A 46,377-nucleotide genomic window follows, 5' to 3' on the forward strand; every position below is an offset into this window, starting at 1 on the left:
GGGTTCCCCGGCGGACTGCCGTACCGCCGCATACCGGTCCCGGCCCGCCGTCCACTGACCCGGCGGCTCCGGTACGCCGCTCACCGGCTCACGGGTTCCGGCCCACCGCCCGGTGACGCGGCGGCTCCCGTCCGCCGCCCCACCGACCTGGGTCCACCGGCTCCGCCCCGCCGACCCCGGTCCGCCGTTCGCGGATCTTCCGGAGCGCCCTCCCGGCCTCCCCCGCCTCCCCGCGCGCCCGCCGTGATGCCGGGTGTGCCCGAGCACGACAGGTTCCCTTCGTCTTGTCCTCCTCCGCACTGTCCCCGGCCGCATGGCTGCGCGGCCCCCGGCGCCCCTCCTGGCTGTCCGACCCGAAGGTGCTGCGCACCGAGGTGCTGGCCGGTCTCGTGGTCGGCCTCGCGCTGATCCCGGAGGCGATCTCCTTCTCGGTCATCGCCGGGGTCGACCCGGCCATCGGCCTGTTCGCCTCGTTCACCATGGCCGTGACCATCGCGGTCGTGGGCGGCCGGCCGGCGATGATCTCCGCGGCCACCGGCGCCGTCGCCCTCGTCATCGCCCCCGTGAACCGCCAGCACGGCTTCGGCTACCTGGTCGCGACCGTGATCCTCGCCGGCGTCTTCCAGATCGTCCTCGGAGCCCTCGGCGTCGCCAGGCTGATGCGGTTCGTGCCGCGCAGCGTGATGGTCGGCTTCGTCAACTCCCTCGCCATCCTCATCTTCATGGCGCAGGTCCCGGAGATGACGCACGTGCCCTGGCCGGTCTACCCGCTGCTCGCGGCCGGGCTGGCGCTGCTGGTGTTCTTCCCGAGGCTGACGAAGGTGATCCCCGCGCCGCTGGTGTCCATCGTCGTCCTCACCGTGATCACGGTGGCGGCCGGGATCGCGGTGCCGACCGTGGGCGACCGGGGCGTCCTGCCGTCCTCGCTGCCCGTGCCGGGCCTGCCGGACGTGCCGTTCACCCTGGACACCCTCACCACCATCGCCCCGTACGCGCTCGCCATGGCGCTGGTCGGCCTGATGGAGTCGCTGATGACCGCCCGGCTGGTCGACGACATCACCGACACCCGCTCCTCGAAGACCCGCGAGTCCATCGGCCAGGGCATCGCCAACATCGTCACCGGCTTCTTCGGCGGCATGGGCGGCTGCGCCATGATCGGCCAGACGATGATCAACGTACGGGTCTCCGGTGCGCGCACCCGCCTGTCCACGTTCCTGGCCGGAGCGTTCCTGATGGTGCTGTGCGTCGTCTTCGGGCCGGTCGTCTCCGACATCCCCATGGCCGCGCTCGTCGCCGTGATGGTCATGGTGTCGGTGGGCACCTTCGACTGGCACTCCGTCGCGCCGGGGACGCTGAGGCGGATGCCGGCCGGGGAGATCGCGGTCATGCTGATCACCGTCGCCTGTGTGGTCGCCACCCACAACCTCGCCGTCGGCGTCGTCGTCGGCTCGATCACCGCGATGGCCGTCTTCGCCCGGCGCGTCGCCCGCTTCGCCGAGGTCACCGCCGTCACCGGCCCCGACGGCACCACGGTGGTCTACCGGGTCACCGGCGAGCTGTTCTTCGCCTCCGCCAACGACCTCGCCGGCCGGTTCGACTACGCCGGCGACCCCGGCAAGGTCGTCATCGACCTGTCCGGCACGCACCTGTGGGACGCCTCCTCCGTCGCCGCGTTCGACGCCGTCGAGGCCAAGTACGCCCAGCGCGGCAAGACCGTCGAGATCATCGGCCTGAACGAGGCCAGCGCCCGCATCCACGGGACACTCACCGGAGAACTCGCCGGCGGCCACTGACCGCCCTCCCCGCGGGGGCCGGCCGCGCCGGGCCACGGCTCAGCGTGGGTCCAGGGCCGGCAGGTCCTCCGTCGCGGCGGAGGCCGCGGTGGCGGCCAGCAGGCGCAGGGCCGCGTCGGACGGGGTGCCGGGCTCGGCCGTGTAGGTGATGAGGCGGTGGTCCGCGGTGCGCGGCAGGCACAGGTTCTCGAAGCTCAGCTCCAGGGTGCCGACCGCCGGGTGGCGCAGCGACTTGGTGCCGGAGGTACAGGTGCGCACCGGGTGCCGGGCCCACAGGGCGGCGAACTCGTCGCTCTGGATGGACAGCCGGCCGATCAGCTCGGCCAGCGCGCGGTCGTCGGGATGCCGGCCGGCGACCAGGCGCAGGGAGGCGACGGCGAGGTGCGCCTCCTCCTTCCAGTCGGTGTACCAGGACCGGTAGCGCTCGTCCAGGAACAGCATCCGGATCAGGTTGGGCCGGGCGGCGGGCGTGTCCGGGCCGTCCCACGGCAGGTGCGCGGCGAGCAGGGCGTGACCGAGCCGGTTCCAGGCCAGGACGTCGCTGCGGCGGTCCAGGAGCAGCGCCGGTACGTCCGTCATGGCCGCGAGCAGTTGGCGGGCCGCGGGCGTGGCCTGCTCGGCGCGGGACACGGCCGGGCGGCGCCGGGCGGTGGACCGGGCCAGGTCCTTGAGGTGGACGGTCTCGTCCTCGGTGAGCCGCAGCGTGCGGGCGACCGCGTCCAGCACGGAGTCGGAGACACCGGCCGCGCGGCCCTGTTCCAGGCGGGTGTAGTGGGTGATGCTGACGCCCGCGAGCAGGGCCAGCTCCTCGCGGCGCAGCCCGGTGACCCGGCGCCGGGACGGCTCCGCCGAGATCCCGACGTCCTCCGGCCGCACCGCGGCGCGGCGGGACTTCAGGAAGTCTCCCAGCTCGGTCGACCCGTCCATGGATACCTCCCGGGTGTGCGGCGGTCGTCGTCCATCCTGCCTGCCCGGCCGCGGGAACGGGATGCCCGAGGGTGGTCGTGTGATGACCACCCTCACGACGGCCGGTCGCGCGCGGGGCGCCGGCCCGGACCGCCGGGGCCACCGGGCAGCCGGGGCACAACTCCGTCCGGACGGAAGCCATTTCGCCGTACGACGGGGGCCGGGGTGTCAGCAGTACGGCGGCTGGTTGGTCAGCGACGTCGCCACCCGCGTCCACACCCCGAACTGCCGGTACAGCGCGGGCAGCGGGCCGGTCGCGCGCACGGTCCTGGCATCGTCGGCCGTCACCCCGGGAATGCCGAGCAGGACGGCGGCGACCGAGGCGGACTGCCAGCGGACGGTGAGCGTGGCCTCGGAGACGGGCGGCGCGGGGCGGTCCGGGACCCGGGTCAGCGCCGCCGCCACCGCCTCCTCGATCGCCGCGCGCGCCTCCGCCGCCGGCCGCAGCTCGGCCGCGAACCGGTCCCGGGCGTACTTCACCGGGACGGTCACCACCGACGCGTCCCACTCCGTCATCTCCGCGCACGCCGCGTCGTCACCCGTGAGGGCCACGACGGGCACCCCGAGCGCCGCCGCCGTGGCGTGCGCCAGCCCGATCTCGCCGGCCGGGCGGCCGTCCAGCCACATGTCCTCGATCTCGTGCCCCATGAAGCTGTGGCTGAGCACGCCCGGCGTGCCGGCCCGGGCGTGGTAGCCGACGCACAGCGCGGCGTCGTACTCCCCGGTCAGGCCCTCCAGCATGCCCATCCGCTTGGGCCGGCCGCGCACCAGGCGGGCCGCCGGGTGCAGGGCCTCGGGGAGGATGTTGCGCATCGGGCCGTGGGCGTCGTTGACCAGGACGCCGGTCGCGCCGGCGGCGAGCGCGCCGCGTACGGCCGCGTTCACGTCCTCGGCCATCAGGGCGCGCCCGCGTTCGTAGTCCCGCCCGCCCGGCTGGACGTCCTCCGCGTCGACGAGCCCGGTGACGCCTTCCATGTCCACGCTGATGTAGATCCGCACGGCGTCGACCTTAACGGCGCTACGTATTGTAGGTTCCCAACCGCCAACAGCTACCGGGCCGTTCACACGCCCGTTCCATCGGGGGACCCATGCAGGACACGACGGAGCCGGAGCCCGGTACGGAGGTCTGCGCGCGCGCTCTCGCGCCGACGCTGACCGTGCTCGCCGTCAGCCTGGCCATCGCCGCCGTCGGCGTGTACGAGCTGTGCGGCTTCGGTCTGCACAGCCTGGACCGGCGCCCGCACCTGTTCAGCGACGGCCTCGCCACCGGCGGGGTGATCGCCGCGACGGTGGCCGCGGGCGCGGCGGCGGGCAACCTCGCCTGGCTGCTGATGGCGGCCCGGCGGGGCGGGGCGGGCGCCATAGGGGGCGACGGACGCGGTGACGTACGGCCCGCGGCGGGACGGTACGGCGGCAACGGCGGCAACGGCGCCTGACCGGGGGGGCCACCCGCCCGGCGCGCAGGCGACCCGGTGACCCGGCAAGTCAGCGTCCCGGCGCCCCCGTCACCCGGTGAGCCAGCGTCCCGGCGACCCCGCCCCCCCGACGCCCCCCGCGCCTCAGTCGCCGCTCCCGTCCTCGCCCCCGCTCACCAGCCCGCCGCCCACCGTGAAGCCGATGACCGAGCCGCCGCCCTCGCGCCGGTACGCGAACGGCGCCCCGCCATGGGCCCCGGCGACCTCGCGCACGATGGACAGACCGAGGCCCGAGCCGGGCAGCGAGCGGGCGTCGGCGGCCCGGTAGAAGCGGTCGAAGATGCGGACCAGATCGCCGTCCGCGATTCCGGGCCCCCGGTCCCGCACCGCCACCCGGACCGTGCCCGGCCGGGCCGGACCGGTGATGCAGACCTCGATCGGCGCCGTGCCGTCCCGGTCGAACTTGGCCGCGTTCTCCACCAGGTTGGAGATGGCCCGCTGGAGCATCCCGGGCCGCCCCTGGGCCGTCGTGTCACCGCCCGCGCGCAGCACGACGTCCCGACCGGTACGGCGCCGGGCCAGCCCGACGACGTCCTCGGCGAGGTCGGCCACGTCCACCCGCTGCGGCGGCTCGGCGTCGGACTGCCCGGCGGCGAGGTCGACCAGCTCGTTGACCAGGTCCGTCAGTTCCCGTGCCTCCTGGGAGAGGTCGGCGACCAGCTCCTCCCGGGTGGCGGGCGGCAGCTCGTCGATGCGGCGCAGCAGCGAGATGTTGGTACGCAGCGAGGTGAGCGGGGTGCGCAGCTCGTGGCCCGCGTCCTGGACCAGCCTGCGCTGGTCCTCCTCCGACTGCGCGAGCCGCCCCAGCATCCGGTCGAAGGCACGGCCCAGGCGCCCCACCTCGTCCAGCCCGGCCACCGGCACCTGGATGCCGAGCTGCCGGGTGCGGGCGACGTTCTCGGCGGCGGAGGTCAGGATCACCAGCCGGCGGGTGATCCGCCGGGCCAGCCACCAGCCGAACAGCCCGGCGCCCACCACGACCGCGGCCATCAGGATCAGCGTCCGCCGCTGGAGCGCCCGCAGCAGGTCCTCGGTGTCGCTGAACTCCTGCGCCACCTGCACCGCGCCCCGGCCCTCGCCGAGCGAGACGGTGGCGATGCGGAACAGGTCCGCGTCCACCCGTACGTCCTTGTGCGCGACCACCTGCCCGGCCGGCCGGGCGACGGCGACCGCCCGGTCCGCGGCGGTGACGGGGAGCACCGGACTGCCGTGGTCCACGATCTGGCCCCGGGCGCCGAGCACCTGCACGTCGGTGCGGGCGGGACGGACCAGGTCGTGCCCGGGACGCGAGGAGGAGAAGTCGTCCGGGCTCATCGGATGCTGCCGCACCTCGTCCCGTACGTCCTGCACGACCTGCGTGAACACCGACTGCTGGTCGACGCGGACGAGCCGGGCGGCGGAGCCGTAGGACAGGATGCCGACGAGGATCGTGACGGCCGCGGTGACGGCGGCGAAGGAGACGGCGAACGTGGTGCGCAGGGAGACCAGCTTCGGCCGGGGCCGGCCCGGCAGCCGCCAGCGGCGGCCCACCTCAGTCCTCCCGCAGCACGTAGCCCACGCCCCGCACGGTGTGGATCAGCTGCGGGGCGCCCGGCTCGTCCAGCTTGCGGCGCAGATAGCCGACGTAGACGGCGAGGTTCTTGGAGCCGGGGCCGAAGTCGTAGCCCCAGATCCGGTCGTAGATGGTGGAGTGGTCGAGGACGATGCCCGCGTTGCGCACCAGCAGCTCCAGCAGCTCGAACTCGGTGCGGGTCAGTTCCAGCTCGCGCCGGCCGCGCCAGGCGCGGCGGGCCTGGAGGTCCATGCGGAGCCCGGCGGCCTCAAGCTGCCGGCCGGAGAACTGCGCGTCCCGTACGGGAACCTCGGCCGGGAGCGCGCCGGGCCCGGCCCCGCCGCCGGGGCCGGTGCCCGTGGCGGGCGCCGGGCTGGTGCGGCGCAGCAGCGCGCGCAGCCGGGCGAAGACCTCTTCCACGTCGAACGGCTTGACCACGTAGTCGTCGGCGCCGGCGTCCAGGCCCGCGATGCGGTCGGCGGTCTCCACCAGCGCGGTCAGCATGAGGATCGGGGTGCGGTCGCCCTCGGCGCGCAGGACGCGGCAGACCTGGAGGCCGTCGATGCCCGGCATCATCACGTCCAGGACCAGCACGTCCGGCGGGTTCTTGTGGGCCTGCGCCAGCGCTTCCACGCCGTCGGCGACCGCCGTCACGTCGTACCCCTCCAGCGTCAGGGCACGCTCCAGGGCATGGCGGATGGCACGGTCGTCTTCGGCGAGCAGCACAGTCGGGGGCACACCCCCAGTCTGCCAAGACCGCCGGCCCGCGGGCGGGGCCCGCCGAGCCGACGATCACCCTTTTTACCGCTCTCTCACCGAGATCCGGGCGGACGTCAGGACCCCAGCGCCGCCAGCCGCTCGGCGAACGGCACCACGTCCGGCTCCGCGCGCCGGGCCGCCGTGGGCATCAGCACGGCCAGCTCCCCCGCCGCCCGCTCGATCCGCTCGGCCAGCCCCTGCGCGCCCCAGTCCTCGGAGGCGGCGTACACCCCGGTCGGGACGACGACGGCGCGCAGATAGGCGAACAGCGGCCGCAGCGCGTGCTCCAGCACCAGCGAGTGCCGGCCCGTGCCCCCGGTCGCCCCGAGCAGCACCGGCTTGCCCGCCAGCGCGTCCTTGTCCAGCACGTCGAAGAAGGACTTGAACAGCCCGCTGTACGACGCGCTGAACACCGGCGTGACCACGATCAGCCCGTCGGCGCCCGCCACCGCCTCCTGCGCGGCGGCGAGTGCCTTGCCCGGGAACCCGTTGGTGAGGTGGTGCGCGATCTCGACGGCGAGGTCGCGCAGCTCGACCACCTGGAGGTCCACCGGAGTGCGCCGGTGGACCGCGGCGGCCAGCCGGTCGGCCAGCAGCCGGGTGGAGGACGGGACGCTCAGCCCCGCCGATACGACGACCAGCTTCATGCCACGGTCTCCTTCCCTCTTGATATCCCCCGTGCCGTTCACGCCACGGTCTCCTTCGGCGCCGCCGCCCGCAGGGACGGGTGGACCGGCGCCTGGGGCACGTCCGCCGGGCGCCCCTTCGCGAACTCCTCGCGCAGCACCGGCACGACCTCCTCGCCGAGCAGGTCGAGCTGCTCCAGCACGGTCTTCAGCGGCAGCCCCGCGTGGTCCATCAGGAAGAGCTGGCGCTGGTAGTCGCCGGCGTACTCCCGGAAGGCCAGCGTCTTCTCGATCACCTGCTGCGGGGAGCCCACGGTCAGCGGGGTCTGCTCGGTGAAGTCCTCCAGCGAGGGCCCGTGGCCGTAGACCGGCGCGTTGTCGAAGTACGGCCGGAACTCCCGGACCGCGTCCTGCGAGTTGCGCCGCATGAACACCTGGCCGCCGAGGCCGACGATCGCCTGTTCCGGTGTGCCGTGCCCGTAGTGGGCGTACCGGCTGCGGTACAGCTCGACCATCCGCCGGGTGTGGTCGGCGGGCCAGAAGATGTTGTTGTGGAAGAAGCCGTCGCCGTAGTACGCGGCCTGCTCGGCGATCTCCGGGGACCGGATGGAGCCGTGCCAGACGAACGGCGGTACGCCGTCCAGCGGGCGCGGGGTGGCGGTGAAGCCCTGCAGCGGGCTGCGGAACTTCCCCTCCCAGTCGACGACGTCCTCGCGCCACAGCCGGTGCAGCAGGGCGTAGTTCTCGACGGTGAGGTTGATGCCCTCCCGGATGTCCTGGCCGAACCACGGATAGACCGGCCCGGTGTTGCCGCGGCCCAGCATCAGGTCGACGCGCCCGTCGGCCAGGTGCTGGAGCATCGCGAAGTCCTCCGCGATCTTCACCGGGTCGTTGGTGGTGATCAGGGTGGTGGAGGTGGAGAGGATCAGCCGCTCCGTGCGGGCCGCTATGTAGCCCAGCATGGTCGTCGGCGAGGACGGCACGAACGGCGGGTTGTGGTGCTCGCCGGTCGCGAAGACGTCCAGGCCGACCTCCTCCGCCTTCCGGGCGATGGCGACCATGGCCTTGATCCGCTCCCGCTCGGTCGGGGTCCGCCCCGTCGTGGGGTCCGGGGTGACGTCGCCGACCGTGAAGATCCCGAACTGCATGGCCGTTCACGCTCCAAGTTGTTGACTGTTCAACTACACCCCCTCCAACGACCACCCCACCCCAGGTATTCCGCCCCCCGCCCCCTGCTTACGGCACCAGCACCAGCCGCCCCCGCAGCCCGCCCTCGGCCAGCCGCGCGTGCGCCTTCGCGGCCTCCTCCAGGGCGAAGGTCTCCGCCACCCGCGGTGTCAGCACACCCTCGTCCACCAGCCGGACCAGCTCCGCCAGCCGCGCCCCGTCGGCCCGCACCCACACGTTCTCCGTGCGCACCCCCCGCTCCGCCGCCGGCAGCACACCGTCCCGGACCGCCACGAACGCGCCCCCGTCCCGCACCCACTCCAGCGCCGGCGCCCCGAGCACGGCGGCGTCCAGCACCGCGTCCACACTGCGCGGCTCCACCCCGTCGGCCGTGAACCGCGCCGCCCCCAGCGAGCGCACCAGCTCCTCGTCCTCCGGCCGGGCGTGCCCGACGACCTCGATCCCCCGGTGCGCCGCCAACTGCACCGCGAACCCGCCGACCGCCCCCGCCGCACCGGTCACCAGCAGCGAGCCGCCCGGCGCCACGTCCAGCAGGTCCAGGGCCTGCGCCGCGGTCAGCCCGTTCAGCGGCAGGGTGCCGGCGTGCACCGCGTCCACCGAGACGGGCGCCGCGGCCACCGCGCCCGCGTCCACGACGACGTACTCCGCGTGCGCGCCCAGCGGCTCAGCCAGGCCCGGCACCAGCGCCACCACCGGGTCACCGACCCGCCAGGCGGTGGGCTCGCCCACCGCGTCCACCGTGCCGGCCACGTCCCAGCCGAGCCCGAGCGTCTTGCCGGCCCCGCCGAAGACGCCGGCGCGCACACCCGCGTCCACCGGGTTCAGCGCCCCCGCGGCCACCTTGATCCGCACCTGCCGCGTCCCCGGTTCCGGAATCCCGGCCTCCACGATCCGCACGGCCTCCGGTCCGCCGAACTCCCTCACCACGGCAGCACGCATGACAACTCTCCCTGTATATCCGGCACTTGATGGATTCCGCGGCACCGTTCCGGCCGCACTGCCCACCGTAGGAGAGCTACTATCCATCGGTAAGTAGTTACCTGAGAGTGCGTAGCTGCCCCCGAGGAGAGCCCATGGCGACCATGACCGCCGCCCAGCGCCGCGAACAGGCCCGCGCCGACTACGACGCCTTCCTGCGCGAGTGCCCCACCAACCAGCTCCTCGGGCGGCTCAGCGACAAATGGGTCAGCCTCGTCGTCGCCGCCCTGTCCACCGGACCCCTGCGCTACAGCGACCTCGGCCGCACGATCGCCGGCGTCAGCCCCAAGATGCTCACCCAGACCCTGCGCGCGCTGGAGCGGGACGGCATCCTCAGCCGCACGGTCACCCCGTCCGTCCCGGTCCGCGTCGACTACGCCCTCACCCCGCTCGGCGCCAGCCTCGCCGGCCTGCTCACCGCCGTGAAGCACTGGGCGGAGACCCACTTCGAAGAGGTCCGCGAGGCCCGCGAACGCTACGACACGCAGAGCCCCCTCTAACCACCCCACCGGACCGACAGGACAGCCCTACGCCCACCCCTCGGCCCCCGCGCCGGGGGGCGGCGAACCGGCCGGAAGAACTCCGACCACCGACCGACCCGGCCCCCCCACTGCCCCCGACCGGGCCGGCCCCTTCAAGCCGCCCCGTCACGCCACCCGGCCGGGTTCAGAAGGCGTACGTGTCTCCCGTTGCCAGGATCAGCACCCGTGTCCGGTCGCTCGACCGGTCCTGGTCCGCCACGTCCGCGCTCCACGCCGTCTCGACCTCCAGCGACACCTGCGCCTGCCGCTCCCGCAACCGCACCGGCAGCCGCAGCCGCTCGCCCACCTCGTCCACGGCCAGCGGCCCGGTCCCGCACAGCACCGTCCGCTCGTCCTCCCGGACGCACCGGGCCGGCAGCTCCTGCCGCTCGGCCAGCGGCACCGACCAGCGCAGCCGCACCGTCGCGTCCGCCACATCGGCGGACCCGCCGTTGCGCGCGGTCAGCAGCACCTCCGCCCGGTCCCCGTCCAGCACCGCCGAACCGTGGAACACCACACCGGCCTCCGCGGCCACCGCGTTCCCCGGCACCAGAAGGGCACCGGCACACACCCCGGACACCACCCACGCCCGCATCCGCACGCCCCTCACCACTCCTCGCTCGCCGCTCGGCCGCCGTACCCATGTATGCCACGCGAGCCGCCCGCCAGGCGCCCTCCAACAGGTGACAGCGCCACCGGCCACACCGCCGTCGTACGGCCCGGCCGCCCGTGCGAAGCTGCCCCCATGCCCGTCCTGCGCTCCGCCGCCCTGTTCGCCGTCGCCGCGCTCTTCGAGATCGGCGGCGCCTGGCTGGTCTGGCAGGGCGTACGGGAACACCGGGGCTGGCTGTGGATCACCGGCGGCGTCCTCGCCCTCGGCGCCTACGGCTTCGTCGCCACCTTCCAGCCCGACGCCCACTTCGGCCGCATCCTCGCCGCCTACGGCGGGATCTTCGTGGCCGGCTCGCTGCTGTGGGGCGCGGTCGCGGACGGCTACCGCCCCGACCGCTGGGACATCACCGGCGCACTGGTCTGCCTCGCCGGGATGGCCGTCATCATGTGGGCCCCGCGAAACGGCGGCTGAGCCTCACTTACGCTGGACGCGACCGCCGCCGACCGCAGCCACAGGAGCCGCCATGGCCACCGCCGTCCCGTCCGCCGCCTCCCGCATCGCCGTCGTCACCGGGGCGAGCAGCGGCATCGGCGCCGCCACGGCCCGCGGGCTCGCCGCGGCCGGCTACCGCGTCGTCCTCACCGCCCGCCGCAAGGACCGCATCGAGGCCCTCGCCGAGGAGCTGACCACGGCCGGGCACTCCGCCGTGGCCTACCAGCTCGACGTGACCGACCGCGCGGCCGTGGACGAGTTCGCCGGCGCCTTCAAGACGATCGGCGTCCTGGTCAACAACGCGGGCGGCGCCCTCGGCGCGGACCCGGTGGCCACCGGCGACCCGGCGGACTGGCGCACGATGTACGAGACCAACGTCCTCGGCACCCTGAACGTCACCCAGGCCCTGCTGCCGAAGCTGGTCGCGAGCGGCGACGGCGTCGTGGTGGTCGTCTCCTCCACCGCCGGCCACGGCACCTACGAGGGCGGCGCCGGCTATGTCGCCGCCAAGCACGGCGCCCACGTCCTCGCCGAGACCCTCCGCCTGGAGATCGTCGGCCAGCCGGTCCGCGTCATCGAGATCGCCCCCGGCATGGTCAAGACGGACGAGTTCGCGCTGACCCGGTTCGGCGGCGACACGGAGAGGGCGGCCAAGGTCTACGAGGGCGTCGCCGAGCCCCTCACCGCCGACGACGTGGCCGAGACGATCACCTGGGCGGTGACCCGGCCCAGCCACGTCAACGTCGACCTGCTGGTCCTGCGCCCGCGCGCCCAGGCGTCCAACACCAAGGTCCACCGGGACCCGCGATGACCGACGGCGCCCCCGCGGAATCCGGCCCCCCGGCAGACCCGGGGACCGCCGAGACGCTGGAGCGGCGCCGCCTGGCCGAGGAGACGAGGAACGAACGCCAGGTCTGGTACTTCCTGGCCTATTTCCTCTTCGGCATCCACTTCGTCGCGTTCGTCATGATCTACGCGGTACGGCACGCGAAGTGACGCCCTGGCTATAGTCAGTCAGGTGACAAACTCAGTGGACCGGCGGGCCCTGGCGTCACAGAAGCGCCGGCGGCTCACGACGGCCGCGGCCCGCGTCCTGCACCGGCAGGGCGTGGAGCGCACCACCCTCGCCAACATCGCGCACGAGGCCGGCGTCCCGGTCGGGAACGTCTACTACTACTTCAAGACCAAGGACGAGCTGGTCCGGGCGGCGCTCGCGGAACACCGCGCCCGCCTGGACGACCTCACCGGCACCCTGGACCGGCTGCCGGACCCGCGCGAGCGCCTCAAGGGCCTGGTGACGGCCTGGATCGCCGAGCGCGACACCGCCGCCCGGCACGGCAGCCCCGTCGGCACCCTGGCCACGGAACTCGGCAAGCGCACGGACGGCACCCTCGCCGCGGAGGCCGGCGCGGTGCTCCGCGGCCTGCTGGACTGGACGGCCGCCCAGTTCCGCGCACTGCGCGCCCCCGCCCCGGACGGCCTGGCCCTCACCCTGATCGCCGCCTGCCAGGGCACGACCCTCCTGACCCACACCCTCCAGGACCCCACCCTCACCACCCACGAGGGCACCCGCCTGCTGCACTGGCTGGACACGTTCGACACAAAGAACACGCAGGACCCGCAGGACCCGCAGCACACCGGACCGGGACACGGCTGACCCGGCGCCGCGCCGGGCGCCGGGCCAGGGGAAAGGGCCGGATCGGGCCGGATCAGCCCTTCACGCAGACGACCTGCTTCAGCTTGGCCACCACCTGCACCAGGTCCCGCTGCTGGTCGATGACCTGGTCGATGGACTTGTAGGCGCCCGGGATCTCGTCCACGACGCCGGAGTCCTTGCGGCACTCCACGCCCCGGGTCTGCTCCTCCAGGTCCTGCGTCGAGAAGCGCCGCTTGGCCGCGTTGCGGCTCATCCGCCGGCCCGCGCCGTGCGACGCGGAGTTGAAGGCCAGCTCGTTGCCGAGGCCCTTGACGATGTACGACCCGGTGCCCATCGAGCCCGGGATGATGCCGTACTCCCCGGACCCGGCCCGGATCGCGCCCTTGCGGGTCACGAGCAGGTCCATGCCCGCGTACCGCTCCTCCGCCACGTAGTTGTGGTGGCAGGAGATCTCCGCCTCGAAGACCGGCTTGGCCTTCTTGAACTCCTTGCGGATCACGTCCTTCAGCAGCGCCATCATGAGCGTGCGGTTGTGCTTGGCGTACTCCTGCGCCCAGAACAGATCGTTGCGGTAGGCCGCCATCTGCGGGGTGTCCGCGACGAAGACGGCCAGGTCGCGGTCGACCAGGCCCTGGTTGTGCGGCAGCTTCTGGGCCACGCCGATGTGGTGCTCGGCGAGTTCCTTGCCGATGTTCCGGGAGCCGCTGTGGAGCATCAGCCAGACGGAACCGTCCACATCGGTGCAAACTTCGACAAAATGATTCCCGGAGCCGAGCGTTCCCATCTGCTTCCAGGCACGTTCCCGACGGAATCTGACCGCTTCCGCGACCCCGTCGAACCGCCCCCAGAACTCCTGCCACCCGGCCGTCGCCAGCCCGTGGAAGTCGCCCGGCTCGACGGGGTCCTCGTGCATCCCCCGCCCCACCGGAATCGCCTGCTCGATGCGCGACCGCAGCCGGGACAGGTCGCCCGGCAGGTCGTTCGCGGTCAGGGAGGTGCGGACCGCCGACATCCCGCAGCCGATGTCCACGCCCACCGCCGCCGGGCACACCGCGCCGCGCATCGCGATGACCGAGCCGACCGTCGCGCCCTTGCCGTAGTGCACGTCCGGCATCACGGCCAGACCCTCGATCCACGGCAGGGTCGCCACGTTCTGGAGCTGGCGCAGGGCCACGTCCTCGACCGTCGCCGGGTCCGTCCACATCCGGATCGGGACCTTGGCGCCCGGTATCTCCACGTACGACATGTCTTCCTCGTTCCCCCGGAAATGCTGGCAAAAAGACTCAAGAGCGGCACAACGCAAAAGCGGCGCCAGAGCCGGTGAAAAGAGACAAGGGACCGGCGTCCACGGCGGTGCGTGCGATACACATTGTCTCCAGGGTCCGCCCCGCCGCGGCAAGCGAATAACCAGCGGGGACACTGGAGCACCGAGCGAGCCACCGAGCGCTCGCCCACCGTCGAGAGGAGCCCGACCGTGCAGCGGAAGGCGTACGTGACCGGTACCGCCGCCCTCCTCCTCGCGGCGCTGCTGAGCGGCTGCACCAGCGGGTCCGGGGACGACGCGGCCACGGACGACGCCAACCCGGGCGACGCCGGCACGACCGCGGTCGCGGCGCAGCCCGGCAAGTACCGCACGCTCCCCGAGCCGTGCGGCGCGGTCGGCCACGACGCGCTGGACACGCTGCTGCCCGGCATCCAGCGGATCACCGACCCGGGCCAGCGCGACCACGCCTACCGGGGCGAGGCCGCGCTGACCTACGACACCGACCGCAAGGTCGGCTGCCACTGGAAGGTGGAGTCGGCCGACGCCACGGACCGGCTGTTCGTCGACTTCGAGCGCGTGGTGTCGTACGACAACACGGTCAGCGACGACGACCAGGCGCAGCGGCTGTTCCAGGAGAAGCAGGCGGCGGCCGACCTTCCCGCGCCGAGCGCGTCCTCGGCGCCGCCGTCGTCGCCGTCGGCGTCTGCGTCTTCGGCGGCTTCGGCGTCCTCGGGGTCCTCGACGGCTGCTTCCGCGTCGCGGGGCGCGGCGGGCGGGGGTGCCTCGTCCCCGGCGTCCTCCTCCTCGTCTTCGGCGGACGCGGGGGACGCCGCGGAGGCGGGGGTGAACTCTGCGGATCCGTCCGGGACTTCGGGTTCTCCCGACGCCTCGGCGCCCGAGTCGGGGGTGCCGTCCGCCGAGCTCCAGCCCCGTACGCTGTCCGACCTCGGTGACGAGGCGTATCTGGACGACGAGCTGAGCACGTCCGGTTCGACGGCCGAACAGCGGACGGTGACTGTGGTGTTCCGCACGTCCAACGTGGTCGTCACCATCCAGTACGAGGAGCAGCCGACGGCCGTCGGAGCGGTCCCGGACAGCAAGGAAATGCAGGACAGGGCCCGTGATCTGGCCGCGCGGCTGGACGACGCGCTGGGCGGCTGACGGTCCGGCGGGCCCCGGCCGCCCGTGGCCGTGCGACGGGCGGCGGGCGGCCCCACGGGTCCGTCACCGCGTACCGTGGCCCCGCAGGAACCCGCACGAACACCGAGCGTCATGAGTGAAGGAACCATGCAGCGAGCAGCCCAGCGAGACGACCGTGCCCAGCTTCAGCAGCGCGCCAAGCGCCTTCGCCGCGCGCTGGTCTGCGCGGCAGCCGTGCCCGCGGTCCTGATCACCGCCGGCTGCTCGTCGGACTCCGGTGACGCGAAGGCCGGGTCCGGCGCCGGGAGCACGCGGCCCTCGGACGGCGGCGCGTCGCCGTCGGTGAGCGCTTCGCCGACCGTGCGGGCCGCCGCGTACGGGACGATTCCCGACCCGTGCGGCACGCTGTCGAAGAAGACGCTGGCCGATCTGGTGCCGGAGGGCGTGGAGTCGGCGAAGAAGGGTGCCACGGACGACTCGTCGGCGCGGGCCTCCTGCTCATGGAACAGCCTGGACAACAACGGGGTCGAGGGTTCGCAGTTCCGCTGGCTGAACGTGTCGCTGCTGCGGTTCGAGTCGGACGCTACCCGGGGTGCCGGCGACGAGCAGGCGCACGCGTACTTCACCCGGCAGGCGAAGGACGCCCAGTCGGTGGAGGGCGCGAAGGGCGTCAAGGTGGTGCCGTTTTCCGGGGCGGGCGCGGAGGCGACGGCGGTGCGCTACGACCTGAAGAAGAAGGAAGGTCTGTTCAAGCAGCAGACGGTCGTCGCCCGGGTGGAGAACGTCGTGGTCACCGTGGACTACAACGGGGCCGGTCTCGCGGGTGAGGAGACGCCCGACGCCGACGATCTGACGAAGTCGGCGGAGAAGGCGCTGAAGGAGGCCGTGGCGGCGGTGTCGAAGGCCAACGGCGCGGAGGGCGGGGCGAGTTCGTCGGCGTCGCCGTCGGAGGAGTCGTCCGGTGCGACGGGTGGTTCGACGGGCGGTTCGCCGTCCGGGACCGCGTCGAAGTCCCCGTCGAAGTCGGCGGCCAAGGCGTCCGTGAAGTCCCCGGCCAAGTCGGCCAAGTCGTCTTCGTCCCGCTCGTCCGCGGCCGGGTCGACCGTCAGGAAGAGCTGACCGGAGGGCCGTAGCGGCCGACCGGCACTACGTTCGCCGCACACGTGTGCCACTCTGTTGCGCGCAACGACAAGCAACGGGAGGGGAGTACGAGTGGCCGCGCCGCAGCTTACTCGGATGCACCGCGTTCTCATCGGCGTGGTCGTGACCGGCGCTCTGATCATCGCCGGTATCGGCTTCGCCGGTTCGTACGCGGCCGTCCGGGAGCTGGCCCTGCAGAAGGGCTTCGGGAACTTCTCCTATGTGTTCCCGGTGGGTATCGACGCGGGCATCTGTGTGCTGCTCGCCCTGGACCTGCTGCTCACCTGGATCCGTATCCCCTTCCCGCTGCTGCGGCAGACGGCGTGGCTGCTGACGGCGGCGACGATCGCCTTCAACGGCGCCGCCGCCTGGCCGGATCCGCTGGGCGTGGGCATGCACGCGGTGATCCCGGTGCTCTTCGTGGTGTCGGTCGAGGCGGCCCGGCACGCGACCGGCCGTATCGCCGACATCACGGCGGACAAGCACATGGAGGGTGTCCGCCTCACCCGCTGGCTGCTCTCCCCGCTGCCGACGTTCCTGCTGTGGCGGCGGATGAAGCTGTGGGAGCTGCGCTCCTACGACCAGGTGATCAAGCTGGAGCAGGAACGTCTCGTCTACCAGGCGCGGCTGCGTTCCCGGTTCGGCCGCGCCTGGCGCAGGAAGGCTCCGGTGGAGTCCCTGATGCCGCTGCGGCTGGCCCGGTACGGCGTCCCGCTGGCAGAGACGGCCCCGGCGGGTCTGGCGGCGGCGGGCATCGAGCCGGTGCTGCTGCCCCCGGCGCCGCAGCCGCAGGCCCTGGCGCCCGCCGCGGACGCCCGCCCCGCCGTGGCGGCGGCCTCCGCTCCGCCGCAGCAGGAGCCCCCGGCCGGGCAGCGGCCCGCCGAGGCGCCCCCGGCGGAGGAGCAGAGCCCCTGGTTCCAGGCCCCGCGCGAGGTCGAGTACCACGGCGGCTACGACCCGACGTACGACCCGATGCTCCAGGAGCCGCAGTACGCGCCCGAGGAGCAGTACGAGGAGTGGTACGAGGAGCAGCCCCCGGAGCAGTTCCAGCAGCCCTCCGCGGAGGAGACCGGCAGCTTCCCCATCCCGGTGAGCGCGTCCCGCACCCGTGAGCTGGGCGAGGGCGGCGGTCCGGCGGAGCCGGTGCCGGGCGAGGAGGACTTCTACCTGGTCTTCCGCAAGTCGATAGACGGCAGCTACCCGACCTCCGCGCAGTTCCGGGACGACGTCGAGGCGACCTTCGGGCTCTCCCTGGCGCCCCGCGACGCCGACCGCATGGTCAACCGCTTCACCAACCGCCACACCGCGGAACTCCAGGAAGACCACATCGCCTGAAGCGCGTGACCGCGAGCGCCTGACCGCGTGAGAAGCGCGAGACCGCGTCGGCGGTGGCGGCACGGAAAAGGGGCCCTCCGGCGAGGAGGGCCCCTTCTTCGTGCGCGGTGTCAGTCCCCGAGCAGGGTCCGCACCCGCTCCTGGCCCACCGCGAGCAGCAGCGTGGGCAGGCGGGGGCCGGTGTCGCGGCCGACGAGCAGGTGGTAGAGCAGGGCGAAGAAGGACCGCTGGGCGGTCTTGATCTCCGGCGGCAGCTCCTTGGGCGTGGCGTCGGCGGAGAAGCCGGCCTGGACCTTCGGCACGCCGTACACGAGGTGGGTCAGTCCGTCGAGCGACCAGTGGCCGGCGAGTCCGTCGAGCAACAGCCGCAGGGACCGGCGGGACGCCTCGTCCAGGGACGCCAGCAGTTCGGCGTCGGGCCGGTCGCGCACGATGGTCCGCTGGTCGGCGGCGACGTGGGTGTTGATCCACGCCTCGGCCTTGTCGTACCGCGGGCGGACCTCGTCCAGGGAGCCGAGCGGCTGCTCCGGGTCCAGCTCGGAGAGGATGCGCAGGGCCTGGTCCTCGTGTCCGGCGGTGATGTCGGCGACGGAGGCGAGCGTGCGGTACGGCAGCGGGCGGGGCGTCTTCGGCAGGTCGCCGGCGGCGGTGCCGACGGCGCGGGTGTAGGCGGCGGTGTCGGCCGGCAGCGCGGAGCCGTCGGCGACCTTCGCGGCCAGCTTGTCCCACTCGTCGTAGAGCCGCTGGATCTCCTGGTCGAAGGCGATCTTGAAGGACTGGTTGGGGCGGCGGCGGGCGTAGAGCCAGCGCAGGAGCTGCGGCTCCATGATCTTCAGCGCGTCGGCCGGGGTCGGGACGCCGCCGCGCGAGGAGGACATCTTGGCCATGCCGGAGATGCCGACGAAGGCGTACATCGGGCCGATCGGCTGCTCGCCGCCGAAGAGGGGCGCGATCTGGCCGCCGACCTGGAACGAGGAGCCCGGCGAGGAGTGGTCGACGCCGCTGGGCTCGAAGACGACGCCCTCGTAGGCCCAGCGCATCGGCCAGTCGACCTTCCAGACCAGCTTGCCGCGGTCGAACTCGGCGAGCCGGACGGTCTCGGCGAAGCCGCAGGCGGTGCAGGTGTACGACAGCTCGGTGGTGTCGTCGTCGTAGGAGGTGACGGTCGTCAGGTCCTTGCCGCAGGTGCCGCAGTACGGCTTGTACGGGAAGTACCCGGCGGAGCCGGAGCTGCCGTCGTCCTCGGACGCGGCACCGGAGCCCTCCGCGGCCTCCAGCTCGGCCTCGTCCAGCGGCTTCTGCTGCTGCTTCTTCGGCGCCTTCTTCGTGCGGTACTGGTCGAGGATCGCGTCGATGTCGTGCCGGTGCCGCATGGCGTGCAGGATCTGCTCGCGGTAGGCGCCGGAGGTGTACTGGGCGGTCTGGCTGATCCCGTCGAACTCCACGCCGAGCTGGGCCAGCGACTCGGTCATCGCGGCCTTGAAGTGCTCGGCCCAGTTCGGGTAGGCGGAGCCCTTCGGCGCCGGGACGGAGGTCAGCGGCTTGCCGATGTGCTCGGCCCAGGTCTCGTCGACACCGGCGATGCCGGCCGGGACCTTGCGGTACCGGTCGTAGTCGTCCCAGGAGATCAGGTGCCGGACCTGGCGGCCGCGGCGGCGGATCTCGTCGGCGACGAGGTGCGGGGTCATGACCTCGCGGAGGTTGCCCAGGTGGATCGGCCCGGAGGGGGAGAGTCCGGACGCGACGACGACCGGTTTGCCCGGGGCCCGGCGCTCCGACTCCTCGATGACCTCATCCGCGAAACGGGAGACCCAGTCGGTGGTCTCGGTGCTCTGAGCCACGATCGGCACGTCCTTCTTTCTGAACGGGGTGCCACCCCAGCTGAACGGAAGTGGCACTCCATTCTCACAGACCGTCCGCCGACCGGGAAAACCGCTTTTCCCCCCGTGGGATACTGGGCGGGTCTATCCATCCCCACGAGGAGAACGGCACCCCTCCCTATGGCCTCGGTCACGTCCCTCAGCGACAGCGTCCAGCAGCACCTCGCGTCCGCCCTCTCGGCCACCCTGCCCGAGGCCGCCGGCGCGGACCCGCTGCTGCGACGAAGCGACCGGGCCGACTTCCAGGCCAACGGCATCCTGGCCCTGGCCAAGAAGGCGAAGGCGAACCCCCGGGAGCTGGCGGCCGAGGTCGTCGGCCGGGTGGTGACGGGTGACGTGATCCGGGACGTCGAGGTGTCCGGCCCCGGCTTCCTGAACATCACCGTCGCCGACGAGGCGATCACCCGGAACCTGGCCGCGCGGTACGCGGACGAGACGGGCCGCCTCGGCGTGCCCACCGCCGCGGACCCCGGCACCACGGTGATCGACTACGCCCAGCCGAACGTGGCGAAGGAGATGCACGTCGGCCACCTGCGGTCGGCGGTGATCGGCGACTCGGTGGCGCAGCTCCTGGAGTTCACCGGCGAGAACGTGGTGCGCCGCCACCACATCGGCGACTGGGGCACCCAGTTCGGCATGCTCATCCAGTACCTGGACGAGCACCCGCACGAGCTGGACCACAAGGCCGCCGAGGTGACCGGCGAGGAGGCGATGTCGAACCTCGACCGCCTCTACAAGGCCGCGCGCAAGCTGTTCGACTCCGACGAGGAGTTCAAGACGCGGGCCCGCCGCCGGGTGGTGGACCTCCAGGCGGGCGACCCGCACACGCTGGGCATCTGGCAGCGGTTCGTGGACGAGTCGAAGATCTACTTCTTCTCCGTCTTCGAGAAGCTGGACATGGAGATCCAGGACGCGGACATCGTCGGCGAGTCCGGGTACAACGACATGCTGGCCGAGACCTGCCGCCTGCTGGAGGAGTCGGGTGTCGCGGTCCGCTCCGAGGGCGCGCTGTGCGTGTTCTTCGACGACATCAAGGGCCCGGACGGCAACCCGGTCCCGCTGATCGTGCAGAAGTCGGACGGCGGTTACGGCTACGCGGCCACCGACCTGTCCGCGATCCGCGACCGCGTCTTCCACCTGAAGGCGGACACCCTGCTGTACGTGGTGGACGCCCGGCAGGCGCTGCACTTCCGGATGGTCTTCGAGACGGCGCGCCGGGCCGGCTGGCTGGGCGAGGACGTGACGGCGGTGCAGCTCGCCTTCGGCACGGTTCTCGGCAAGGACGGCAAGCCGTTCAAGACGCGCGCGGGCGAGACGGTCCGCCTGGTCGACCTGCTGGACGAGGCGATCGAGCGGGCGTCGGCCGTGGTCCGCGAGAAGGCGCAGGACCTGTCGGAGGCGGAGATCGCCGAGCGGGGCACCCAGGTGGGCGTCGGCGCGGTGAAGTACGCGGACCTGTCGACGTCGGCGAACCGGGACTACAAGTTCGACCTGGACCAGATGGTGTCGCTGAACGGCGACACGTCCGTCTATCTCCAGTACGCCTACGCCCGGATCCGGTCCATCCTGCGCAAGGCCGGCGAGGTCCGCCCGGCGGCCCGCCCGGAGCTGGCCCTGGCGGACGCCGAGCGCGCCCTCGGCCTGCACCTGGACTCCTTCGCGGAGACGGTCCGGGAGGCGGCCGCGGAGTACGCCCCGCACAAGCTGGCGGCGTACCTGTACCAGCTCGCGTCGCTGTACACGTCGTTCTACGACAAGTGCCCGGTGCTGCGCGCCGAGACGCCGCAGCAGGTGGAGAACCGCCTCTTCCTGTGCGACGTCACGGCCCGCACCCTGCACCGGGGCATGGCCCTGCTGGGCATCCGGACGCCCGAGAAGCTCTGACCGCTCAGGGGCCGTGGGCGGCGAGCAGCCGCCGGGTCTGGTCGATCAGGGCCTCGCGGACCGAGTCGGGGGACACGACCTGGAGCGGCGTGGCCAGGGTGAGGAGATAGCGGGCCAGGCCCTCCGGGGCCGGGCCCCCTATGTCGACCAGGGTCGCGTCCGGGCCGTCGGGGTGGTGGGTGCCGATGGTCGGCGGGATCAGCCGCCGGGCCTCCGTCAGGGGGAGCGGGAGGCGGATCCTCGCCGACAGGGGATACGGGCCGTTCGCCGTGTTGTGGGACACCAGTTGCGCCGGGTCCGGCGGGTCCTCGATCTCGGCCGGCCGGCCGGTCGGGACCAGGCGCTCCACCCTGTCCGCGCGGAACGTCCGCCATCCGCGGGCCACGTCCCGTGCGACGAAGTACCAGCGCCTGCCGGTGTGCACGAGCCGGTACGGATCGACGTCCCGGTCCGTGCCGTGCCCCTGCCCGTCGCGGTACGACAGCCGGACCCGCTCCCCGCGCCGGCAGGCCGCGGCCAGCTCCAGCAGCATCCCGGGCCGCAGCCGCGGCTCCTCGGGCCAGGGCAGCCGTACGAACGCCTCGTCCCACTCCCCCAGCCGCTCGGCCACCCGCGCCGGCAGCACCTGGCGCAGTTTCAGCAGCGCCGACAGCGCCGCCTGGTCCCCGCCGAGCGCCCCGCCGAGCGCCGCCTCCCGCAGGCCCACGGCCACCGCCAGCGCCTCCTCCTCGTCCAGGATCAGCGGCGGCACGCGCGAGCCGGCCCGGAGCCGGTAGCCGCCCCAGGGCCCGGCGTCGGAGTCGACGCTGTACCCCAGCTCCCGCAGCTTGGCGATGTCCCGCCGCACCGTGCGATCCGTGACCCCCATCCGCTCGGCCAGCTCCCCGCAGGTCCACGAAGGACGGGCGGCGAGCAACGACAGCAGTCGCAGCAGACGGGCGGAGGCGCTCAGCACGGACGGAAGTTTTTCATACCGCCCGGCCCGACCAGGACCGGAACTGTCCGGGTCACGTCCTACCGTCCTCCCATGAGCACGGAAACCACTCCCGCACCCGTCTTCCGCTACGCCGCCGTCACCCTCGACTGCGCCGACCCCGCCGAACTCGCCCGGTTCTACGGCGACATGTTCGGCCTCGCCGTCACCTACTCCACCGACGACTTCGTCTTCCTCGGCGGCGCCGACGGCACGGCCGGCCTGGGCTTCACCCGCGTGGCCGACTACCGCCCGCCCACCTGGCCGGACCCGGCCCAGGGCAAGCAGGCCCACATCGAGGTGGGCGTCGACGACCTGGAGACGGCCGAGGCCCACCTGCTGAAGCTGGGCGCCACCAAGCCGGAGCACCAGCCCCAGCCGGACCGCTGGCGGGTCCTGCTCGACCCGGCCGGCCACCCGTTCTGCATCACGACCCTGGTCTGACCGCCGGGCCCGCTCACGGCACGGCGAACTCACACCACACGATCTTCCCCGGCGCGCGCTCCCCGACGCCCCACTTGTCGCTGAGCGCCGCCACCAGCAGCAGGCCCCGGCCCCCCTCGCTCTCCGGCCCGCCCGGTTCCTCCGCGGCCCGAGGGGTGCCGGGGCCGCTGTCGTGCACCTCGGCCCGGACCAGGTGCCCGTCGTACCGCAGACGCAGCAGGAAACCCCGCCCCGCCGGTACGCCGTGCACCAGGGCGTTCGTGGCCAACTCGCTCACACACAGCGACAGATCGGGACCCCGTCCCCAGCTCTCCAGCCCCCACTGCCTCAGCGCCCACTCGGTGAGCCGCCTGGCCGCGGGGACCGAGCGACGGCTGCGGACGTAGAACCGGTCGCGGTGGCAGGGAAGTTCCATGTGCTCGTTCACGGGGCGAATGTCGCGCAGGGTGACTACCGTGGTTCAGTGAGTCATCCCGTACAAGGTTTTTGTACGGGTTGCTGCGGGGTGGTGCACGGTCGGCGTGGGGAGTTCAGCAGGCATGACGCCTACACGGAGGAAGAACCAGTCGGCCATGAAGATGCTGGGCCGTCAACTGGCCGCGGCACGGCGCGCGAGGGGACTCAGCCAGCCCGGTCTGGCCACCGCGCTCAACATCCACGAGGAGACGGTCGCCAGCATCGAACAGGGCCGGCGGGTGCTGAAGCTGGACATGGCCGAGCTGTTCGACGAGTTCCTGGAGACCAAGGGAATGCTGGCGGCGGGGGTGGCCAACCTGCCGGAGGTGGACCAGTTCCCGTTGTGGGCGGAGGAGTACATCGAGCAGGAGAGGGAGGCCATTGCGTTGTCCTGGTACGACGCGCTGGTCGTTCCAGGTCTGCTCCAGACCGAGGAGTACGCCCGCGCACTTCTCAGTGGACACGTCCCCGCTTACGACGCCGACGAGCTTACGATGAAAGTGCAAGGCCGAGTGGAGCGCCGGGACATCTTGCGCCGCAAGGAGCCGCCGACACTCAGCTTCGTCGTCTGGGAACCCGCCTTGCTCTGGCCCACCGGGGGCCCCGAGATCCACCGTGAACAGCTGCGCTTTCTGCGAGAGTGCTCCCAACTCGCCTGCGTCTCATTGCAGGTGCTGCCGCTGAGCCGCGTTCAGCACGCGGGAGATGCAGGCCCGTTCACTCTCCTTGAGACGCCCGACCACCAGCACTTGGCCTACGCCGAATCGCAACAAGGCAGCCAATGGATTTCCAACGCTGATGAGGTGTCCGTCCTCGCGCGCAGGTATGCGATGCTGCGGACGCAGGCACTCACCATCGAGGATTCGCGAGGCCTGCTCGACCGTCTGCTAGGAGAGCAATGAGCACCGCACTTGGGTGGTTCAAGTCGAGCTACAGCAGCAGTGAGGGCGGCGCATGCCTAGAAGCCGCCGTCACCTGGCGCAAGTCGAGCTACAGCAGCAGCGAAGGCGGCCAGTGCCTCGAAGTCGCCCTGGTTCCCGGTGCTGTGCACATCCGGGACTCGAAGGAAGCGCCCTCGCCGGACCGCACCCTGTGCGTCAGTTCCGTCACGTGGGACGCTTTTACCTCCGCTCTCAAGTGACCCTTCGCAGCCTGCTAGGAGAGCCATGAGCGCCGAAGCCCTTCAGTGGTTCAAGTCGACCTACAGCGGCAGCGAGGGCGGCGCTTGTCTGGAGGCCGCCGTCTCCTGGCAGAAGTCCAGTTACAGCGGCAGCGAGGGCGGCGAATGCCTCGAAGTCGCCCTGGTTCCGGGTGCCGTGCACGTCCGGGACTCGAAGGAAGCGCCCTCGCCCGACCGCACCCTGTGCGTCAGTGCAGCCACCTGGGGTGCCTTCACCTCCGCTCTCAAGTGACCCGGAGGCAACTCCGTTGTCAGTGGCTGCCCTTACAGTCGGCGGCATGGCGACACTTCCCAACCCGCTGCCCCGACTGGCCACCGATCCCAGCGGTCGTTCCCTGGGGCTCCGACTGCCGCCCGGCAGGCTGGTAGACGAGACGGACGACGGACGCTGGCACGAACCCCTGCTGTGGCACGCGGAGAAGTCCTCCGCGCCCGGCACCTGGAAGGCCCTCGGCACGTCGGCGGCCCGCGCGGGGCTGCTGCCGGTGCTCGTGGACCTGGCCGGCTGCCGGGCCGGGATCGAGGACTGGGGACTGCTTCCGGGCGACGCCTCGTATCCGGGGGACCACACGGCCGAGGACGTGCTCGCGGAGTACTGGGAGGAGGAGACCGACGGCCGGGCCGGTGACGAGACCGAGCCGTTCGGCACCGAGTGGCCGGGCCTTGCCGCGCCCGGCGTGCCGAACGCCGGTCCCGAGACCCGGGCGGCCACGGTCGCCGACGCGCTGCACCGGGACCCGGAGCGCTGGGCGGAGTGGATCGAGGAACCGCACTTCGCCCTCGTCCCGGCCCGCCGGTCGGCCGACATACCGGCGGCGATCGGCTGGACCGGCGCCCTGGACTACGACCACGACGTGGCCCGTGTCTGCGCGGTGCTGCGGTCCTGGGAGGACCGGTTCGGCGCCCGGGTCGTGGCGCTCGGGCCGGACGCCCTGGTCATGTCCGTCGCGGCGCCGCCCGGCACGCCCGCCGACGCCGAGGTCCTCGCCGCCGAGCACTACGCGCTGTGCCCGGACGCGGTCGTGGGGAGCGGCGCGGGGAGCGTCCGGTCGTACGCGAAGGAGCTGGCCGGCGCGGACAGCTGGGCCTTCTGGTGGGACTGAGGCGGGCGGGCGCTCAGCCGAACTCCGAGGCCGGTTTCCACTTCTGACCGCCCAGCGGGAAGGCGTACGCCGGCCGGCCGTTGTTGCCGCTGGTGCGGAACGGGTGGCCGGCGTCGTCGATCACCAGGGTGCCGTGGCGGTTCCCGCTGGACCAGGACAGCTCCAGGTACCAGCTGACGTCGTACGCCGACGCGTCGGCGGTGACGTAGAAGACCTCGGGGTCCGACTGGCTCACCTTGAAGGGGAAGTCCGCGCTCCCGGCCTCCGGTACGGGCGACGGGCGCATCGCGTCCAGGGCGACGGAGAACGACCGCGTCGGCACGCCGCCGCCGCAGCCCACTCCCGGGTAGCCCATGGCGTAGTCGTTCCAGGCGAGCGGCGAGCGCTTGCCCGCCATGCGGACCGACAGCCCCTCCAGGACGACCGTCTGCTGTCCGGTGCCCTGCACGGTGAACGTGACGAACTGCTCGCCCGCCGACACCGCCTGGTGCACGGCCACCCAGGCCGGCGCGCCCTGCTCCGACGGCGGCGGGTTCACGGCGGTCGGCGGGCGGTCGATCAGGTAGTGCTGCGAGCAGGGACTCTCCCAGGTGTAGGGGTGAGTGTTGACCGTGAGGGGCGGCCCGGCGGACGTCCCCGCGGACGCGGTGGCGGTCGGCTTGTGCGTGGGTGACCCGTCGGTGGTCTCGGGGGCCAGGTCCGGGGCTTCGGCGGAGGGCGAGGCCGAGGCCGAGGCCAAGGGGGAACGGGTGGCCGCGTGGCGCGGGCTCGGGCTCATGGCGGACGGCGAGACGAGGGTGCCGTGCCGGGGGGCGCCGGGGCCCGGGTCCGCGGTGGCCGCGGTGGCCTTGGCGTCGTCCTGCCGCTCGCCGTCGTCCGAGGGCAGGGTCAGGGCGAACACCGTGCCGCCGACCAGCGCGGTGACCGTGACGGCGGCCAGGAGGGCGGTGCGGCGGCCGACGGCCAGGGACCGGCCCCGCCGCCACCGGCCCGCCGCCACCGGTTCCGATGCCGACTCAGCTTCCGGCTCCCCTACGGCCGACAGCTCCGCCACCACCCCCTGCGCCTCGGCAGGCTCCGGCTCCGGTTCCGCCTTGCCCTCGGTGCCCTTCCGGCCCCGCCCGGCGTCCGCCAGGACCCACCGCCGGTGCAGCTCCACCAGTTCCCCGGGCGTCGCCCTGCACAGCCGGGCGAACCGCTCCACGGGGGCGTAGTCCGTCGGTACGGCGTCCCCGTTGCAGTAGCGGTGCAGTGTCGACGTGCTCATGTGCAGCCGCTTGGCGAGCGTGCCGTAGCTGTGCCCGGAGCGGTCCTTCAACTCCCGCAGCAGCTCGCTGAAACCGCTCTCGGGGATGCCCTCCGCCACCGTTCCTCCAGTCCCCCTCGTCCCACCCCGGCGTTCCAGGGGAGGTCTGTTTTCACAGGTCAAAGCCGGTTTCAGCGTTCCAGTGTCCCGGATTGGCGGCCATCGCTGGCCGCCGGGACGGGTCCGCACACAGGCTGTGGGTCATCCAAGCACGCCAACCGGCCCAGCCCGAAAGAGGACTTGCCATGCGTATGCGCCACATCCGTCTGATCGCCGCCACCGGCACCGCCGTCGCCGCCCTCGCCCTCACGGCGTGCGACAACGGGACGGGCACGAAGGACGAGGGCGGCTCCCGGCCGACGGTGTCGGAGACGAGCGCGTCGAAGGCGTCCGGGGACGCCCTCCGCACGGAGAAGACCGCCGTCACCACCACCGGCAGCGGCACCGCCACCAGCGCCGGCGGCGCCACCACCGAGGCCACCCCGGTGTCCCGGACCCACGCCTCCAGCGGCAAGCCGAACGCCACCGCCACCCACGGGACCAAGAGCACCGGCAGCGCGGTGGTGCTCTGCAACGGCACGAACACCACCGTCACCGCCCAGTCGCTGGCCCGGCCGCTGAACCACATGCTGCTGACGGTGAAGAACACCGGGAGCAAGAGGTGTGAGCTGCCGTACTACCCGGTCCTGCGCTTCGACCAGATGCAGTGGGTGCCGCAGGCCGACGAGTCCACCCGGCCGCAGGCCGTGGTCTCGCTGAACCCGGGCCAGTCGGGGTACGCGGGAGTGCTGCTGTCGGCCGCCGACGGCAGCGGCAGCGGCGGGACGACCGCCCACAAGCTGACGGTGGCCTTCCAGGGGATGACCCCGAACAGCGACGGCGGCCCGTCCGCGACGCCGGCCCTGCCCGCCAAGGGCGCCTACTACGACAGCACGCTGAAGGTGACCTTCTGGCAGCAGGACCTGGGGAGCATCTCCAACTGGTGAACGGCGCTCGGCTAGCGCAGCGTGCGGGCCACCTCGGTGGCCCAGTAGGTGAGGATGTTCCGGGCACCGGCCCGCTTGATGCCCGTGAGGGTCTCCAGGATGGCCCGGTCCCGGTCCAGCCAGCCCTTCTCCGCGGCGGCCTCGATCATCGCGTACTCACCGGAGATCTGGTACGCGGCCACGGGCACGTCCACGGCGTCCGCGACCCGGGCGAGGATGTCGAGGTAGGGACCGGCCGGCTTGACCATCACCATGTCGGCGCCCTCGGCGAGGTCCAGCTCCAGCTCGCGCAGCGACTCGCGCCAGTTGGCCGGGTCCTGCTGGTAGGTCTTCCGGTCGCCCTGCAGCGACGAGCCGACGGCCTCGCGGAAGGGGCCGTAGAAGGCCGAGGAGTACTTGACGGTGTAGGCGAGGATCGCCACGTCCTCGCGGCCGATCTGGTCCAGCGCGTCACGGACGACGCCGATCTGACCGTCCATCATGCCGCTGGGGCCCACGACATGGGCGCCCGCGTCGGCCTGGACCTGCGCCATCTCGGCGTACCGCTCCAGGGTGGCGTCGTTGTCGACCCGGCCCTCGGCGTCCAGCACCCCGCAGTGCCCGTGGTCGGTGAACTCGTCCAGGCACAGGTCGGACATGACGAGCAGGTCGTCGCCGACCTCGGCCCGCACGTCCCGCAGGGCGACCTGGAGGATGCCGTCCGGGTCGGTGCCGGCGGTGCCTTGGGCGTCCTTCTTGGCGTCCTCGGGCACGCCGAACAGCATGATCCCGGAGACCCCGGCCTCCACCGCCTCCAGCGCCGCCTTCTTCAGACTGTCCCGGGTGTGCTGCACGACCCCGGGCATCGAGGAGATCGGCACCGGCTCGGCCGCGCCCTCCCGGACGAACGCCGGGAGGATCAGGTCGGCGGGGTGCAACCGCGTCTCGGCGACCATCCGCCGCATGACGGGCGAGGTCCGCAGCCGCCGGGGACGCGTACCGGGGAAGGATCCATACTTCGTCATGCCTTCTACGCTACGCCCGCCCGGCCCGCGCCTTTGCCGACGCGATGTCGGACGCAGCCGGCCCCGTCCGGCGTCTGGGGGCATGCCGAGAGCCGCCCGTCCGGCCGGGGTGGGCGGAGGGGCGGCGGACCGGGGTCCGGGGGCGCGGGCCCCCGGTCCCCTCAGGTGGTCGAGCGGCGTCTGCGGGCGCCCGGGCGGCGTTCGCTCGGGCGGGTCACCGGGTCGCCCGCCTCCAGGGCGGCGGTGCGGCGCTTCATGCCGAAGTCGGCGAGGGCCTCCGCCAGCTTGTGCACGGACGGCTCCGGCGCCATGACGTCGACGCGCAGGCCGTGCTCCTCGGCCGTCTTGGCCGTGGCCGGGCCGATGCAGGCGATCACCGTGACGTTGTGCGGCTTGCCCGCGATGCCGACCAGGTTGCGGACCGTTGAGGACGAGGTGAACAGGACCGCGTCGAAACCGCCGCCCTTGATCGCCTCGCGGGTCTCCGCCGGCGGCGGCGAGGCCCGTACGGTCCGGTAGGCCGTGACGTCGTCGACCTCCCAGCCCAGCTCGATCAGACCGGCCACCAGGGTCTCGGTGGCGATGTCGGCGCGGGGCAGGAAGACGCGGTCGATCGGGTCGAAGACCGGGTCGTAGGGGGGCCAGTCCTCCAGGAGGCCGGCCGCCGACTGCTCACCGCTCGGCACCAGGTCCGGCTTCACGCCGAAGGCGATCAGCGCCTTGGCGGTCTGCTCGCCCACCGCGGCCACCTTGATGCCCGCGAAGGCACGGGCGTCCAGGCCGTACTCCTCGAACTTCTCGCGCACGGCCCGCACCGCGTTGACCGACGTGAAGGCGATCCACTCGTACCGGCCGGTGACGAGTCCCTTGACCGCCCGCTCCATCTGCTGCGGGGTGCGCGGGGGCTCCACCGCGATCGTCGGGACCTCGTGCGGCACCGCGCCGTAGGAGCGCAGCTGGTCGGAGAGCGACACCGCCTGCTCCTTCGTCCGCGGCACGAGCACCTTCCAGCCGAACAGCGGCTTGGACTCGAACCACGACAGCTGGTCGCGCCGGGACGCGGCGGAACGCTCGCCGACCACGGCTATCACCGGCCGGCCGCCGTCCGGCGACGGCAGCACCTTCGCCTGCTTCAGCGTCTGCGCGATCGTGCCGAGCGTCGCCGTCCAGGTGCGCTGCCGGGTCGTCGTACCGGCGACGGTCACCGTCAGCGGCGTGTCCGGCTTGCGGCCCGCCGAGACCAGCTCGGCCGCCGCGCCGGCCACGGAGTCCAGGGTGGTCGAGACGACCACCGTGCCGTCCGACGCACCCACCTCCGTCCAGCACCGGCCGGAGGCGGTACGGGCGTCCACGAACCGGACGTCCGCGCCGTCGGCGTCCCGCAGCGGCACACCGGCGTACGCGGGCACGCCGACCGCCGCCGCGACCCCGGGGACGACCTCGAAGGGCACCCCGGCGGCGGCGCAGGCGAGCATCTCCCCGGCCGCGTCCGTGTCGAGCCCCGGGTCCCCGGGCACCGCACGCACCACCCGCCTGCCGCCGCGCGCGGCCTCCATGACAAGATGAGCGGCATCCCGGGCAGCGCCCGGGACGGCGACGGGTGTTGACGTGCCGTCAACGACCGTCAGCTGGGGCGTGCCCGAGCCCGGCGGCGAGACCGCGGAGGGATCGGCGTCCGTCTCCACGACGGACACGCCCTGTCGGGCGTGCGTCCGGATGACGTCGAGCACCTCGTGCTCGGCGACCAGGACGTCCGCGTTCGACAGCGCCTCCACGGCGCGCAGAGTCAGCAGTCCCGGATCCCCGGGTCCGGCACCGAGGAAGGTGACGTGCCCGTGTTCGGGACCAGCGGCAGGAAGGGCGGTGGGGCTCAATGTGCTCGCTCCCCCATCAGACCGGCCGCACCCCGGGCGAGCATCTCGGTGGCGAGTTCGCGACCGAGAGCCCACGCCTGGTCGTGCGTCTGGGGCACGGGACCGGTGGTGGACAACTGCACCATGCGGGTGCCGTCGGTCGTGCCGACGACGCCGCGCAGGCGCATTTCCTTGACAAACTGCCCGCCGGCTCGGGGGTCCTCCCGCTCGAACGGAGCCGAGCGTGGGGGAAGGTCGGCCAGCGCGCCCACAGGTGCGCTGCAACCGGCCTCCAGGGCGGCGAGCAGTGACCGCTCGGCGGTGACGGCGACCCGGGTGAACGGGTCGTCGAGCGCGCCGAGCGCGGCGATCAGGTCCGCGTGGTCCGCGGCACACTCGATCGCCAGGGCCCCCTGGCCGGGGGCGGGCAGAACCGTGTCGACCGACAGGAAGTCGGTCACCTCGTCGCCGCGGCCGAGCCGGTTGAGCCCGGCGGCGGCCAGCACGACCGCGTCCAGCTCACCGCCGCGGACGTATCCGATCCGCGTGTCGACGTTGCCGCGGATCGCGACGGTCTCGATGTCCAGGCCGTGGGCGCGGGCGTACGCGTTGAGCTGCGCCATGCGGCGCGGCGAGCCGGTGCCCACGCGGGCGCCGCGCGGCAGGTCGGTGAACTTCAGCGCGTCCCGCGCGACGATCACGTCCCGCGGGTCCTCGCGCACCGGTATCGCGGCCAGGACCAGTTCCGCGGGCTGCGCGGTCGGCAGGTCCTTGAGCGAATGAACCGCGAAGTCCACCTCGCCCGCCAGCAGCGCGTCGCGCAGCGCCGTGACGAACACGCCGGTGCCGCCGATCCGCGCCAGGTGCTCGCGGGAGGTGTCGCCGTACGTGGTGATCTCGACCAGTTCGACGGGCCGCCCGGTCACCTGCCGGACGGTCTCGGCGACCTGTCCGGACTGGGCCATGGCCAGCTTGCTCCGCCTGGTCCCCAGCCGCAGTGCCTTGTTGCTCATACCGGCCCTCGGTTCTCGTCGCGCGTGCTGCCTCCGGCCCGGGAGACGGCGGCGGCCGCCTCGGAGTCGAGGTCGAACAGGGTGCGCAGCGCGTCCGCGTACCCGGCGCCGCCGGGCTCGGCCGCGAGCTGCTTGACCCGCACGGTCGGCGCGTGCAGCAGCTTGTCGACGACCCGGTGCACGGTCTGCCGGATCTCGCTGCGCTGGCGGTCGTCCAGGCCGGGCAGGCGGCCGTCGAGGCGGGCCATCTCGCCGGCGACGACGTCGGCGGCCATGGCGCGCAGCGCGACCACGGTCGGCGTGATGTGCGCCGCCCGCTGTGCCGCGCCGAAGGCCGCGACCTCGTCGGAGACGATGCGCCGGACCTGGTCGACGTCGGCCGCCATCGGCGCGTCGGCGGAGGCGTCCGCCAGCGACTCGATGTCGACCAGACGGACCCCGGCCAGCCGGTGCACGGCCGCGTCGATGTCGCGGGGCATGGCCAGGTCCAGCAGGAAGAAGAAGGGGGCGGGCCGCTCGGCGACCGGCTCGGGCCGGCGCCGCTCGGGGATCCGGCCGACGGTGGCGGCGGTCGCGGCGAGCGCGGCGATCAGCTCGGCGTCCGCCTCCGGGGTGCGGCGCTCGCGCCGGTCCAGGGTGCCGCCCGCCGCCCAGGCCGCGTGCTGCTCCAGGGCGGCCGCGTCCAGGCCGGCCACGGCGGCCTCGCCCATGAGGGAGAAGCCGGGCTGTACGGCGGCCAGGTCCAGCGGGCAGTTGTCGTCGGCGCCGTGGCCGGCGTGCCGGGCGGGCGCGGCGGGCTTCACGGCCGGGGCGCCGCTGTCGGCGGCGGGCTGCCCGGTGCGGCCCTCGACCGCCTGCGCGACGGTCTCCGCCGTGAGCACCAGACCGGTCGCCCCGGTACAGGAGACGACGACGTCGGCACGTGTCAGTTCGCCGCCCACGGCTTCCATCGGCACCGCGCGGGCGCTCACCGCGTTCTCCTCGGCCTCGCCGAGGATCCGGGCGAGCCGCTCGGCGCGTTCGAAGGTGCGGTTGGCGACGACGACCTCGGCGACACCGGAGCGCGCGAGGGTGGCCGCGGCCAGCGACGACATCGATCCGGCGCCGATGACCAGCGCCTTCTTGCCCCGGGCCCAGTCGGTGACGGGCGTGCCGACGGCGAGCTGCTCCAGGCCGAAGGTGACCAGGGACTGGCCGGCGCGGTCGATGCCGGTCTCGGTGTGGGCGCGCTTGCCGACCCGCAGGGCCTGCTGGAACAGGTCGTTCAGCAGCTTGCCGGCGGTGTGCTGCTCCTGGGCGCGGGCCAGGGAGTCCTTGATCTGGCCGAGGATCTGGCCCTCGCCGACGACCATCGAGTCCAGGCCGCAGGCCACCGAGAACAGGTGGTGGACGGCCCGGTCCTCGTAGTGCACGTACAGGTACGGCGTCAGCTCGTCCAGGCCGACCCCGCTGTGCCGGGCGAGCAGCGTGGACAGCTCGGCGACACCGGCGTGGAACTTGTCCACGTCGGCGTACAGCTCGATGCGGTTGCAGGTGGCGAGCACCGCGGCCTCGGCGGCGGGCTCGGCGGCGAGCGTGTCCTGGACCAGCTTGAGCTGGGCGTCCGCGCTCAGCGCCGCCCGCTCCAGCACGCTGACCGGGGCGCTGCGGTGGCTCAGTCCGACGACGAGGAGGCTCATGCCGGCATCACGGCGGGCACGTCCCCGTCGGGTCCCTGGTCGGCGGCGGCGTCGGCGGCCGCGCCCCGGGCGGTGGCGGGCAGCGCGCCGTCGCCCGCGGCGATCTCCTCGCCGGCCTTGCGCTGCTCGTGGAAGGCGAGGATCTGCAGCTCGATGGAGAGGTCGACCTTGCGCACGTCGACGCCGTCCGGGACGGACAGCACGGTCGGCGCGAAGTTCAGGATGGAGGTCACCCCGGCGGCCACGAGCCGGTCGCAGACCTGCTGGGCGGCGCCGGCCGGGGTGGCGATCACCCCGATGGACACACCGTTGTCCTTGATGATCTTCTCGAGCTCGTCGGTGTGCTGCACGGGGATGCCCGCGACCGGCTTGCCGGCCATGGCCGGGTCGGCGTCGATGAGCGCGGCGACCCGGAAGCCGCGCGAGGCGAAGCCGCCGTAGTTGGCCAGGGCGGCGCCGAGGTTGCCGATACCGACGATCACTACCGGCCAGTCCTGGGTCAGGCCGAGTTCGCGGGAGATCTGGTAGACGAGATACTCCACGTCGTAGCCGACACCGCGCGTTCCGTAGGAACCCAGGTACGAGAAGTCCTTGCGCAGCTTGGCGGAGTTGACCCCCGCCGCCGCGGCCAGCTCCTCGGAGGAGACCGTGGGTACCGAGCGTTCCGACAGAGCGGTGAGGGCTCGGAGGTACAGCGGAAGGCGGGCGACGGTGGCCTCGGGAATCCCTCGGCTACGGGTCGCCGGTCGGTGTGTTCGGCCAGTTGCCACGGTGCTCCTGCGGGTAGAGCGGGGCTGTAGGCGGTCATACGTCCCCAGACCGCCCCGTCGACAGCAGGCTATGTCTTTGTGAACGCGTGCACAAAGATGGTGTCCGATTTGCCCGGCAGAAGTGACCGGGGTCACGCCCTTTTCCCGCCCGTGGCGGGAACCGGCGCACACGCAGCGGCGTTCCTTCGTTACTGGGGGCAAAACCGCACACTCTCCTCACGAATCCCGCCCCCGAGACCAAACCGCCGTCGATCCTAAGCGACTTTCCGGCCAGTTTGGACTACTCGGTCAGTGCCCGGCGCAGCCGCTCCTCGTTCACGCGCCAGAAGGTGTGCTGTTCACCGTCGATCAGGACGACCGGGATCTGCTCCCAGTAGCGGTCGTGCAACTCCGGGTCCTCGGTGATGTCCCTCGGCTCCCACGGCACGCCGAGATCGCCGCACACCCTCTCCACCACCGCCTGCGCGTCGTCGCACAGGTGACAGCCGGGCTTGCGGACCAGGGTGACCAGCCGGGCGCGCGGGCCGGCCTTGCGTCGGAAGATCGGACTCATACCGGTCATTCTCGCGCGCCCCGCCGCCGCGCCCGGCCGCCTCCCGCACCGGGCGGTCGCCCGCAGTTCACACCCCGCCCGCCGCTCGGCTCCGGAACCTCCGAACAGACTGGCTATGCTCGCGTCATGGCCGCTCTCGGATGGCTCTCTCTCCGTAGGCGCTCCGCCACGGCGCGGAGCGTGTTGGCAGGCGAGGCTTCGGCGGAGGCCGCCCGCAAGTCCTCGCAGGAGACCGCCCCGCCCGCGGAACCGCAGTTCCCGGTGATCGGCGACGTCCACGCCGCCGCCTTCTTCGACCTGGACAACACGGTGATGCAGGGCGCCGCGCTCTTCCACTTCGGCCGGGGCCTGTACAAGCGCAAGTTCTTCGAGACCCGCGACCTGGCCCGGTTCGCCTGGCAGCAGGCGTGGTTCCGGCTGGCCGGCGTCGAGGACCCCGAGCACATGCAGGACGCCCGCGACTCGGCGCTGTCGATCGTCAAGGGCCACCGGGTCGCCGAGCTGGAGACGATCGGCGAGGAGATCTACGACGAGTACATGGCCGGCCGCATCTGGCCCGGCACCCGCGCCCTGGCCCAGGCCCACCTGGACGCGGGCCAGAAGGTGTGGCTGGTCACCGCGGCCCCGGTGGAGATCGCCCAGGTGATCGCGCGCCGGCTGGGCCTGACCGGCGCGCTCGGCACGGTGGCCGAGTCGGTCGACGGCGTCTACACCGGCCGGCTGGTCGGCGAGCCCCTGCACGGCCCCGCCAAGGCCGAGGCGGTGCGCGCCCTGGCCGCGGCCGAGGGGCTGGACCTCTCGCGCTGCGCGGCCTACAGCGACAGCCACAACGACATCCCGATGCTCTCCCTGGTCGGCCACCCCTACGCCATCAACCCGGACGCCAAGCTGCGCCGGCACGCCCGCGAACAGGACTGGCGCCTGCGGGACTACCGCACGGGCCGCAAGGCGGCGAAGGTCGGCATCCCGGCGGCGGCCGGCGTCGGCGCGGTGGCCGGCGGCACCGCGGCCGCGATCGCGCTGAGCCGCCGGCGCCGGTAGCCGTCAACCGCGCGGGCCGCGCCCTGTGACGGCGCCCGCGGAAGGCGCGTGTACATCACCTTGTTCAAGTTGCCCTGCAGTTCACCCAAACACGCGATTTTCCGGTCACCAATCGATCAGGTTGCGGCACTCAACCAGGCATCAAACGGCCACGGAAACGACGCAATCGACGATTTGAGCAACTCGGTGTAGCAGGGCCTGTACGAAGCGTTATTCTCCTCAGACGCAATCCGGTACCCCTCCGTCGCTACGACGGGTGAAAGGTCCGGCACTGCATGTGATGAAAGCTCTGCCTCTGGGAGTCCCGTGTACCCACACGTCGGGGTTGACGCCTCGGGCCTGGCTACGCTGCGCGCGACGGTCGCGGCGGTCAAAGAGACGCTGCGCGGTTTCGTCCCCGCCGCGCCCGCCGCCCCCGCCTTCGCCTCCTTCGCCGCCGCCGCGCCCGCGGGCCCGTGCTACGCACTGGCCGACGGCGGCGCCGCCGTCGGCAGACGAGGGCGCGCCGGCGGCCCTGCCACCGCCCGCCGCCCGGCCGCCGACAGCGACAGCGCCCGGATGATGGACCTCGTCGAGCGCGCCCAGGCCGGCGAGGCCGAGGCCTTCGGGCGGCTCTACGACCAGTACAGCGACACCGTCTACCGGTACATCTACTACCGCGTCGGCGGCCGGGCCACCGCCGAGGACCTCACCAGCGAGACCTTTCTGCGGGCACTGCGCCGGATCGGCACCTTCACCTGGCAGGGCCGCGACTTCGGGGCCTGGCTGGTCACCATCGCCCGGAACCTGGTCGCCGACCACTTCAAGTCCAGCCGCTTCCGGCTGGAGGTCACCACCGGCGAGATGCTCGACGCCAACGAGGTGGAGCGCTCCCCGGAGGACTCCGTCCTGGAGTCGCTGTCCAACGCCGCCCTGCTCGACGCCGTACGGCGGCTCAACCCGCAGCAGCAGGAGTGCGTGACGCTGCGCTTCCTCCAGGGCCTCTCCGTCGCCGAGACCGCCCGCGTCATGGGCAAGAACGAGGGCGCCATCAAGACCCTCCAGTACCGCGCCGTCCGCACCCTCGCCCGGCTGCTGCCGGACGATGCCCGCTGAGCACGGGGCGTGAAGTCAACTCACGCTCCGTGACGGTGTGTTGACTTTCCGAACCGGCCGTCCGCCGTCCGTAACCCAAGTGCCGCGCCAGTCGTTGTGCGGGATACAGGCTCCCTGTGGTCGCGTCCCGGCCGATCCCTGATCACCCGATCTGTGGCACCGGTCGCGGACGTGCCCCTCAGGACCCCCTGGGGAGTCGACCGTCATGACGAGAGGAGGTGCCGCCAGTGATCGCGAACGTATCGGCGCACCGGCGGGCGAACGCCTTCGCCCAGGCCCTGGAGGAGCAGTCCGACCGGGACACGGCGGCCGAGCAGTCCGACAGTCCGGCAGGCTCACCGCCGACCACCGAGGAACAGACCGAGCGGGGCCGGCTGCTGGCCCTGACGGCGGGTCTCGGCGGACTGCCCCGGCCACAGCTCGACCCCGAGGTCAAGGTCGTCCAGCGGGCCCAGCTGGTGGCCGCGATGGAGGCCATGCTCCAGGAGGGCACGGGGGCGGCGGAAGCGTCGGTGCCCGGGCAGCGCTCCCACCGGGCCAAGGGCGTGCACCGGGCGAGCCCGCTGGGCAAGCTCCGCCCGCGCACCAGGCTGACCAAGGGGCTCGCCGCCGGCGGGCTCACCGTGGGCGTGGCCGCCGGAGCCTTCGGCGGGGTCGCCGCCGCCAGCTCCGACGCCCTGCCCGGCGACTCGCTGTACGGCCTGAAACGCGGCATCGAGGACTTCCGGCTCAACTACCTGACCGACGGCGACGACCAGCGCGGCCAGACCTACCTCGACCAGGCGTCCACCCGGCTGAGCGAGGCCCGGCGACTGCTGGAGCGCGGCCGGGGCGGCCATCTGGACCACGAGTCCATCGGCGAGATCCGCCGCACCCTGTCCGGGATGCGGCACGACGTCACCGAGGGCCACCGGCTGCTCCACGCGGCCTACGAGGCCGATCCGGACTCCCTCGGCCCGATCCAGGCGCTGTCCGCGTTCTCCCGGTCCCACCGCGAGGCGTGGAGCGCGCTCAGCGACAAGCTGCCCGTGCAACTGGGCGATGTGAAACAGCAGGTGTCCTCGGTCTTCGACGCCATAGACGAAGAGGTCGCCCCGCTCCAGTCCCTGCTTCCCCAGCCGCCGGCCCCGCCCGGCCACGGCAGGCACCGCGGCGGCTCCGGACCGGCGGCCACCGGCTCCTCCGACGGGCGCCGGCCGACCTCGCCCGGCGCCACCGGCCAGGGCCCGTCCGCCGGCCAGCACCCCGGCACCGGCACCCCGAGCGGCCCGGCCACCGGCAGCAGCGGCGACGGCCTCCTCGGCGGCACGGGCGACCTGCTCGACCCGCCGAAGACCGGCCCCGACGGCGACGGCTCCCCGCCGGCCGGCAAGTCCCCGGCACCGCAGCCCGACGTCACCATCCCGCCGCTCCTGCCGGACCTGCTGCCCGGCCTCGGCATCGACGGCGAGGCCGCGGACTGACCCGGTACGGCCACGGCACCGGGGCACCCCGCTTCGAGCAGGGGCGCCCCGGTGCCGTACCCGCCGGCCGTCCGTCCGTCCGGGAGACCTCAGAAGAACACCGACCGGCGCTGCACCAGCAGCTTGTACAGCGTGTGCTGGATCTGCTCCCGCACCTGGTCGGTCAGGTTGAACATCAGCATCGGATCCTCCGCCGCGTCCACCGGATAGCCGTCCGTGGCGATCGGCTCGCCGAACTGGATCGTCCACTTCGTCGGCAGCGGAACGGCACCGAGCGGCCCCAGCCACGGGAACGTCGGCGTCAGCGGGAAGTACGGGAAGCCGAGGACCCGGGCCAGCGTCTTGGCGTTGCCGAGCATCGGGTAGATCTCCTCCGCCCCGACGATCGAGCACGGGATGATCGGCGCGCGCTGCCGCAGGGCCGTGGAGACGAAGCCGCCCCGGCCGAACCGCTGCAGCTTGTAGCGCTCGCCGAACGGTTTCCCGATGCCCTTGAAGCCCTCCGGCATCACCCCGACCAGCTCGCCCTGGCCCAGCAGCCGTTCCGCGTCCTCGGCGCAGGCCAGGGTGTGCCCCAGCTTGCGGGCCAGTTCGTTGACCACCGGCAGCACGAAGACCAGGTCGGCCGCCAGCAGCCGCAGGTGCCGGCCGGCCGGATGGTGGTCGTGCACCGCCACCTGCATCATCAGGCCGTCCAGCGGCAGCGTCCCGGAGTGGTTGGCGACGATCAGCGCCCCGCCCTCGGCCGGGATGTTCTCCAGGCCCCGCACCTCCACCCGGAAGTACTTCTCGTACAACGGCCGCAGCAGCGACATCAGGACCTGGTCGGTCAGCTCCTCGTCGTAGCCGAAGTCGTCGACCTCGTACTCCCCGGTGAGCCGGCGCCGCAGGAAGGCCAGCCCGGCCGCCACGCGCCGCTCCAGGCCGCCGTCCCCGGCGCCGTCCCCGGCGCCGGGCTCCGCCGGCCGGGCCGGTTCCGGCGGTTCCTCCTCGTGGCCCGGCAGGGGCTGGACCGCGCCGATCCCGCCCGGCTGCTCCCCGGGCACGCCCCGCCGGCCGGTGCCGCCGCGCCGCCGCGCCTGCCGCTGTGCCGCGCTCCCGCGGGACCGGTCGTCGTCGAACGGAATGACCTTGGCGTCCGCCATCGTTGCCGCTCTCCTCAGTTGGCGCCGTGCTTCTGGAGCCGGCCGCCCGCCTTCGCGGCCAGCGCGGCGAGCCGGTCGACGGTTCCCGCCAGGGTCTGCGGGGGCACCAGTCCCGGGCCCTGGCCGCGCGCGAAGTCCGCGAAGGTCTCGGCCGTCGTGTAGCGGGGCGTGAAGCCCAGCGTCTCGCGCATCTGGGTGGTCTCCACCACCCGCCCGTGGGTGAGCAGCCGGATCTGCTCCGGTGAGAAGTCCGTCATGCCCAGCGTACGGACCAGGGAGCCGGCCCAGGTCACCGCGGGCAGCAGCAGCGGCACGGTGGGCCGGCCCAGCCGCCGGGAGCACTGCGAGAGCAGCAGCACGCCGTCCCCGGCGATGTTGAAGGTGCCGCTGTTGAGGGTGGACCGGCGCGGCTCGTGCGAGGCGATCCGCAGCACCTCGATCACATCGTCCTCGTGCACGAACTGCAGCCGCGGGTCGTAGCCGAACACGGTCGGCAGGACGGGCAGCGCGAAGTACGAGGCGAGCGGGGTGTCGGCGGCCGGGCCGAGGATGTTGGCGAACCGCAGCACGCACACGGCGACGTCCGGCCGGCGCCGTGCGAACCCGCGCACATAGCCCTCGACCTCGACGGCGTCCTTCGCGAAGCCGCCGCTGGGCAGCGACTTGGGCGGCGTCGTCTCGGTGGACACGGCCGGATCGCGGGGCGCGGAGCCGTAGACGTTCGTGCTGGACTTCACCACCAGCCGTCGCACCGCCGGCGACTTCTGGCAGGCGCCGAGCAGCTGCATGGTGCCGATGACGTTGGTCTCCTTGACCGTGGTCCGGCTGCCGCCGCCCAGGGCCGTGCCCGTGACGTCCAGGTGGACGACCGTGTCGGCGCCGGTCTCGGCGAGCACCCGGGCGATGGCCGGCTGGCGGATGTCGGTCTGGACGAAGTCGGCGCCGCCCAGGTGGTGGGCCGGCGGCACCGCGTCCACCGCGATCACCCGGTCGACCTCCGGGTCCCGCTGGATCCGCCGCACGAACCGGCCGCCCAGCTGCCGGGCCACTCCGGTGACGAGCACGATCCTGCCCAAGATCCGCGCCCTCCCTTCCGCGTCAGCGGTGTCCCGCGTTCCCGTGTGCGGCCAACCTAGCCGTTCGGCGTCACGGTGTGCGGACCCCGGGTGTCCCGGCCGCGCGATTTCCCCCATCGGAAACACGCCCGCGCCCCGCCGGACATGCCTGTGGCCCTCCACCAGCACGGGTGAAGGGCCACACGCCTCGCCTCGCGGCGCCGCCTACTTCTTGTTGCGACGCTGAACGCGCGTGCGCTTGAGCAGCTTGCGGTGCTTCTTCTTGGCCATCCGCTTGCGCCGCTTCTTGATAACAGAGCCCACGACTACCCTCGCTCACTTCTCATCACTCGGTTGTTTGGGCGCCATGGGCCCACACGACCTACGAGGGGCTAGCCTACCCAACCGAGCGCCGAGGTCGTAATCGAGGTGCCGTCCCCGGCTGTCCGGGGTCGCCGTCAGGCCGTCTCCACCCCCACATAGCTGTCGCGGAGGTACTCGTGTACCGCTTGCTCCGGGACGCGGAACGACCGTCCCACCCGGATCGCGGGCAGATGACCGCTGTGCACCAGGCGGTACACGGTCATCTTCGACACTCGCATCACCGAGGCGACTTCCGCCACGGTAAGGAACTGAACCTCGTTCAGAGGCCTCTCGCCAGCTGCAGCCATGACACACCTGAACCTTCCGCACTCGACGGCCACCGGCTTCCCCTCCGGTGACTCTTCGTCGCTGCGTGCTCACTCCCCAGACTAGGGGCGGGTGATACGAGTGGGGAAGAGGTGCACCCATCGGCGGATTACCGTGACAGACACGCTCGATTGAGTACGTAGCGGGTCAGCGGACGGTAGTGAGCAGACCGCATCGCATCATCAACCGGAACGACGACGGACACCCGTCCCTCGGCCTCGCCGACGAACGGCGCCGGATCGTCGGTGTCGGCCAGACCGATGGCCTCGAACCCTAGCTGACCTGCGCCGCAGACCCATCCGTGATCTCCGACGACCAGCTCCGGCAGCGGCCCGCCGGCCTCCGCCGCGGCCTCCAGCGCCACCCGAACCGGGAGGGGTGAGTGGGTGTGGGCGCCCGGCTCACCACCGGGGCGCCCGCCCGCCGGTTCCCGCACCAGGGCAACCCCTCGTACGTAGTCGAGGCGATGGGTGCGTAGGCCGAACCGGGTCAATATGTCGACACGGCGGCCCTGCGCCGGGGTGAGGACCTCACATCCCGCCGCCGACAAGGCGTCCGCGAGAGCGGCGTAGAAACCGAGCAGCCGCCGCGGGTGCCCGGTGCCCAGCAGTACGGGAGCGCCGCGCCGGGCCGCCTCCCCGAGCCGTCCGGCGAACGCGTCCAGCGCGGCGAGCGTCCGCTCCGGGTCGATCACGTCCGGCCCGCTCGTGCACCGCGGGTCGGCCGACACTCCGCACCGCCGCGCCATCAGCGCGAGCACGTCCCCGAAGGCCCAGGCGCCTTCCGGGTCGAGACCGATCAGCGCCCGCGGGTCCCGGGCCGCGAACAGCCGGTAACTGCGCAGACTCGTCTCCCGCGAGGTCCCCACGACCCCGGCCAGCCCGGCGGCGAGCAGATGGGCGCGGAGCGGGGCGGCGGTCGGCACGGATGCGATGGTGGCCCATCCCGGCCGCGGCCGGGGCGGAAACGCGGGAACTGCGCACGGTCGGCCCAACCGAACACCCGCCGCCGCGCCAGGGCCCGTCCGGCCCTTCCCGGCCGCCGCGTCCCGGGCGACGGCGCGAAGGGTCGGACAGGTCCTAGGCCAGCAGGCCGCGCAGCGGGAACACCGCCCGGCGGGTGGCCAGTACGGCCTGGTCCAGGCGGTCGGCGGGGTCGTAGCCCTCGTCCCACGACGCCCAGCCCACCGGCCACCGCCCGTCCGTCATCCGCTGCGGCCCCAACTGCCGGGTGCGCGCGAACACGTCCCGCCGCCAGCCCTCCGGGATCACCGTCTCCGGCGCCACCGGCCGGCCCGCCGCGATCCCCACCAGATGCGTCCACGACCGCGGTACGACGTCGACCACCGCGTATCCGCCGCCGCCCAGCGCCACCCACCTGCCGTCCGCGTACGTGTGCGCCAGGTCGTGGCACGCGAGCTGCACCGCCCGCTGGGCGTCCAGCGAGACCGCCAGATGCGCGAGCGGGTCCTCGAAGTGCGTGTCGGCCCCGTGCTGGGAGACCAGGACCTGCGGCCGGAACTCCGCGAGCAGTTCCGGCACCACGGCGTGGAACGCCCGCAGCCACCCGGCGTCCCCGGTCCCGGCCGGCAGCGCCACGTTCACCGCCGCGCCCTCCCCCGCACCCGCGCCCGTCTCCTGCGGCCACCCGGTCTGCGGGAACAGCGTGCGGGGATGCTCGTGCAGCGAGATGGTCAGCACCCGCGGGTCCTCCCAGAACGCGGCCTGCACGCCGTCCCCGTGGTGCACGTCGACGTCCACGTAGGCGACCCGCTCGGCCCCCAGCTCCAGCAGCCGCGCCACCGCCAGCGCCGCGTCGTTGTAGACGCAGAACCCCGAGGCCCCGCCCGGCATCGCGTGGTGCAGGCCGCCCGCGAAGTTCACCGCGTGCCCGGCGTCGCCCCGCCACACCGCCTCCGCCGCGCCCACCGACTGGCCCGCGATCAGCGCGGACACCTCGTGCATCCCGGCGAACGCCGGATCGTCGGCCGTGCCGAGCCCGTACGACCCGTCGGCCGCCGCCGGGTCGGCCGACACCGCCTTCACGGCCTCGATGTAGTCCTCGCGGTGGACCAGCCGCAGCGTCGACTCGCCGGCCGGTTTGGCCGCGACGACCTCCACCTCCCGGTCGAGTCCGAGGGCGCCGACCAGCCGGCGGGTCAGGTCCAGCCGGACCGGGTCCATCGGATGACCCGGACCGAAGTCATAGCCCGTTACTGCCTCGTCCCACATCAGCTGTGCGCGGCCGCTCATGCCCGCCACCGTATCGGTCCGGTTGAGCGGCGAACGACCTGGCGTACCCGAGTGTCACCAGGACCAGCACCATCGGCACCAGCATCGCTCCCCGGTAGCTCCAGGCGTCACCGAGCGCGCCCACCAGCGGCGAACCGATCAGGAAACCCACGTAGTTGAAGATGTTCAGCCGCGCGATCGCCGCGTCCGAGGCACCGGGACCGTGCTGCTCGAAGGCGTGCCGGCCGGCCGCCGCGAAGGTCTGCGGCACCAGCACGCACAGCCCGAGCCCCAGCAGGGTGAACCCGAGCATCCCGACCCACGCGCCGGGCGCCAGCGCCACCACCGCGAACCCGCCGGCCGCGACCAGCGCCCCCAGCCGCACCACCGCCGCCGCCCCCAACCGCCGGACCCCGAGGTCCCCGACCGTCCGCCCGGCCAGCGTGGTCACCATGTACACGTTGTACGGCACCGTCGCGAGCTGCTCCGAGCCGCCCAGCACGTCCTTCAGGTACTTCGCGCTCCAGTTGGAGACCGTCGAGTCCCCGATGTACGCGAAGGTCATCACCAGGCACAGCGGCAGCAGCAGCCCGAGGCCCGCGTTCCCACCCCGCCCGGACCGCCCCGCCGCCGGCGTCGCCGCCTCCCCGTCGGCGTACCACCGGCTCCCCGCCAGCGCCGCCGGCAGCAGGACGGCCACCGCCGGCAGGTACGACACCCACAGCGCGAGCTGCCAGTGCGCCCCGGCCCAGGCCAGCGAGGCCCCGACGATCCCGCCCAGGCTGTAGGCGGCGTGGAAGCCGAGCATGATGCTGCGCCCGTACGCCCGCTGGAGGCTGACGCCGAGCATGTTCATCGACGCGTCCAGCATCCCGACCGCCAGCCCGAAGACGCCCAGCGCCACCGCCAGGGCGGCCACCCCGGGCCCGCCCGCCCCGGCACCGAGCAGCGCCAGCAGCACCACCGGCTGGGACCAGCGCAGCAGCCGGCTGGGCCGTACCCGCCGCACCAGCCTCTCGGTGACCACGCTGCCCGCCCCGGCGAGCACCGGGACGGCGGCCAGGAAGACCGGGAGCAGCGCGTCGGAGATGCCGTACCGGTCCTGGACGGCCGGGATGCGCGTCACCAGCAGGGCGAAGGCGACGCCCTGGGCGAAGAAGGAGAACGCCAGCGAGGCCCTGCCGCGCCGCAGCTCATCAGTCATGGCGGCGAGAGTAGGGCCCCGGGCTACCTGTGGGTAGATCCAGCCAAAGGTGAATTCTGCTCAGTTCCGGTGCGGCCGGCCGGTGTTCAGGCGGCGACGGCCAGCGCGGGCCGCTCCCCGCGGGCGGCCCGCGCGACCGCCTCGGCCTCGGCCTTGAGCATCCGCTCCATCGGCTCGACGGCGAGACCGCCGCCGACCACGAACCCGGTCACCATCGCACCGACCAGCATGACCGAGCCCAGCCACACCATGGTGTCCACGGGCAGGGTGTACGCGCCGACGACCCGGGCGACGCACTCGGCCAGCAGGACCAGCCCCCACACCACGGAGAACAGCCGCTCCTTGGCCCGGAACGCCGCCGACCCGGCCGCCGCCCCGGTCACCAGCCGCTGCCAGGCGGCCTCCTTGTCCGCGTCGCCCTTGACGAGGAACGGCTTCATGCCCGCGGTCATCATGGGCCGGCCCAGACGGACGGAGACCAGGATGCCGAGGGCCACCGTGCTGCTGACCGCGCCGTCCTTGGCGAGCATCAGCCGCGGGTCGCCCGAGACGAAGCTCAGCGTCAGCGAGACGACGTTCACGACGAGGATCAGCGCCGCCAGCGCGTTGGTCCTGCGCTCCCTGACCAGGCCCCACAGCGTCCGCGCCGCGGGCACCACGCTGCTCCAGCCGAGGGCGGCGACGGTGCCCATCCCGAAGGCGCTCTTGAAGAGGTAGTACGACCCGAGCGGCAGCGCCACGTCGATCAGCAGCGGCTTGAAGTTGTCCAGCGGGCCCGGCGTCCGGCCCTGGTTCCCCGTGTGCGTCGTCATGCCCCCTAGCTTCGCCGCCGGCCGGGTCCGGCCACCAGAAACGATCGTCCGGACGTCGGCATGACAAATGTCAGGCGGGACGGCCGGCCGGGGTCAGGCCAGCAGGCCGGGCAACTCGCCCAGGTCCGAGAAGAGATGGCCGGCGGCGGCGAGCCGGTCCGGCGGGGTCATGGCGGTGAACCCGTACACGTCCATCCCGGCCGCCACGGCCGCCTGTACGCCCAGCGGGGAGTCCTCCACGACCACGCACCGCTCGGGGGCCACGCCCATCCGCCCGGCCGCGTACAGGAACAGATCCGGGGCCGGCTTGCCCCGGCCGACGTCCTCCGCGCTGAAGATGCGCTCGTCGGTGAACCACCGGTCGAGCCCGGTCGTCCGGTGCCCCACCCGGATCCGCTCGTGGCTCCCGGACGAGGCCACGCAGTACGGCACTCCGTCCGCGGCCAGCTTCTCCAGTACGCCGGAGGCACCGGGCACGGGCCGCAGCTCCCGCTCGAACGCGGCGAACACCCGGGTGTGGAAGACCTCGTCGAAGTCCGCCGGCAGCCGCCGGCCCGTCCGCTCCAGCACCAGGTCGTGGACCCGGTGCATCGCCGACCCCATGTAGTCGCGGAGGGAGTCCTCGTACGACGTCGGGTGTCCCAGCTCGGTCAGATACGCGGCCAGGAGCCGGTTCGATATCGGCTCGCTGTCCACGAGGACGCCGTCGTTGTCGAAGATGACCAGGTCATAACGCATGGGCACACCCTAAACGCAGAAAACCCCCGCACCGAAGTGCGGGGGTTTCCTCAAGAATTGTTCGGCGGTGTCCTACTCTCCCACAGGGTCCCCCCTGCAGTACCATCGGCGCTGTGAGGCTTAGCTTCCGGGTTCGGAATGTAACCGGGCGTTTCCCTCACGCTATGACCACCGAAACACTATGAAACAATCAACAGCCCATGGCTGTTCGTGGTTTCAGAACCAACACAGTGAACGCGAGCATCAATGGACAAGCCCTCGGCCTATTAGTACCAGTCAACTCCACCCGTTACCAGGCTTCCATATCTGGCCTATCAACC

Annotated in this window: 48 protein-coding genes and 1 rRNA gene; 20 read left to right on the forward strand and 29 right to left on the reverse strand. The window is 72.8% G+C overall.

Features of this window, described 5'->3' with window-relative positions; all coding sequences use genetic code 11:
- Positions 1–299: 299 nt before the first annotated feature.
- Complete coding sequence (locus ACZ4SV_RS04295; protein WP_468001325.1) at positions 300–1,793, forward strand: SulP family inorganic anion transporter; 1,494 nt, start codon at positions 300–302, stop codon at positions 1,791–1,793.
- 39 nt (positions 1,794–1,832) lie between these two features.
- On the opposite strand, the gene ACZ4SV_RS04300 is transcribed toward ACZ4SV_RS04295, so the two are convergent.
- Both ACZ4SV_RS04300 and ACZ4SV_RS04305 read right to left on the reverse strand, forming a co-directional pair.
- Positions 1,833–2,720, reverse strand: coding sequence for a helix-turn-helix transcriptional regulator (locus tag ACZ4SV_RS04300; RefSeq protein ID WP_365873489.1), 888 nt, complete (start codon positions 2,718–2,720; stop codon positions 1,833–1,835).
- A 207-nt stretch (positions 2,721–2,927) separates the two neighbouring features.
- Positions 2,928–3,758 carry a M55 family metallopeptidase gene (locus tag ACZ4SV_RS04305; protein WP_468001198.1) on the reverse strand — a complete coding sequence of 277 codons (831 nt, stop codon included), beginning with the start codon at positions 3,756–3,758 and terminating at the stop codon, positions 2,928–2,930.
- 89 nt (positions 3,759–3,847) lie between these two features.
- On the opposite strand from ACZ4SV_RS04305, the gene ACZ4SV_RS04310 reads away from it, so the two are divergent.
- Positions 3,848–4,195 (forward strand): hypothetical protein, encoded by a 348-nt coding sequence (locus ACZ4SV_RS04310; protein WP_468001200.1) that lies wholly within the window; start codon positions 3,848–3,850, stop codon positions 4,193–4,195.
- A 123-nt stretch (positions 4,196–4,318) separates the two neighbouring features.
- On the opposite strand, the gene ACZ4SV_RS04315 is transcribed toward ACZ4SV_RS04310, so the two are convergent.
- From ACZ4SV_RS04315 to ACZ4SV_RS04335, 5 genes are all read right to left on the reverse strand, one after another.
- A complete protein-coding gene (locus ACZ4SV_RS04315) occupies positions 4,319–5,764 on the reverse strand; it encodes a sensor histidine kinase (RefSeq protein ID WP_468001202.1) in 1,446 nt (481 codons plus the stop codon).
- A gap of 1 nt (position 5,765) precedes the next feature.
- Positions 5,766–6,512 carry a response regulator transcription factor gene (locus ACZ4SV_RS04320; RefSeq protein ID WP_365873493.1) on the reverse strand — a complete coding sequence of 249 codons (747 nt, stop codon included), beginning with the start codon at positions 6,510–6,512 and terminating at the stop codon, positions 5,766–5,768.
- Between the two features lie 107 nt (positions 6,513–6,619).
- On the reverse strand, positions 6,620–7,192 hold the full coding sequence (locus ACZ4SV_RS04325) for an FMN reductase (RefSeq protein WP_397938554.1): 573 nt from the start codon (positions 7,190–7,192) through the stop codon (positions 6,620–6,622).
- Between the two features lie 38 nt (positions 7,193–7,230).
- Positions 7,231–8,319: an LLM class flavin-dependent oxidoreductase gene (locus tag ACZ4SV_RS04330; protein WP_468001204.1), complete on the reverse strand. Its 1,089-nt coding sequence runs from the start codon at positions 8,317–8,319 to the stop codon at positions 7,231–7,233.
- Positions 8,320–8,407: 88 nt separating this feature from the next.
- Positions 8,408–9,298 (reverse strand): NADP-dependent oxidoreductase, encoded by an 891-nt coding sequence (locus ACZ4SV_RS04335; RefSeq protein ID WP_365873479.1) that lies wholly within the window; start codon positions 9,296–9,298, stop codon positions 8,408–8,410.
- A 134-nt stretch (positions 9,299–9,432) separates the two neighbouring features.
- On the opposite strand from ACZ4SV_RS04335, the gene ACZ4SV_RS04340 reads away from it, so the two are divergent.
- Entirely contained in the window at positions 9,433–9,837 is a 405-nt protein-coding gene (locus tag ACZ4SV_RS04340) for a winged helix-turn-helix transcriptional regulator (protein ID WP_468001207.1), read from the forward strand.
- A gap of 166 nt (positions 9,838–10,003) precedes the next feature.
- Here the strand turns inward: ACZ4SV_RS04340 and ACZ4SV_RS04345 are convergent, their stop codons facing one another.
- Positions 10,004–10,453, reverse strand: coding sequence for a hypothetical protein (locus ACZ4SV_RS04345; protein ID WP_468001327.1), 450 nt, complete (start codon positions 10,451–10,453; stop codon positions 10,004–10,006).
- Between the two features lie 150 nt (positions 10,454–10,603).
- Here ACZ4SV_RS04345 and ACZ4SV_RS04350 point away from each other — a divergent pair, with 150 nt between their 5' ends.
- Genes ACZ4SV_RS04350 through ACZ4SV_RS04365 form a run of 4 tightly spaced genes read left to right on the forward strand, consistent with a single transcriptional unit; the run spans position 10,604 to position 12,620 of the window.
- Positions 10,604–10,942 (forward strand): YnfA family protein, encoded by a 339-nt coding sequence (locus ACZ4SV_RS04350; protein WP_365873471.1) that lies wholly within the window; start codon positions 10,604–10,606, stop codon positions 10,940–10,942.
- Positions 10,943–10,994: 52 nt separating this feature from the next.
- Positions 10,995–11,774, forward strand: coding sequence for an SDR family NAD(P)-dependent oxidoreductase (locus ACZ4SV_RS04355; protein ID WP_365873468.1), 780 nt, complete (start codon positions 10,995–10,997; stop codon positions 11,772–11,774).
- Positions 11,771–11,959, forward strand: coding sequence for a hypothetical protein (locus tag ACZ4SV_RS04360; protein ID WP_468001210.1), 189 nt, complete (start codon positions 11,771–11,773; stop codon positions 11,957–11,959). The genes ACZ4SV_RS04355 and ACZ4SV_RS04360 overlap by 4 nt, the downstream gene beginning before the upstream one ends.
- A gap of 22 nt (positions 11,960–11,981) precedes the next feature.
- The gene (locus tag ACZ4SV_RS04365) at positions 11,982–12,620 is read left to right on the forward strand and encodes a TetR/AcrR family transcriptional regulator (RefSeq protein ID WP_468001212.1); all 639 of its coding nucleotides are present in this window, start codon (positions 11,982–11,984) and stop codon (positions 12,618–12,620) included.
- Positions 12,621–12,672: 52 nt separating this feature from the next.
- Here the strand turns inward: ACZ4SV_RS04365 and ACZ4SV_RS04370 are convergent, their stop codons facing one another.
- On the reverse strand, positions 12,673–13,866 hold the full coding sequence (locus ACZ4SV_RS04370; RefSeq protein ID WP_468001214.1) for an RtcB family protein: 1,194 nt from the start codon (positions 13,864–13,866) through the stop codon (positions 12,673–12,675).
- A 228-nt stretch (positions 13,867–14,094) separates the two neighbouring features.
- On the opposite strand from ACZ4SV_RS04370, the gene ACZ4SV_RS04375 reads away from it, so the two are divergent.
- From ACZ4SV_RS04375 to ACZ4SV_RS04385, 3 genes are all read left to right on the forward strand, one after another.
- A complete protein-coding gene (locus tag ACZ4SV_RS04375) occupies positions 14,095–15,045 on the forward strand; it encodes a DUF3558 domain-containing protein (RefSeq protein WP_468001216.1) in 951 nt (316 codons plus the stop codon).
- 126 nt (positions 15,046–15,171) lie between these two features.
- The gene (locus ACZ4SV_RS04380) at positions 15,172–16,143 is read left to right on the forward strand and encodes a DUF3558 family protein (protein ID WP_468001218.1); all 972 of its coding nucleotides are present in this window, start codon (positions 15,172–15,174) and stop codon (positions 16,141–16,143) included.
- Positions 16,144–16,260: 117 nt separating this feature from the next.
- Positions 16,261–17,499 (forward strand): DUF2637 domain-containing protein, encoded by a 1,239-nt coding sequence (locus ACZ4SV_RS04385; RefSeq protein WP_468001220.1) that lies wholly within the window; start codon positions 16,261–16,263, stop codon positions 17,497–17,499.
- A gap of 110 nt (positions 17,500–17,609) precedes the next feature.
- Here ACZ4SV_RS04385 and lysS read toward each other — a convergent pair whose 3' ends face one another.
- Positions 17,610–19,349: a lysine--tRNA ligase gene (lysS, locus tag ACZ4SV_RS04390; protein ID WP_468001222.1), complete on the reverse strand. Its 1,740-nt coding sequence runs from the start codon at positions 19,347–19,349 to the stop codon at positions 17,610–17,612.
- A 150-nt stretch (positions 19,350–19,499) separates the two neighbouring features.
- Between lysS and argS the strand changes: the two genes are divergently transcribed.
- Positions 19,500–21,263, forward strand: coding sequence for an arginine--tRNA ligase (gene argS, locus ACZ4SV_RS04395; protein WP_468001224.1), 1,764 nt, complete (start codon positions 19,500–19,502; stop codon positions 21,261–21,263).
- 4 nt (positions 21,264–21,267) lie between these two features.
- Here the strand turns inward: argS and ACZ4SV_RS04400 are convergent, their stop codons facing one another.
- The gene (locus ACZ4SV_RS04400) at positions 21,268–22,218 is read right to left on the reverse strand and encodes a helix-turn-helix transcriptional regulator (protein WP_365873453.1); all 951 of its coding nucleotides are present in this window, start codon (positions 22,216–22,218) and stop codon (positions 21,268–21,270) included.
- A 72-nt stretch (positions 22,219–22,290) separates the two neighbouring features.
- Between ACZ4SV_RS04400 and ACZ4SV_RS04405 the strand changes: the two genes are divergently transcribed.
- The gene (locus ACZ4SV_RS04405) at positions 22,291–22,680 is read left to right on the forward strand and encodes a VOC family protein (RefSeq protein ID WP_468001227.1); all 390 of its coding nucleotides are present in this window, start codon (positions 22,291–22,293) and stop codon (positions 22,678–22,680) included.
- 13 nt (positions 22,681–22,693) lie between these two features.
- Here the strand turns inward: ACZ4SV_RS04405 and ACZ4SV_RS04410 are convergent, their stop codons facing one another.
- Positions 22,694–23,107, reverse strand: a complete 414-nt coding sequence (locus ACZ4SV_RS04410) for an ATP-binding protein (RefSeq protein ID WP_468001229.1) — start codon at positions 23,105–23,107, stop codon at positions 22,694–22,696.
- Between the two features lie 145 nt (positions 23,108–23,252).
- Here ACZ4SV_RS04410 and ACZ4SV_RS04415 point away from each other — a divergent pair, with 145 nt between their 5' ends.
- From ACZ4SV_RS04415 to ACZ4SV_RS04430, 4 genes are read left to right on the forward strand one after another with little or no spacing between them, the layout of a single operon-like run.
- A complete protein-coding gene (locus ACZ4SV_RS04415; RefSeq protein WP_468001231.1) occupies positions 23,253–24,038 on the forward strand; it encodes a Scr1 family TA system antitoxin-like transcriptional regulator in 786 nt (261 codons plus the stop codon).
- Complete coding sequence (locus ACZ4SV_RS04420) at positions 24,035–24,277, forward strand: DUF397 domain-containing protein (RefSeq protein WP_468001233.1); 243 nt, start codon at positions 24,035–24,037, stop codon at positions 24,275–24,277. The genes ACZ4SV_RS04415 and ACZ4SV_RS04420 overlap by 4 nt, the downstream gene beginning before the upstream one ends.
- 25 nt (positions 24,278–24,302) lie before the next feature.
- Positions 24,303–24,548, forward strand: coding sequence for a DUF397 domain-containing protein (locus ACZ4SV_RS04425; RefSeq protein ID WP_468001235.1), 246 nt, complete (start codon positions 24,303–24,305; stop codon positions 24,546–24,548).
- A gap of 46 nt (positions 24,549–24,594) precedes the next feature.
- Entirely contained in the window at positions 24,595–25,419 is an 825-nt protein-coding gene (locus ACZ4SV_RS04430; protein WP_468001237.1) for a DUF4253 domain-containing protein, read from the forward strand.
- Between the two features lie 13 nt (positions 25,420–25,432).
- Here ACZ4SV_RS04430 and ACZ4SV_RS04435 read toward each other — a convergent pair whose 3' ends face one another.
- Positions 25,433–26,785, reverse strand: a complete 1,353-nt coding sequence (locus ACZ4SV_RS04435; protein ID WP_468001239.1) for a helix-turn-helix domain-containing protein — start codon at positions 26,783–26,785, stop codon at positions 25,433–25,435.
- Between the two features lie 185 nt (positions 26,786–26,970).
- On the opposite strand from ACZ4SV_RS04435, the gene ACZ4SV_RS04440 reads away from it, so the two are divergent.
- Entirely contained in the window at positions 26,971–27,711 is a 741-nt protein-coding gene (locus ACZ4SV_RS04440; RefSeq protein ID WP_468001241.1) for a DUF4232 domain-containing protein, read from the forward strand.
- Between the two features lie 11 nt (positions 27,712–27,722).
- Here the strand turns inward: ACZ4SV_RS04440 and hemB are convergent, their stop codons facing one another.
- From hemB to ACZ4SV_RS04470, 6 genes are all read right to left on the reverse strand, one after another.
- Entirely contained in the window at positions 27,723–28,715 is a 993-nt protein-coding gene (gene hemB, locus ACZ4SV_RS04445; protein WP_468001243.1) for a porphobilinogen synthase, read from the reverse strand.
- Between the two features lie 161 nt (positions 28,716–28,876).
- Positions 28,877–30,589: a bifunctional uroporphyrinogen-III C-methyltransferase/uroporphyrinogen-III synthase gene (locus ACZ4SV_RS04450; RefSeq protein ID WP_468001245.1), complete on the reverse strand. Its 1,713-nt coding sequence runs from the start codon at positions 30,587–30,589 to the stop codon at positions 28,877–28,879.
- A complete protein-coding gene (gene hemC, locus ACZ4SV_RS04455; protein ID WP_468001247.1) occupies positions 30,586–31,581 on the reverse strand; it encodes a hydroxymethylbilane synthase in 996 nt (331 codons plus the stop codon). Before hemC ends, ACZ4SV_RS04450 begins: the two co-directional genes overlap by 4 nt.
- Positions 31,578–33,260, reverse strand: coding sequence for a glutamyl-tRNA reductase (locus ACZ4SV_RS04460; protein ID WP_468001249.1), 1,683 nt, complete (start codon positions 33,258–33,260; stop codon positions 31,578–31,580). The genes hemC and ACZ4SV_RS04460 overlap by 4 nt, the downstream gene beginning before the upstream one ends.
- Positions 33,257–34,030 carry a redox-sensing transcriptional repressor Rex gene (locus ACZ4SV_RS04465; protein WP_365873426.1) on the reverse strand — a complete coding sequence of 258 codons (774 nt, stop codon included), beginning with the start codon at positions 34,028–34,030 and terminating at the stop codon, positions 33,257–33,259. The genes ACZ4SV_RS04460 and ACZ4SV_RS04465 overlap by 4 nt, the downstream gene beginning before the upstream one ends.
- A gap of 280 nt (positions 34,031–34,310) precedes the next feature.
- The gene (locus ACZ4SV_RS04470; protein ID WP_365873424.1) at positions 34,311–34,592 is read right to left on the reverse strand and encodes a glutaredoxin family protein; all 282 of its coding nucleotides are present in this window, start codon (positions 34,590–34,592) and stop codon (positions 34,311–34,313) included.
- A 117-nt stretch (positions 34,593–34,709) separates the two neighbouring features.
- Between ACZ4SV_RS04470 and ACZ4SV_RS04475 the strand changes: the two genes are divergently transcribed.
- The 3 genes from ACZ4SV_RS04475 (at position 34,710) to ACZ4SV_RS04485 (ending at position 38,182) form a co-directional block, all read left to right on the forward strand.
- Positions 34,710–35,624 carry an HAD family hydrolase gene (locus ACZ4SV_RS04475; protein WP_468001252.1) on the forward strand — a complete coding sequence of 305 codons (915 nt, stop codon included), beginning with the start codon at positions 34,710–34,712 and terminating at the stop codon, positions 35,622–35,624.
- Positions 35,625–35,930: 306 nt separating this feature from the next.
- Positions 35,931–36,719: an ECF subfamily RNA polymerase sigma factor, BldN family gene (locus ACZ4SV_RS04480; RefSeq protein WP_365942099.1), complete on the forward strand. Its 789-nt coding sequence runs from the start codon at positions 35,931–35,933 to the stop codon at positions 36,717–36,719.
- A gap of 227 nt (positions 36,720–36,946) precedes the next feature.
- Positions 36,947–38,182 (forward strand): DUF5667 domain-containing protein, encoded by a 1,236-nt coding sequence (locus ACZ4SV_RS04485; protein WP_468001254.1) that lies wholly within the window; start codon positions 36,947–36,949, stop codon positions 38,180–38,182.
- Between the two features lie 89 nt (positions 38,183–38,271).
- Here ACZ4SV_RS04485 and ACZ4SV_RS04490 read toward each other — a convergent pair whose 3' ends face one another.
- The 10 genes from ACZ4SV_RS04490 to rrf all read right to left on the reverse strand — a co-directional run bounded on the left by ACZ4SV_RS04490 (position 38,272) and on the right by rrf (position 46,233).
- Positions 38,272–39,327, reverse strand: a complete 1,056-nt coding sequence (locus tag ACZ4SV_RS04490; protein WP_468001256.1) for a lysophospholipid acyltransferase family protein — start codon at positions 39,325–39,327, stop codon at positions 38,272–38,274.
- A gap of 14 nt (positions 39,328–39,341) precedes the next feature.
- The gene (locus ACZ4SV_RS04495) at positions 39,342–40,403 is read right to left on the reverse strand and encodes an NAD-dependent epimerase/dehydratase family protein (RefSeq protein ID WP_397938536.1); all 1,062 of its coding nucleotides are present in this window, start codon (positions 40,401–40,403) and stop codon (positions 39,342–39,344) included.
- Positions 40,404–40,607: 204 nt separating this feature from the next.
- A complete protein-coding gene (locus tag ACZ4SV_RS04500; RefSeq protein WP_003948845.1) occupies positions 40,608–40,706 on the reverse strand; it encodes a 30S ribosomal protein bS22 in 99 nt (32 codons plus the stop codon).
- A gap of 134 nt (positions 40,707–40,840) precedes the next feature.
- Positions 40,841–41,053, reverse strand: a complete 213-nt coding sequence (locus ACZ4SV_RS04505; protein ID WP_121791081.1) for a helix-turn-helix domain-containing protein — start codon at positions 41,051–41,053, stop codon at positions 40,841–40,843.
- A 128-nt stretch (positions 41,054–41,181) separates the two neighbouring features.
- Entirely contained in the window at positions 41,182–41,997 is an 816-nt protein-coding gene (locus ACZ4SV_RS04510; RefSeq protein WP_397949243.1) for a phosphatase, read from the reverse strand.
- A gap of 154 nt (positions 41,998–42,151) precedes the next feature.
- Entirely contained in the window at positions 42,152–43,324 is a 1,173-nt protein-coding gene (locus ACZ4SV_RS04515) for an acetoin utilization protein AcuC (protein WP_365882030.1), read from the reverse strand.
- Positions 43,275–44,507: an MFS transporter gene (locus tag ACZ4SV_RS04520; protein ID WP_468001259.1), complete on the reverse strand. Its 1,233-nt coding sequence runs from the start codon at positions 44,505–44,507 to the stop codon at positions 43,275–43,277. Before ACZ4SV_RS04520 ends, ACZ4SV_RS04515 begins: the two co-directional genes overlap by 50 nt.
- Positions 44,508–44,593: 86 nt before the next feature.
- On the reverse strand, positions 44,594–45,319 hold the full coding sequence (locus ACZ4SV_RS04525) for a VC0807 family protein (protein WP_468001261.1): 726 nt from the start codon (positions 45,317–45,319) through the stop codon (positions 44,594–44,596).
- A gap of 93 nt (positions 45,320–45,412) precedes the next feature.
- Positions 45,413–46,057 (reverse strand): HAD family hydrolase, encoded by a 645-nt coding sequence (locus tag ACZ4SV_RS04530; protein WP_397938546.1) that lies wholly within the window; start codon positions 46,055–46,057, stop codon positions 45,413–45,415.
- Between the two features lie 59 nt (positions 46,058–46,116).
- Positions 46,117–46,233: ribosomal RNA gene (gene rrf, locus ACZ4SV_RS04535) — 5S ribosomal RNA — on the reverse strand.
- Positions 46,234–46,377 lie beyond the last annotated feature (144 nt).

The organism is Streptomyces sp. NPDC027672 (assembly GCF_055566335.1).

Bases quoted from the DNA above. Each gene is read 5' to 3' on its own strand.
- ACZ4SV_RS04300 (WP_365873489.1), bottom strand. From the start codon at position 2,720: ATGGACGGGTCGACCGAGCTGGGAGACTTCCTGAAGTCCCGCCGCGCC.
- ACZ4SV_RS04310 (WP_468001200.1), top strand. From the start codon at position 3,848: ATGCAGGACACGACGGAGCCGGAGCCCGGTACGGAGGTCTGCGCGCGC.
- ACZ4SV_RS04325 (WP_397938554.1), bottom strand. From the start codon at position 7,192: ATGAAGCTGGTCGTCGTATCGGCGGGGCTGAGCGTCCCGTCCTCCACC.
- ACZ4SV_RS04330 (WP_468001204.1), bottom strand. From the start codon at position 8,319: ATGCAGTTCGGGATCTTCACGGTCGGCGACGTCACCCCGGACCCCACG.
- ACZ4SV_RS04335 (WP_365873479.1), bottom strand. From the start codon at position 9,298: ATGCGTGCTGCCGTGGTGAGGGAGTTCGGCGGACCGGAGGCCGTGCGG.
- ACZ4SV_RS04340 (WP_468001207.1), top strand. From the start codon at position 9,433: ATGGCGACCATGACCGCCGCCCAGCGCCGCGAACAGGCCCGCGCCGAC.
- ACZ4SV_RS04345 (WP_468001327.1), bottom strand. From the start codon at position 10,453: ATGCGGGCGTGGGTGGTGTCCGGGGTGTGTGCCGGTGCCCTTCTGGTG.
- ACZ4SV_RS04350 (WP_365873471.1), top strand. From the start codon at position 10,604: ATGCCCGTCCTGCGCTCCGCCGCCCTGTTCGCCGTCGCCGCGCTCTTC.
- ACZ4SV_RS04355 (WP_365873468.1), top strand. From the start codon at position 10,995: ATGGCCACCGCCGTCCCGTCCGCCGCCTCCCGCATCGCCGTCGTCACC.
- ACZ4SV_RS04360 (WP_468001210.1), top strand. From the start codon at position 11,771: ATGACCGACGGCGCCCCCGCGGAATCCGGCCCCCCGGCAGACCCGGGG.
- ACZ4SV_RS04370 (WP_468001214.1), bottom strand. From the start codon at position 13,866: ATGTCGTACGTGGAGATACCGGGCGCCAAGGTCCCGATCCGGATGTGG.
- ACZ4SV_RS04380 (WP_468001218.1), top strand. From the start codon at position 15,172: ATGCAGCGAGCAGCCCAGCGAGACGACCGTGCCCAGCTTCAGCAGCGC.
- ACZ4SV_RS04385 (WP_468001220.1), top strand. From the start codon at position 16,261: ATGCACCGCGTTCTCATCGGCGTGGTCGTGACCGGCGCTCTGATCATC.
- argS (WP_468001224.1), top strand. From the start codon at position 19,500: ATGGCCTCGGTCACGTCCCTCAGCGACAGCGTCCAGCAGCACCTCGCG.
- ACZ4SV_RS04405 (WP_468001227.1), top strand. From the start codon at position 22,291: ATGAGCACGGAAACCACTCCCGCACCCGTCTTCCGCTACGCCGCCGTC.
- ACZ4SV_RS04415 (WP_468001231.1), top strand. From the start codon at position 23,253: ATGAAGATGCTGGGCCGTCAACTGGCCGCGGCACGGCGCGCGAGGGGA.
- ACZ4SV_RS04420 (WP_468001233.1), top strand. From the start codon at position 24,035: ATGAGCACCGCACTTGGGTGGTTCAAGTCGAGCTACAGCAGCAGTGAG.
- ACZ4SV_RS04425 (WP_468001235.1), top strand. From the start codon at position 24,303: ATGAGCGCCGAAGCCCTTCAGTGGTTCAAGTCGACCTACAGCGGCAGC.
- ACZ4SV_RS04430 (WP_468001237.1), top strand. From the start codon at position 24,595: ATGGCGACACTTCCCAACCCGCTGCCCCGACTGGCCACCGATCCCAGC.
- ACZ4SV_RS04440 (WP_468001241.1), top strand. From the start codon at position 26,971: ATGCGTATGCGCCACATCCGTCTGATCGCCGCCACCGGCACCGCCGTC.
- hemB (WP_468001243.1), bottom strand. From the start codon at position 28,715: ATGACGAAGTATGGATCCTTCCCCGGTACGCGTCCCCGGCGGCTGCGG.
- hemC (WP_468001247.1), bottom strand. From the start codon at position 31,581: ATGAGCAACAAGGCACTGCGGCTGGGGACCAGGCGGAGCAAGCTGGCC.
- ACZ4SV_RS04460 (WP_468001249.1), bottom strand. From the start codon at position 33,260: ATGAGCCTCCTCGTCGTCGGACTGAGCCACCGCAGCGCCCCGGTCAGC.
- ACZ4SV_RS04470 (WP_365873424.1), bottom strand. From the start codon at position 34,592: ATGACCGGTATGAGTCCGATCTTCCGACGCAAGGCCGGCCCGCGCGCC.
- ACZ4SV_RS04475 (WP_468001252.1), top strand. From the start codon at position 34,710: ATGGCCGCTCTCGGATGGCTCTCTCTCCGTAGGCGCTCCGCCACGGCG.
- ACZ4SV_RS04490 (WP_468001256.1), bottom strand. From the start codon at position 39,327: ATGGCGGACGCCAAGGTCATTCCGTTCGACGACGACCGGTCCCGCGGG.
- ACZ4SV_RS04505 (WP_121791081.1), bottom strand. From the start codon at position 41,053: ATGGCTGCAGCTGGCGAGAGGCCTCTGAACGAGGTTCAGTTCCTTACC.
- ACZ4SV_RS04515 (WP_365882030.1), bottom strand. From the start codon at position 43,324: ATGAGCGGCCGCGCACAGCTGATGTGGGACGAGGCAGTAACGGGCTAT.
- ACZ4SV_RS04520 (WP_468001259.1), bottom strand. From the start codon at position 44,507: ATGACTGATGAGCTGCGGCGCGGCAGGGCCTCGCTGGCGTTCTCCTTC.
- ACZ4SV_RS04525 (WP_468001261.1), bottom strand. From the start codon at position 45,319: ATGACGACGCACACGGGGAACCAGGGCCGGACGCCGGGCCCGCTGGAC.
- ACZ4SV_RS04530 (WP_397938546.1), bottom strand. From the start codon at position 46,057: ATGCGTTATGACCTGGTCATCTTCGACAACGACGGCGTCCTCGTGGAC.